Here is a 57,671-nt window from a genome sequence, read left to right on the forward strand (position 1 = left end):
TTCCCGTCAGAAACGCGTTTAGGCCGTCTGAGCGGTGCGCGTAATGAGGCGTTATGGTAAATCGGCTGAGCTAATGTCCGCAAAGAGCGAGGAGCAGACATTCGATGGGAATAAAATGTAGCTAGTAAAACCATCAACAAGTAATCTGGCAACTCGTGAAACGTGCGCCATCAGTATTGCTGCTGTATCGCGTCTATAAATGCACAGGAGGGTTCAATGTCTTCAGCTTTTCAACATCGTTTCATTCTTACAGGTGGTCCTGGGTCAGGCAAAAGCACGATAATTGATACGATTAAAAAACGAGGGTTTTGGTGCTCTAAAGAAGCGGGAAGAGGCGTTATACAAGACCAGGTGAACATAGATGGCAATGCATTACCGTGGGCCAACCAGACTGCATTTGCAGAGCTCATGCTATCCTGGGAAATGCGTTCGTGGCACGAAGCTGAAGGGCAAACACAACCATGCTTATTCGACCGTGGCATTCCTGATGTTGTAGGTTATTTAAGCCTTTCTGAACTTACCATACCGAGGCATTTGGAAAATGCCATCGAGAAATTTCGCTATAACCGAACCGTATTTATAGCACCACCCTGGCGTGACATATATGTACAGGATACAGAGCGTAAACAATCTTTCGATGTCGCTGTAGCGACATATCAGGCAATGGTGAAAACATACCGTACGTATGATTATCAGTTGATAGAATTGCCATGTGTTTCTGTAGAGGAACGTGTGGATTTTATCCTTTCCAGGATAGTACGTTGATAAAATATCAACTACGCGTAATGGCGAATCACCATACCTGAATCTGTCGCATCCAAGTGAATATACAACTTCCGCTCTTGGCACAAAGCGGACTGTGATCACCGTTCTTACGACTACTTTTCTGACTTCCTTTGTGACTTGCTCTAAGCATGTTGTAGTGCGATACTTGTAATGACATTTGTACTTACAAGAGGTGTAAGACATGGGTAGCATTAACCTGCGTATTGACGATGAACTTAAAGCGCGTTCTTACGCCGCGCTTGAAAAAATGGGTGTAACTCCCTCTGAAGCGCTTCGTCTCATGCTTGAGTATATCGCTGACAATGAACGCTTGCCGTTCAAACAGACACTCCTGAGTGATGAAGATGCTGAGCTTGTGGAGATAGTGAAAGAACGGCTTCGTAATCCTAAGCCAGTACGAGTGACGCTGGATGAGCTCTGATGGCGTATTTTCTGGATTTTGACGAGCGGGCACTAAAGGAATGGCGAAAGCTGGGCTCGACGGTACGTGAACAGTTGAAAAAGAAGTTGGCTGAAGTACTTGAGTCACCCCGGATTGAAGCGAACAAGCTCCGTGGTATGCCCGACTGTTACAAGATTAAGCTCCGGTCTTCAGGCTATCGCCTTGTATACCAGGTCATAGACGAGAAAGTTGTTGTCTTCGTGGTTTCCGTTGGGAAAAGGGAACGCTCGGAAGTTTATAGCGAGGCGGTCAAACGCATTATCTGAAATAAAGCAGGACATCTCTGTTTCGCAGTAAAGGTGACGCTTCTGCTTTGCGTTGACAGAGATGTTAGCCATGAAGCAGCAAAGCTGGAGATTTATCACATTGATAATTATCTGTATTACCGTTGTTATGGTGGTGCTGATAACGAGAAAAGATCTCTGCGAGGTGCGCCTGAAATCCGGGCAAACTGAGGTGGCTGTTTTCACGGCTTACGAATCCGAGTAAGAGCACCGGCGGGGAGCAATCCCCGCCACTCTTTATGTGTTGGCTATCTTCATGGCACCCACAGACGTAAAAAAGGCCACCCGGCAAAACCGGGTGGCCTTTTCACATCGTAGCGCAGATTACGCCAGTACCAGATCGCCCTGCGGATGACAGGAGCAGGCCAGTACGTAGCCGTCGGCGATTTCCGCCTCGGTCAACGTCATGGTGCTGGTAACCGTATACTCGCCGGAAACCACTTTGGTTTTACAGCAACCGCAAACGCCTGCGCGGCATGCGGCAACGATTGGCATTTTGTTACTTTCCAGCGCGTCCAGCAGCGTGGTGCCGACCGGTGCGTAGAACTCTTTTGCCGGCTGCAGCTTGGTGAACTTCAGGCCGCTGGTTGCTGCATCAGCCACCGGGGTAAAGAACTTCTCTTTAAAGAAACGCGTCACGCCAAGCGCCTTCACCTCGTTCTCGACCATGTCCATGTACGGCGCTGGGCCGCAGGTCATCACGGTGCGAGAAGCCAGGTCCGGCACGCTTTTCAGCAGTTCAGTACTCAGTCGGCCAGAAACAAAGCCATGGGTTGCATTATTTTCCGCGACCAGCGTGACCGGATACTGGCGCCACTCTTCGGCAAAAATGACATCCTGTGGCGAGCGCACGTTAAAAATAACCTGGACATCGGCCTCTGGACGGTACTTCGCCAACCAGCGACGCATCGACATAATCGGCGTAACGCCGCAGCCGGCGGCCAGCATCAGGAACTTGTCATCTGCTTTATCTTCACAGGTAAATTCACCCATCGCATCGGACAGCCAGATGTAGTCGCCGCGCTTCACATCGCGGGTCAGCCACTGCGAACCGGCACCGTCATCAATACGGCGGACGGTCAGCGTAATGTATTCGCTCACGCCCGGCGTAGAGGAGATAGTGTAAGCACGCAGCGTATCCGCTGAGTTGCGCACGCTGACCAGTGCATACTGCCCGGCGTGGTACGGATAATAGTCGTGGCAGAGCAACGAAATTGTCCATACGTCCGGCGTTTCCTGATGGATGTGGTGAACCTGCATCCGCCATGGGCACTGATGTGTTGGCATTGTCATTCTTTACTCCTTACGCGCTCAGCAGCTGCTTCATATCTTCTTCAACGGTGGTCACGGAACGCAGACCGAATTTCTCGTTGAGTACTGCCAGCAGGTCCGGCGTGAAGAAGCCTGGTGCAGTTGGGCCAGTCACGATGTTTTTCACGCCCAGAGAGAGCAGGGTCAGCAGGATCACAATTGCCTTCTGTTCGAACCAGGAGAGCACCAGAGACAGCGGCAGATCGTTCACGCCGCAGCCCAGTTTTTCTGCCAGCGTTACCGCCAGGATGATGGCAGAGTAAGCATCGTTACACTGACCGGCATCGACCAGACGCGGCAGGCCTTCGATATCGCCGAACTCCAGCTTGTTGAAGCGGTATTTACCGCAGGCCAGGGTCAGGATCAGGCAGTCATCCGGTACGCTGGTGGCGAAATCGGTGAAGTAGTTACGTTCACCGCGTGCGCCGTCGCAGCCGCCGACCAGGAAGATGTGACGCAGTTTTTCGCGGCTCACCAGATCGATCAGAGTATCCGCTGCGCCCAGAAGGGTCTGACGGCCAAAACCAACGGTGATCAGATGTGGGATTTCGCTGTACGGGAAGCCAGCCATCTGCTGTGCCTGAGCGATAACCGGGCCGAAGTTGTCGCCTTCAAGGTGGCTTACGCCCGGCCAGCCGACGATGCTACGGGTCCAGATACGGTCGTCGTAAGCACCTACGGTTGGGTCGATGATGCAGTTAGAGGTCATCACGATTGGGCCAGGGAAGCGGGCAAATTCAACCTGCTGGTTCTGCCAGCCGCTGCCGTAGTTACCGATCAGGTGTTTGAATTTACGCAGCTCTGGGTAGCCGTGTGCTGGCAGCATTTCGCCGTGGGTATAGACGTTAACGCCGGTGCCTTCGGTTTGCTCCAGCAGGTTGTAAAGGTCTTTCAGGTCGTGGCCGGAGATCAGAATACATTTACCTTCGGTCGCTTTCACGTTGACCTGAGTTGGCGTTGGGTGACCGTATTTAGTGGTTTCGCCAGCGTCCAGAATGCTCATCACTTTGAAGTTCATCTGGCCGATTTCCATTGAACACTCCAGCAGAGCGTTCATATCGGAAGGCCAGGTACCCAGCCATGCCATGATTTTGTGGTATTGCGCGTAGATGTCGTTGTCGTACTGGCCGAGAACGTGGGCATGTTCCATATAGGCCGCCGCACCTTTCAGGCCGTACAGGCACAGCAGACGCAGGCCGAGAATGTTTTCGCCGATGGTTGCTTTGTCTTTGTTCGGGGTGAATTCCGCAGCCTGCTGCTGCAGGGCACCCAGATCGTCGCTGGCCAGCTGCAGGTCGGCCATTGGGTTATCAACGGTGGCGTTGGCATCAACAGCCAGGCACTGTGCTTTCAGCGCATCGCGCATCGCGATGGCTTCACGGGCATAGCCAACGATACGTGGGGAATCGAAGTTAACGTTAGTCAGGGTAGAGAAGAACGCGCGCGGGGCGAAGTTATCGACGTCGTGGCTGATAATGCCGTATTCGCGAGCTTTAACCGCCCATGCGGACAGACCTTGCAGGGACGCAATCAGCAGATCCTGCAGATCGGACGTTTCTGCGGTCTTACCGCACATACCCTGTGCATAAGAGCAGCCGTTCCCTGCCGGAGTACGGATGGTTTGTTCACATTGCACACAAAACATGGTCACACCTTTTAAAGTTATATTTAATATACATGTTTAAGGGTAAGCCTGGTGCTTAGCCTTGAAAAGGGATTTCTGGTGCAACTTAAAGGGAGGTTGATTTAGCGCAATTTTGGCGGCAGCCGGGGCTACCGCCATAGAGGTATCAGGCGGTGAAGAAGGCCATCATCAGAGGAACCAACAGGCTCAGCAGGAAGCCGTGGACGATGGCAGGTGGCACCATTTCTACGCCACCGGAACGTTGTAGCACCGGCAGGGTAAAGTCCATTGACGTTGCACCACACAGCCCCAGCGCCGTTGAGCGACTGCGGCGAACCAGACCGGGGATCAGCATGATGGCGAGCAGTTCGCGCGCGAGGTCATTAAAGAAGGTGGCGCTGCCGATCACCGGGCCATAAGCATCAGTCAGAAGAATACCTGAGAGCGAATACCAGCCGAATCCAGAAGCCATCGCCATTCCGGTTTTAATCGGCAGTCCGAGCAGAAAAGCGTTAACCACCCCGGCTACCATAGAGCTTGCGACCACCACCAGCGCAATTAGCATGCCACGGCGGTTGAGAATTATCTGTCGCAGCGTCATACCACTATTTCTCAGCTGAATACCTACAAGGAACAGGAGGAAGATAAGCGTATATTCGCTGGCGTCGGTGGCATGCTGTAAAAAAGCAAAACCGCTTAGTCCAACCACAAAACCGGCTATAACCACAAAGCACAGTTTTAATGATTCCAGCGCCATGGCGACGCGGGACGGTAATTTTTCCTGATGGTGTGGATGCCCCCACGGACGCACTTTTTCAAGCCACATTAGCGCCAGCATATTGCACGCTAAAATAACCACAATACTAATGGCGGAATAGTGGAAAATAGCTAACAGGTTATCCGCCAGATTATCCAGGAATGCCAGACTGATCCCCATAAAGAAGAGAATAAGATAAACAATCCAGCTCAGCAGACGGTTGATTAGCTGCAGCGCGCTGCGGTGGGTGAGGGGGATAAGGTAGCCGATAATGAGTGGCACCAGAATGATTAGCAATCCCGATAACATGGCGAGCTCAGTTCCTTGCAGTGTTGAAATAGCGCACAGACACTACCGAAAACCCCATTCTGAGTAAAGCCACGAAAAAAGAAAGACCCGACAAAGCCGGGTCTTTCTTATGTAGCCCGGCCAAGCGAAGCGCCGCCGGGGATGCTCCGTCGTCGGCGCCTGAGCGCCTCGTCTGGGCTACAGCCGTATTATTTCTTTTCCAGCAGGGTGCGATAAATCAGACCACCGAGGATACCGCCGATAATTGGCATGACCCAGAAGAGCCACAGCTGGTTCAGTGCCCAACCGCCCTGGAAGATAGCCACTGCGGTACTACGCGCCGGGTTAACAGAGGTGTTAGTCACTGGGATGCTGATCAGGTGGATCAGGGTCAGCGCCAGACCGATAGCAATAGGGGCGAAGCCCGCTGGCGCATTTTTATCAGTTGCACCGTGGATAACCAGCAGGAAGCCACAGGTCAGTACGATTTCAATCACGATAGCGGACAGCATGGAGTAGCCACCCGGTGAGTGTTCGCCGTAGCCGTTAGAAGCGAAACCACTGGCTGCTGCGTCAAAGCCTGCTTTACCGCTGGCGATGAGATACAGAATAGCCGCAGCGATAATCCCGCCCACAACCTGAGCAATGATATAACCGATAACGTCTTTAGCCGGGAAACGACCGCCCGCCCACAGGCCCAGCGTCACTGCCGGGTTAAAATGGCCGCCAGAAATGTGCCCTACAGCAAAAGCCATGGTGAGAACGGTTAAACCGAACGCCAGCGCCACACCCGCAAAGCCAATCCCTAACTCTGGGAATGCTGCAGCCAGAACCGCGCTGCCGCAACCACCAAATACCAGCCAGAAGGTGCCAAAGCACTCTGCAGCCAATTTTCTAAACATAACCACCTCGAATTAAAAATATCATCGTCATAAAGGATGACGACTGAATTTATACCGGCCTGAATTGAGCGGCAGGCATAGTCAGCGCTATTTTAGAAACTAACGTCATCCCTTAACCAGTTAAATAAATACGCGAACTTTGATACAAAACAATGTGGTGTTAATCCTTGAGCAATTCATTCTTTAATTTAGAGTGTAGTGCATTATTTTCGGAATAATCGTGAAGAGTGATTGAGAGCGCATTTTATTACTTTGCACGGTTAATGACGCCTTCTTCTACCTGAAAGTAAGGGAATGAGCGGATGTCAACGCCCCTCCATGCCGCTATACTGCGAGAATGAAAGGAGAGCAGGCGTATCGTGTTACGGAGGAGTTATGCTTCTTGAGCGCACCGAGATTGCAGGGTTTCGCGGCATCAACCGTTTGTCGTTAATGCTGGAACAAAATAATGTCTTAATCGGCGAAAACGCCTGGGGTAAGTCGAGTCTGCTGGATGCATTGACGCTGCTGCTTTCCCCGCATGAAGGGCTGTATCACTTTGTCCGCAACGATTTCTGGTTCCCGCCCGGCGATGTTCAGGGGCGCGAACATCATCTGCATATTATTCTGACCTTTCGCGAGAACGAGCCGGGACGCTACCGCGGGCGTCGCTACCGTGGCCTCACCGGCTGCTGGTCGCTGTGCCCTGACGGCTATCAGCGCATTTTCTATCGCCTGGAAGGTGAACTGGCCGCCGACGGTAGCGTACTGACTTTACGCAGCTTTATCGACAGCGACGGCCAGGCGCTGGAACTGGATGATATCGATGCCTGCGCGCGCGAACTGATTCGCCTGATGCCGGTGCTGCGCCTGCGCGATGCCCGTTTTATGCGTCGTATTCGTAACGGCACCGTGCCGAACGTACCGGATGTCGAGATTACCGCCCGTCAGTTGGATTATCTGTCGCGTGAGCTGGTCACCAGCCCACAGAACCTGAGCGACGGGCAAATTCGCCAGGGGCTCTCGGCGATGGGGCAACTGCTCGAACACTACTTTTCTGAACAGGGATCCGGCCCGGCGATCCAGCGCCTGATGCGTCGGCGCTCTCACGATGAACAGCGTAGCTGGCGCTATCTCGATCTTATTAACCGCATGATCGATAAACCCGGTGCCCGCAATCACCGGGTGATCCTGCTGGGCATGTTTGCCACCTTATTGCAGGCGAAAGGGACAGTCAGGCTGGATAAAGACGCTCGCCCGCTGCTGCTGGTGGAAGACCCGGAAACCCGACTGCACCCCATTATGCTCTCCGTGGCCTGGAGCCTGCTGAACCTGCTGCCATTGCAGCGTATTGCCACCACGAACTCTGGTGAACTGCTGTCGCTGACGCCGATGCAGTACGTTTGCCGTCTGGTGCGTGAATCGTCCCGCGTTTCCGCCTGGCGCTTAGGGCCGGAAGGGATGAACGCTGAAGATAGCCGCCGCATCTCCTTCCATATCCGCTTTAACCGCGCTTCATCGCTGTTTGCCCGCTGCTGGCTGCTGGTGGAAGGCGAGACGGAAACCTGGGTGATTAACGAACTGGCGCGTCAGTGCGGTCATCACTTTGATGCTGAAGGAGTGAAGGTGATTGAATTTGCCCAGTCGGGGTTAAAGCCGCTTATCAAGTTTGCGCGCCGGATGGGTATTGAATGGCACGTGCTGGTCGATGGTGATGAGGCCGGGAAGAAGTATGCCGCCACCGTGCGTGGTTTACTCAACAACGACCGGGATCAGGAACATCATCACCTGACCACGCTGCCGGCGCTGGACATGGAACACTTTATGTATAAGCAGGGATTTTCCAGCGTCTATCATCGCGTTGCTCAGTTACCGGAGAATATCCCGATGAATATGCGTCGGGTGATTACCAAGGCTATCCATCGCTCGTCAAAACCCGATCTGGCCATTGAAGTGGCGATGGAGGCGGGTCGGCGGGGGACTGAAGCCGTACCGCCTTTACTGAAGAAAATGTTTTCCCGCGTCGTCTGGCTGGCGCGCGGGAAGGCAGATTAGCGCGTGCTGGTCTGCAAAATCTGCTGCTGGAGCATATCCAGCAGCTCGTAGCGGCGGCGGTACTCCGCCCGTTTTTTGCTGGCAATCTCTTCCATGGTTTTACGCGGCAGCATCAGCGGCAGCACGTAATCTCCTTTGCTATCTACCGTTGCGCTGAGCGATTCCCAGAAGCTGTTGTAATCGGCATGCAGTTTGTCGCGTTTTTTACGACGATAGCGCAGGCTCTGGTAGATATGCGTCTCGTTGCTGACGGCGCGAACGTGTTCTACCGACAGCGGTGTCGCCAGCGTTAACAGCGCATCCACCACCAGGCGTTTCGGGAACAGGCCATGACAGGCTTTTGTTGCTGTCTGGATTAGCTGATGTGGAACGTGCGCCTTCGCCCCCTGCAAACCCCCAATATAAAAGGTATCCACCCCGTTGAACTGGCATAACGTAAACGTTAGCTCCGCCAGCACGGTGTTGTTTTCATCACGAAACGTTAGCGTTGCTTCACCTTCTTTATCCTGCATGGCATCTGCGTTGAGGCGAATAGCGTACTGCTGACCGTCTTTGCCGTTAATGGTCGCCAACAGCGCGCCGTGCGGTGAGAGATAGCCTTTCGTTACATGTTCCGGCAGATGGCTCAGCAACTGCTGGTAGTGCCAGCTTAACGCCTCGATGGTCTGCTGATGATCGGTGTGGACAGACAACCACGGACGGTGTAGACGGCACGGAAGTCCGGGCTGCACGTCCAGGATCTGCATTAAATGTGGTTGTTTTGCCAGGTTCGCCAGCAGCTTGCCGGTCATTCGCGGCGTGCTCAGTGAACGCAGCATGAACTTAAAACGATAGCCTGGATTCTCCCACGCTCGGCCAGGCGTTAACGCGCCGGTTGATAGCAGCCGAAAGAAATGCCAGCTGGATTCTGGCTGCAGGGCAGTGGAGAGGGAAAGTTCGGCGAGGCTGGACATAGGAATAATCTCATAAGAAAGATTTGCCTATTTAAGCAACGAGATGCTCAACACAATTTCAACAAATGTAAGAATTGTGGAGATTAATCTTTGTTGATGAATCGTTTAGGTTTGTTGATATCTGTTTTTCCTGTATTTCTACGCACCACATCAGCAGTGCGTAGAAAAAAGAGATTAGCGCTGGCTAAAGAGCGTCGACATTTGCGTGCCAATAGCATCGAGCAACTCAAAGCGGCGGCGGTACTCTGCGCGTTTTTTGCTCGCAATTTCGGCAATATCTTTGCGGGCAATAGTGACAGGGATATGGAAATAGCGGTTTTGATCGCATTCACCGCCTACGGCTTCCCAAAAGCTGTCGTAATCCGAAAGGACGGCTTTGTTTTTATCGTGGTAGCGCTCGCCACGGAAAATATGGACTGTGTTGCTGACGGCGAGAATTTGTTCCACCTGCAGACGGCCTGCAAAGTGGCAAACGGCTTCCATCACCAGCCGTTTCGGGAACAGGCCGTGGCAGGCTTTGGTCGCTTCCTGAATGACTTCATGAGGAAGTTCGCGTATACCGCCCTGCAGGCCACCGATAAACAGCGTCCGCTGGTTCTGATAGTTCAGGATGGTAAAGGTCATTTCCGCCAGCGTATCGCCATTCGCGTTACGCATCAGGATCGTGCTATCACCCTCTTTGTCGAGATTGACATCCATGGTCAGTTCAATGCTGAAGACCTCGCCGTTTTTCCCCTCTAGCTTTGCAAGCGGGAAATACTGCGAATTCAGATAGGTCTCAAACTCTTCAGAGGACATTGCCTCGGATAACAGCTTATAGTGATAACGCAGCGCATCCACAATCAAAGGGCGAGGGAAATTGACCGCCAGATAAGGGCGATGCAGTCGCACCGGCAGGCGAGGTTGGCGGGCCATGACCGCGTTAAGATTTGACCATTGAGACAGTTCTTGCATCCAATCGCGGTTTAAGCGTGGCATCAATAAAGAACGCACCATAAACTTCCGCCGGAAGCTGTTTTTATGCCAGTGTTCGCTAGGACGCCACTGCCCGCTGAACAGGCTGAAAAACAGCCCAAGGCTGGTGAAAGAATGCGCTGGGGGAAGAGAGTTATCACTGAGCTGAGACATTGATGGCGACCTGATATAAAAAACTTTTCCAAAGTTTACAATTGGAAAACTAAACCAATTCTCAATCATCGGACGATTCTTAGATATCTTTAGTGATTGTTTATATTTTGTTTACGCTTGCCTTTTCATTCTGATGGATACACTGGGGAATTCTGGATTTTTATGAACATCAAGGGAAAGTTTAAAAAACGCTATGTCATCGCGGCGATCGTCGTGATTATCGCCGTGATAGCAGTCTGGAAAACGCTGAATGCGCCGTTGCCCAACTACCAGACGTTGATTGTCCGTAAGGGCTCCCTGGAGCAGAGCGTGCTGGCTACCGGTAAGCTTGACGCGCTGCGCAAAGTAGACGTTGGTGCGCAGGTGAGCGGGCAGTTGAAAACGCTGTCGGTAAGCATTGGCGATAAAGTCGCGAAAGATCAGCTGTTGGGGGTGATTGACCCCGAACAGGCGCAAAACCAGATCAAAGAGGTAGAAGCCACGTTGATGGAACTGCGAGCGCAGCGCCAGCAGGCTGAAGCCGAATGGAAGCTGGCGAGTGTAACCCTTTCACGCCAGCAGCAACTGGCAAAAACCCAGGCGATTTCGCGCCAGGATCTGGACACCGCTGCTACCGAAATGGTGGTGAAAAAGGCGCAGATTGGCACAATTGACGCACAAATTAAGCGAAATCAGGCCTCTCTTGATACCGCCAAAACCAACCTCGATTTCACCCGTATCGTCGCGCCTATGGCGGGTGAAGTTACGCAAATTACTACCCTGCAGGGGCAGACGGTGATTGCCGCCCAGCAGGCGCCGAATATTCTGACCCTTGCCGATCTCCGTACGATGCTGGTGAAAGCGCAGGTGTCGGAGGCTGATGTTATCCACCTTAAACCAGGGCAGAAAGCCTGGTTTACGGTGCTGGGTGACCCGCTGACGCGTTATGAAGGCACGCTCAAAGACATTCTGCCAACGCCGGAGAAGGTCAACGACGCCATCTTCTACTATGCCCGTTTTGAAGTGCCTAACCCGCAGGGCGTTTTGCGCCTCGACATGACGGCTCAGGTACATATACAGCTCAGCGGCGTAAACGATGTGCTGACCATCCCACTTTCCGCGCTGGGCGAGAACGTGGGCGATAACCGCTACAACGTGCGCCTGCTGCGAAACGGTGAGGTGAAAACCCGTGAAGTCGTGATTGGCGCGCGCAACGACACTGATGTGGAAATTGCCAAAGGGCTGGACGCGGGCGATGAGGTGATTACCGGAGAAGGTAAAGCCGGGGCCGCACAATGACCGCACTGCTTGAACTGAGCAACATCCGCCGCAGCTACCCGTCCGGTGACGGCAGCGTGGATGTGCTTAAAGGCATCTCTCTGCAAATTAACGCCGGTGAGATGGTGGCGATTGTCGGGGCTTCCGGCTCGGGTAAATCTACCTTGATGAATATCCTGGGCTGTCTTGATAAGCCTACAAGCGGGACTTATCGGGTTGCCGGGGTAGATGTCGCGACGCTGGATAGCGATGCGCTGGCCGCGCTGCGGCGCGAGCATTTTGGCTTTATCTTTCAGCGCTACCATCTGCTGTCTCACCTGACGGCCGCGCAGAACGTTGAAGTGCCAGCTGTCTATGCTGGCATGGAGCGCAAAGCCCGTCTTGAACGGGCCGGGGAACTGCTGCAGCGTCTTGGGCTTGCCGATCGCGTGGATTATGCCCCTTCGCAGCTTTCCGGCGGCCAGCAGCAGCGCGTCAGTATTGCCCGTGCGTTGATGAACGGCGGCCAGGTGATACTTGCTGATGAACCCACGGGGGCGCTCGATACCCATTCGGGTGAAGAGGTGATGGCTATCCTGCATCAGCTAAAAGAGCAGGGCCATACCATTATTATCGTCACCCACGACCCGCAGGTTGCCGCACAAGCCGAGCGAGTGATTGAGATTCGTGACGGCGAAATTATCCATAATCCGCCCCCGCGTCAGACGACGGTGGCGGCGCGCAAACCCGCGACTCAGAATGCGTCCGGCTGGCAGCAGTTCAGCAACAGCTTCCGCGAAGCGCTGTCGATGGCCTGGCGCGCGATGGTTGCCAATAAAATGCGCACGCTGCTGACCATGCTGGGCATTATCATCGGCATCGCCTCTGTGGTTTCTATCGTGGTGGTGGGCGACGCGGCTAAGCAGATGGTGCTGGCGGATATTCGCGCCATCGGCACCAACACCATTGACGTCTATCCGGGGAAAGATTTCGGCGATGACGACCCGCAGTATCAGCAGTCGTTGAAATACGATGACCTGCTGGCGATTGAAAAGCAGTCGTGGGTCAGTTCCGTCACCCCATCGGTGTCAAAAAACCTGCGCGTCAGGGCGGGCAATATTGATGTCGCCGCCAGCGTTCAGGGCATCGGTCAGCACTATTTTAACGTCTACGGCATGACCTTTAGCGAAGGGAATACCTTTAACGAAGTACAGGCTGCGGAGCGTTCGCAGGTGGTGGTGCTTGATAGCAACACGCGACGTCAACTGTTCCCGAATAAAGCCAATGTGGTGGGTGAAGTCATCCTGGTCGGCAATATGCCCGCGACGGTTATCGGCGTGGCAGATGAAAAACAGTCGATGTTTGGCAGCAGCAAAATTCTGCGTGTCTGGTTACCTTACTCGACGATGTCCGGGAGGGTGATGGGACAGACGTGGCTCAACTCGATTACCGTCAGGGTGAAAGAGGGTTACGACAGCAGCCTTGCCGAAGAGCAACTCACCCGGCTGTTAAACCTGCGGCACGGTAAAAAAGATTTCTTCGTCTGGAACATGGACAGCGTCTTGAAAACGGCGGAACGCACCACACATACATTACAGCTGTTCTTAACGCTGGTGGCGGTGATTTCGCTGGTGGTGGGCGGTATTGGCGTGATGAACATTATGCTGGTGTCGGTGACCGAGCGTACCCGGGAAATCGGCATTCGTATGGCGGTTGGGGCGCGAGCCAGCAACGTGCTGCAGCAGTTCCTGATAGAGGCGATCCTGGTCTGCCTAGTCGGCGGCGCGATCGGTGTGGCGCTTTCCATGATGATTGCGCTGCTCTTGCAGTTGGTGCTGCCGGGATGGGAAATTGGCTTCTCGCCGCTGGCGCTGCTGACGGCATTTATCTGCTCGACGCTGACCGGCGTACTATTCGGCTGGCTTCCTGCGCGCAACGCCGCCCGGCTCGATCCGGTCGATGCGCTGGCGCGGGAATAAGCGCAAAAGAAATGAAAAAATGCCAGTCAGAAGGACTGGCATTTTGACAGCGGGATGTACACAATGGGGCAGTAACTAGGCGGCTGTTTCTGCTTCCAGAGGGATAATCACGCTGGCATGATTACCTTTCGGCCCCTCGTGGACATCAAACTGGACGGATTGCCCGGCTTTTAACGTTCTGTACCCATCCATCTGGATGGTGGAGTAATGGGCGAAGATGTCCTCGCCACCGCCTTCTGGGCAAATAAAACCGAACCCTTTAGCATTGTTGAACCACTTAACAGTACCCATTTCCATACTTCGACATCCTTCGTAACACTATTATACGTTTATAAGTAGATGGAATGAACCGGTGGTGGAGTCAGGAGTTGTTCAAAACCTCACCAACTCTCGCCAGTACAATTTAGATATTTCGCACAATGCGTCAAGCGTTTGAGGGAGGCTGAAGGGGGAAAATGCATCAAAATTTGAAGCAGTTAACGCTATTGACGGGAATGTGACAGAGTTCGCGAATGACAGCTATAGGTGATAGCTATCTATGATCTACAGTAAATTTAGAACGTGTATGCACAGGAGCAAGTGGCTGCGTAGCAGACGGTAAATGTGTCATTAATACCGTCAATAATACGAGGCGCTAAAGTGCAAACAGGAACGTCAGCAGCACGAGATGACACCCACAATGATGACTGACAATGAGTAAGACCAGAGACTGGCTGGATTTCGACCAGCTTTCGGCAGATAAACTTCAGGATGGGCTTAAGCCCCCATCGATGTATAAAGTGATATTGGTCAATGATGATTACACTCCGATGGAGTTTGTTATTGACGTGTTACAAAAATTCTTTTCTTATGATGTAGAACGCGCAACACAACTGATGCTAACGGTTCACTATCAGGGTAAAGCAATTTGTGGTGTCTTTACGGCAGAAGTCGCCGAGACCAAAGTTGCCATGGTGAATCAGTACGCGAGGGAGAACGAGCATCCACTGTTGTGTACGCTGGAACAAGCCTGATACAGGCATGAAAATTGGGGGAGGTGCCTATGCTCAATCAAGAACTGGAACTCAGTTTAAACATGGCTTTCGCCAGAGCGCGCGAGCACCGTCACGAGTTTATGACCGTCGAGCATCTGTTGCTGGCTCTGCTTAGCAACCCATCAGCCCGTGAAGCGCTGGAAGCGTGCTCGGTCGATCTGGTGGCGCTGCGTCAGGAACTCGAAGCCTTCATCGAACAAACCACGCCGGTGCTACCGGTCAGTGAAGAAGAGCGTGAAACACAACCGACGCTCAGCTTCCAGCGTGTTCTGCAGCGCGCGGTCTTCCACGTCCAGTCTTCTGGGCGTAGCGAAGTCACCGGCGCTAACGTCCTCGTGGCGATTTTCAGCGAGCAGGAGTCGCAGGCTGCGTATCTTCTGCGTAAACATGAAGTCAGCCGCCTTGACGTGGTGAACTTCATCTCTCACGGCACGCGTAAAGACGAGCCAAGCCAGCCTTCCGATTCCGGGAATCAGCAGACTAACGAAGAGCAAGCAGGCGGGGAGGAACGTATGGAAAACTTCACCACCAACCTTAATCAGCTTGCTCGCGTCGGGGGAATTGACCCGCTGATTGGCCGCGACAAAGAGCTGGAGCGCGCCATTCAGGTGCTGTGCCGTCGCCGTAAGAATAACCCGCTACTGGTGGGGGAATCCGGTGTCGGTAAAACGGCGATTGCGGAAGGCCTCGCGTGGCGCATTGTGCGTGGCGATGTGCCGGAAATCATGGCCGACTGCACTATCTACTCGCTCGATATCGGTTCGCTGCTGGCGGGCACCAAGTATCGCGGCGATTTCGAAAAACGCTTTAAAGCGCTGCTCAAGCAGTTAGAGCAGGACACCAACAGCATTCTGTTCATCGACGAAATCCACACCATCATCGGTGCGGGTGCCGCGTCGGGTGGGCAGGTAGATGCCGCGAACCTGATTAAACCGCTGCTCTCCAGCGGCAAAATTCGGGTAATGGGCTCCACCACGTACCAGGAGTTCAGCAATATCTTTGAGAAGGACAGGGCGCTGGCGCGTCGTTTCCAGAAAATCGATATTACCGAACCGTCGGTAGAAGAGACCGTACAGATCCTGAACGGCCTGAAGCCGAAATACGAAGCGCACCACGATGTCCGTTACACCGCGAAAGCGGTACGTGCGGCGGTGGAGCTGGCGGTGAAATACATCAACGATCGTCATCTGCCGGATAAGGCCATCGACGTGATTGATGAGGCAGGCGCTCGCGCCCGTCTGATGCCGGTGAGCAAGCGTAAGAAAACGATCAACGTGGCGGACATCGAATCCGTGGTCGCGCGTATTGCGCGTATCCCGGAGAAAAGCGTCTCCCAAAGCGATCGCGATACGCTGAAAAACCTCGGCAACCGTCTGAAGATGCTGGTATTCGGCCAGGATAACGCTATTGATGCGTTGACCGAAGCCATTAAGATGAGCCGCGCAGGCCTCGGCCACGATCATCGTCCGGTGGGCTCCTTCCTGTTTGCTGGCCCGACTGGGGTGGGTAAAACGGAAGTAACCGTCCAGTTGGCGAAGGCGATGGGCATCGAACTGCTGCGTTTCGATATGTCCGAGTATATGGAACGCCATACGGTGAGCCGCCTGATCGGTGCGCCTCCGGGATACGTTGGTTTTGACCAGGGCGGCCTGCTGACCGATGCGGTTATCAAGCATCCGCACGCGGTACTGCTGCTGGACGAAATCGAAAAAGCACACCCGGACGTCTTTAACCTGCTGCTGCAGGTGATGGACAACGGCACGCTGACCGATAACAACGGTCGTAAAGCCGATTTTCGTAACGTGGTGCTGGTGATGACCACCAACGCCGGCGTACGTGAAACCGAGCGTAAATCGATTGGCCTTATCCAGCAGGACAACAGCACCGACGCGATGGAAGAGATCAAAAAGATCTTTACGCCAGAGTTCCGTAACCGTCTCGACAACATTATCTGGTTCGATCATCTGTCGACTGACGTGATCCACCAGGTCGTCGATAAGTTCATCGTCGAGCTGCAGGTTCAACTGGATCAGAAAGGCGTGTCGCTGGAAGTCAGCCAGGAGGCCCGTAACTGGCTGGCCGAGAAAGGCTACGACCGTGCGATGGGCGCGCGTCCTATGGCGCGTGTGATTCAGGACAACCTGAAAAAACCGCTGGCCAACGAACTGCTGTTTGGCTCACTAGTTGACGGCGGCCAGGTCACCGTGGCGCTCGACAACGAGAAGAACGAGCTGACCTACGGCTTCCAGAGTGCGCAGAAGCATAAGCCAGAAGCGGCGCATTAACGTTAATCACATGCGGTAAAAACAAAAACCGAGCTGACAACAGCTCGGTTTTTTTATGCGCCATCTTCGGTGTTTCACGCTGACATTCCATTTTCGCAAATTTGAACAGCTGGATAATAACCAGACGTAAGGGTTGGCATGATGGAGGCAGAAGATAACCAGGCGGTGGCATAATGTTTTCGAAATTGTTATCGGTGATTTTACTCACCTGCGCGTTATTCTCTGGCCAACTTATGGCCGGCCATAAAGGACACCAGTTTTTGTGGGTTAAAAATGCCGATCATCAGCTACGTCATGAAGCGGATAGCGATGAGCTACGCGTGGTGGCGGAAGAGTCAGCGGAAGGGTTGCGTGAGCACCATCACTGGCAAAAATCGCGTAAACCGGAAGCGCACAATTTATGAGGTGATGTGGAAAAGGAAAAAAAATGCCCCGCAATAAGCGAGGCATTAATATTCAGCAAATAGCGCTCGGCGAAAGTAGCGCCAGACGCTCATTATCTGCGGAGATTAGCGACTACGGAAGACAATGCGGCCTTTGCTCAGGTCGTACGGGGTCAGCTCAACAGTCACTTTGTCGCCCGTCAGGATACGGATGTAGTTTTTGCGCATTTTACCGGAGATATGTGCAGTAACCACGTGCCCGTTTTCCAGTTCTACGCGGAACATGGTATTAGGTAACGTATCAAGAACGGTACCCTGCATTTCAATATTGTCTTCTTTGGCCATCTAATCCTCTGGGGTATCACTACCGTAATTTGAACCGGCAAGATAATGCCGAAGTTCATCAAGTAAGTAAAGAATTGTCCGTCTTAATCGGCGAAAGTCGTTTTTGCGCATTACCCTTTCACCACACAAATGCATCGTGTGATGGGCACGAACCAGGCCGGAAACAGCAGGATAAACGTGGGCGTTATCTGACTCGAAGATTCCCAAACGTCGGCGGGGTAAAAGGCAGAAGCGACTCTCGTCGGCAATTATATCATCCTGATGGCAATTGTGCTGAAATCATTTACGCTTCAGGTAAAAAGAGCGTACGGGGTACCCAAAACTTATCGGCAAGCGGCTGCATGCGGAGCGTATTGAGATGCTCGAGGTAGTCGCGACGAGGAATTTCCTCTGCGCCCAGAGAGGCGGTATGGCTATTGAGCACCTGACAGTCGATGAGTTTGCCACCCGCCTGACGGAATGCCTCGCAAAAGACGTACAGCGCCGTCTTAGAGGCGTTCTCCGCGCGGCTGAACATCGACTCGCCGCAGAACAGTTCGCCCATGGCAACGCCGTACATGCCGCCTACCAGCGTGTTCTCCTGCCATACCTCGATAGAGTGCGCATGACCAAGTTCATGCAGGCGATGATAGGCCTGGCTGATGCTGGTGGTAATCCAGGTACCTTCGTGACGATCCTGCGCGCAGCCGGCGATCACATCGCTAAAGGCGTAGTTGATCGTCACGCGATAAGGGGAGGTTTTGTGAAACCGCTTCATGCTGCGACTGAGATGAAACTGCTCAGGCCACAGCACGGCGCGGGGATCCGGCGACCACCAGAGAATGGGATCGCCGGGCGAAAACCACGGAAAAATGCCGCGCTGATAGGCCATCAGCAGGCGCGCGGGGCCGAGATCGCCCCCTAAAGCGAGCAGTCCGTTTGGTTCACGTAATGCGCCCTCAGGCGAGGGAAACGCGATCGAGTGTCGAGAAAGCTGGACAAGGCGCATGTCGCGATGACCTCACGAAACAGGGTTAACTAATCATAGTCTACAGACGCTGTTTAAACTGGTAGTAACGACCTTGTTTTGCCAGCAGTTCTACGTGATTACCTTGCTCAATAATTTGCCCGTTGTCCATGACAATTATCTGATTAAATCGCGCCAGCCCGCGCAGACGATGGGTCACCATCAGCAGCGTTTTATGACGCATTACGTCGGCCAGTAGTTCAAGCACCTGGCTCTCGGTGGTGGCGTCTAACCCTTCGGTCGGTTCGTCCAGCATCATCAGCGGTGCATCGTGCAGTAACGCTCGCGCAATCCCCAGCCGACGCAGCTCGCCGCCGGAAAGCTGACGTCCACCTTCACCCAGCCAGCTGTTCAGTCCGGCGTCTTCGAGCAGCTTCTCAAGACCGGTACGGCACAGAACCTCGCTGAGCGCTTCATCGCTCGCGTCAGGCTTAGCCAGCAACAGGTTGTCGCGCAGGGTCGCGCTGAACAGATGCACGCGCTGCGGCACCAGGCTGATGGTCTGACGCAGCGTCTGCTCATCAAACTGGGTCAGCGGCATGCCGTTCAGCAGAATTTCGCCCTGCTGCGGGTCCCAGGCACGGGTGAGTAACTGGAGCAGCGTCGATTTACCGCAGCCGGTACGGCCGAGGAGGGCGATATGCTGGCCTGCCGCAATATTCAGTGACAGATTATTCAGCGCAGGCTGCGCTTGCTGAGGGTAGGTGAATGACACCCGATCCAGCGTCAGCGATACCTGTTGAGGACGCGCCACAGCCTGCTCTGGGAAGGTCACTTCCGGTTGCTGTTCAATAATCTGGCTGATACGCAGCGCTGAGGCGATAACCTGCCCAAGATGCTGGAAGGCTCCGGTCACTGGCGCCAGCGCTTCAAAGGCCGCCAGCGCACAGAATACAAACAGCGCAATCAGCGCGCCGGGTTGGCTGTTGCTACCAACGCCGCCAGCGGCTAACCACAGCATGGAGACCACGGCGACGCCGCCAATTAGCAGCATTAACGCCTGTGACAGGGCAGTCAGTTCAGACTGACGGCGCTGGGCGTCGTGCCAGTTGAGTTCGGTCTGCTCCATTTGTTTACGATAACGCTGGCTGGCGTTAAAGATAGTCAGCTCTGCCTGCCCCTGCAGCCAGCCGGTTAACTGCTGGCGATACTGCCCGCGCAGGCTCGTCAACTGCTCACCTGTGGGTTTACCTGCGCGATAGAACAGCGGCGGTAGAACCAGCAACGTGGCCAGCATAATACCGCCGAGAGTCAGTGCCAGACCAACGTCCAGCAGACTAAGCCCGGCAGTCACCACCAGAATGACGACTAATGCACCGACTAATGGCGAAATGACGCGCAGATAGAGGTGATCGAGCGTATCGACGTCCGCCACCATGCGGTTGAGCAGTTCGCCCTGACGAAAACGCGCCAGCCCGGCAGGCGACAGCGGCAGCAGTTTGCTGAAGGTAAAGACGCGCAGGTGTTGTAAAACGCGGAAGGTCGCATCATGACTGACCAGGCGCTCAAAGTAGCGCCCGGCGGTACGGATAATCGCCGCGCCGCGCACGCCAGCGGCTGGCAGCATGTAGTTAAAAGTGTAAGCGCCCGCGAACCCGACAACCGCTGAAGCAGAAAGGAACCAGCCGGAAAGGGTCAGTAAGCCAATGCTCGCAAGCAGGGTGATAATCGCCAGAACAACGCCCAGGCTTAACAGCCACTTGTGACGTTTATAGAGCGCCAGATAAGGCAACAGTGCGCGCATTTAAATCTCCTCCTGACGGCTAGCCAGCAGGCTGGCAAACACGCCGTTAGCATCAACCAGCTGCTGATACGTTCCCTGCTCAATAATCTGACCGTTTTCCATCACCCAGATAGCATCCCAATCGGTAATACCTTCCAGCTGGTGGGTGACCATCAGCGTGGTTTGTTGGGTGGAGGCTTCGGTCAGCGCCTGCATCACACGCTGCTCGCTGTGGGCATCCAGACTGGCGGCAGGTTCATCCAGCAGCAGCAGACGGCAGGGGGCGAGTAGGGCGCGGGCGACAGCGACGCGCTGAGCCTGCCCCACGGACAGACGCGCGGCCTGTTCGCCGACAACGGTGTCGATACCGTCAGGAAGCTGTGGCAGGAATTCGCTGACCCAGGCTTTATCCAACGCCTGTTGCAACTGTTGCTCGCTGGCCTCCAGATTGCCGAGCAGGACGTTCTCACGCAGCGTAGCCGCCGGAAGCTGCGGGTTTTGCCCGACCCAGCTCATCATGCGGTGCCAGCCCTCTGGATGCAGATTACGTAATTCAACACCGTTCACTTTCAGCGAACCGCTGTAGGGCAGGAAGCCGGCCAGCGCATTCAGCAGCGAGCTTTTACCGGAACCGCTCAGGCCAACCAGCACAGCGCGTTGCCCGGCGTTAAGCGTAAAGTTCAGCGGCCCAACCAGCATTTTACCTTCCGGCGAGGTGATAAACAGATCCACGGCGCTAAGGGTAACCGGCTCACTGGTGTCCAGTGTCTGGTCACCTTGCTCAGGATGTGCCAGCGGCGCTTCGAGGAATGTTTTCAGGCTGTCGGCGGCACCCACGGCCTGTGCCTTAGCGTGATAGAAGGTGCCTAAATCACGCAGCGGCTGGAAGAACTCAGGGGCCAGGATCAGCGCCAGGAAACCGGAGGAGAGCGTCACTGCGGTACCGTAGCTGCCGAAGTTTAGTTCGCCAAGGTAGGAGAAGCCGAAATAGACGGCGACCAGCGCAATGGAGAGCGAAGTAAAGAACTCCAGCACGCCGGAGGAGAGGAAGGCCAGTCGCAGGACTTCCATCGTACGTTGACGGAAATCCTGCGAGGCCTCGCGAATGCTTTCCGTTTCTGCTTCGCCACGACCAAAGATACGCAGCGTATCCATGCCCCGCAGACGGTCGAGGAAGTGACCGCTCAGGCGCGCCAGCGCCAGGAAGTTGCGACGGTTGGCATCGGCAGCGCCCATTCCCACCAGGGCCATAAACAGCGGAATTAACGGTGCCGTCATCAGCAGTATTAATGCGGCGACCCAGTTGGAAGGGAAGATCGCGACCACAATCAGCAGCGGCACGCAGGCTGCCAGCGCCATCTGCGGCAGGTAGCGGGCATAGTAATCGTGCATGTCATCGATTTGCTCGAGGATAAGCGTCGCCCAGCTACCGGCTGGCTTGCCCTGAATCCAGGCCGGACCAGCCTGCTGCAGGCGGTCGAGCACCTGGCGGCGAATTTCAAATCGAATCTGTTGCCCGGCGTGAAAACCAACGCGCTCCCGCAGCCAGACAACCCAGGCGCGCAGGATAAAGATCAGCACCAGCTGGATAAACGGCAGCAGCAACGCTTCTCGCGGGATATTCTCCATAATCATGTGATGGAGAATGCGGGCAAGGAACCAGGCCTGGGCGATGATCAGTACACCGCTAACGAAGCCGAGCAGACGGGAGGTCATCAACCAGCGGCGTGACAGGACGCTTTGCTGTTTGAGCCAGCGGGTGAGTTCTTGTTGGCGACTTTTATTCATTGGGCGCTTAGCAGGTGCTTATGGCTAATGGTTTCAGTTATGGGCGCGGCAATGTTACATCGCAGAAAAAATAAAGGCGACTTATCGTCGCCTTTTTTACTTTTGTTACTGACTTGTAAAGATTATTTGCACGCGTCAGCCAGACCGTCGAGGTAGCGCTCAGCGTCCAGCGCGGCCATACAGCCGGTACCCGCAGAGGTGATCGCCTGACGGTAAATGTGGTCCATCACGTCACCCGCCGCGAACACACCAGGAATGCTGGTTTGCGTTGCGTTGCCGTGAATGCCGGACTGCACTTTGATGTAGCCGTTTTCCAGCGCCAGTTGACCTTCGAAGATCGCGGTATTTGGGCTGTGGCCGATAGCGACGAACAGACCCGCGACGTCCAGCGACTCAATGTCGTCGTTTTCAGTAGAACGCAGACGCAGACCGCTCACGCCCATCTGGTCGCCGGTCACTTCTTCCAGCGTACGCTTGGTGTGCAGCACGATGTTGCCGCTTTCCACTTTATCCATCAGACGTTTGATCAGGATTTTTTCCGCACGGAATGAATCACGGCGGTGAATCAGATGCACTTCTGATGCGATGTTGGACAGATACAGCGCTTCTTCCACGGCGGTGTTGCCGCCGCCGATGACCGCGACTTTCTGGTTGCGGTAGAAGAAACCGTCGCAGGTAGCACAGGCGGAAACGCCGCGGCCTTTAAACGCTTCTTCCGACGGCAGGCCCAGGTAGCGAGCAGAGGCGCCGGTGGCGATGATTAACGCATCGCAGGTGTATTCACCGCTGTCGCCGGTGAGACGGAACGGACGGTTTTGCAGATCCACGCTGTGGATGTGATCGAAAATAATTTCGGTCTCAAACTTAGTGGCGTGTTCGTGCATACGTTCCATCAGCAGCGGACCGGTCAGGTCGCTTGGATCGCCAGGCCAGTTTTCCACTTCTGTGGTGGTGGTCAGCTGACCGCCTTTTTCCAGCCCGGTAATCAGTACCGGCTGCAGGTTTGCGCGTGCAGCATAGACCGCAGCGGTGTATCCCGCAGGTCCAGAACCAAGGATTAACAACTTACTGTGTTTGGCCGTGCCCATGAGATCCCCATAATTGTTGGCAGACATTGCTCTGGATTGTAGGGAATTTGTAGACGTAAAAAAAGAGCACAGCGATTTTGTTAACGATATGTGTAATAGAATGAGCCGATTGATTGGCTATTTTAACATCAAAAAATATAACTATTTCTACTGCCAGGCTGATGATTATAAGACGATTACATGTGAAACCGGACCCAGGATTCATGAATATCTGGCATGTTGTACTAAAAAAAGATGTTTTGCTTTGACAATCCCCTAAGCTTTTGCGACAACATTCAAGGAAGAAGAAAAGCAGTGTTTCGCGTGTGGTGAATTTTCATGCACGCAAATGCCATTTTTACCCGGATCACTGAAATCTACGTATGGTGTGGACAGACATCATACGTGATGTCGGAGGGTGGCCGTGAGGCGCCGGGGCTTCTCATACGCATACCCTGGGATATTCGTCGTTGCAGCAACAACGGCGCATTGAAATCGGGAGAAGGCTCTGAACAGTGAAGTGCACAGAGTCAAGACAGGAGTAGGGAAGGAATACAGAGAGACAATAATAATGGTAGATAGTAAAAAACGCCCTGGCAAAGATCTCGACCGCATCGACCGCAACATTCTCAATGAACTGCAAAAAGATGGGCGTATTTCGAACGTCGAGCTTTCCAAAAGAGTAGGACTTTCTCCGACCCCGTGCCTTGAGCGCGTACGTCGTCTGGAACGACAGGGTTTTATTCAGGGCTATACCGCGCTGTTAAACCCGCATTACCTGGATGCATCGCTGCTGGTTTTTGTTGAGATTACTCTGAATCGCGGTGCGCCAGACGTGTTTGAACAATTTAACGCCGCTGTGCAAAAACTTGAAGAAATTCAAGAGTGTCACTTGGTTTCCGGCGATTTCGACTATCTGTTGAAAACCCGCGTACCGGACATGTCGGCTTACCGTAAACTTCTTGGCGAGACCCTGCTGCGCCTGCCAGGCGTGAACGACACCCGTACTTACGTCGTTATGGAAGAGGTTAAGCAGAGTAATCGTCTGGTAATTAAGACCCGCTAAAACGGAACAGGTGCAAAATCAGCGTAGTTTGATTACACTCCTGTTAATCCATACAGCAACAGTGTCGGCGCAATCTGGCACTGTTGTCCGTTTTAGCATTCGGCACCTGGAGAGCCTTTCTTGAGCCAGGAATATACAGAAGACAAAGAAGTCAAACTCACAAAACTCAGCAGCGGACGCCGACTCCTTGAGGCGTTACTCCTTTTATGCGCCATTTTTGCCGTTTGGTTAATGGCTGCACTACTGAGCTTCAATCCTTCCGATCCTAGCTGGTCGCAAACGGCCTGGCACGAACCGATCCACAATTTATGTGGCGCACCAGGCGCATGGCTGGCCGATACGCTGTTCTTCATCTTTGGCGTAATGGCTTACACCATACCGGTCATCATTGTTGGTGGCTGCTGGTTTGCCTGGCGGCATCGTTCGAACGATGAGTACATCGACTACTTCGCCGTCTCGCTGCGCCTGATTGGTGTACTGGCGATCATCCTTACTTCATGCGGCCTCGCGGCGATAAACGCCGATGATATCTGGTACTTTGCCTCCGGTGGCGTGATTGGCAGCCTGCTCAGCACCGCGCTGCAACCGATGCTGCACAGCAGCGGCGGGACCATCGCGCTACTCTGTATCTGGGCCGCGGGCCTGACGCTGTTTACCGGCTGGTCATGGGTCAGCATTGCCGAGAAAATGGGCAGTTGGATCCTCAACATTCTGACGTTCGCCAGCAACCGAACCCGTCGTGACGACACCTGGGTTGATGAAGACGAGTACGAAGAAGAAGACGAATATGAAGACGACGGCGAGGAGACGCAGAAAGCGTCGCGTGAATCTCGTCGTGCGCGCATCCTGCGAGGTGCACTGGCGCGCCGTAAGCGGATCGCCGAAAAATTCTCTAACCCGATGGTGCGTAAAACGGACGAGGCGCTGTTCTCTGGCCGTCGTATGGACGAACCGGAAGAGGCGGGCCGCTATGCGGCTCAGGTCGATCCTGATGATGTGCTGTTCTCTGGTGCCAGCGCGACGCGTGCCGCCGAATATGATGAGTACGACCCTCTACTGAGCGGTCATACCGTCGCTGAGGCCGTTGCCGTTACAGGCACAGCGGCGTGGGCCGCCGACCCAACATTAGCTGCGCCGTCCATGAACGAGCAGCCTGTTGCTGCGCCTGCCGTTGAATGGCAGGCCGTTCCTGCTCCAACGGCGGGTGAACCGGTTATTGCACCTACGCCAGAAGGATGGCCGCCGGTGCAGCAACCTGCCTACGAGCAGCCGCAGTACGCACAACCTCAGCCGCCTGCTTATGAGCAGCCGCAGTACGCACAACCTCAGCAGCCTGCTTATGAGCAGCAGCAGTACGCACAACCTCAGCAGCCTGCCTATGAGCAGCCGCAGTACGCACAGCCGCAGCAACCTGCTTATGAGCAGCCGCAGTACGCACAGCCGCAGCAGCCTGCTTATGAGCAGCCGCAGTATGCACAGCCGCAGCAACCTGTTTATGAGCAACCGCAGTATGCACAACCGCAGCAGCCTGCTTACGAACAGCTACAGCAAGAACAGCCATATACTGCTGAATCGGAATATCTGAACGTGCCTCAGGCTGAACCAGCACCTGTCGTTGAGCCAGAACCGGTGGTGGAAGAGGAGGTTAAACCTGCTCATCGTCCGCCGCTGTACTATTTCGAAGAAGTGGAAGAGAAACGCGCACGTGAGCGTGAACAGCTGGCGGCGTGGTATCAACCCATTCCGGAACCGTTAGCGCCAATGGAACAGCGGGCATCGACCGCGCCGTCCATTCCGGTTTCTGTGCCAGAACCTTCCGCTGCCGTTGCACCGGTTGCTGCCAGCGTTCGCCATGCGGCAGCGGCAGCCGCCGGAACCGCCGCCGCAGCTGCGGCCTCAGCGCCGCTGTTTAGCCCAGCTGACGGCCCGCGCTCGCAGGTCAAAGAAGGCATTGGCCCACAGTTGCCGCGCCCTAATCGCGTTCGCGTGCCGACGCGCCGTGAGCTGGCCTCATACGGCATCAAGCTACCGTCGCAGCGGATGGCCGAGGAGCGCGCTGCTCGTGAAGCTGAGCGCTATCAGCCTGAGGATAATCAACCGCTGACCGACGATGAAGCCGATGCGCTGCAGCAGGATGCGCTGGCTCGCCAGTTTGCCGCCTCGCAGCAGCAACGCTATGGCGAAGAAGCGGACGAGCAGGATAGCTATGCGTTCGAAGAGAACGATGAAGATGCCGCCGCAGAAGCGGAACTGGCGCGCCAGTTCGCCGCGTCTCAGCAGAATCGCTATGCCAGTGAGCAGCCAGAGGGGGCGCATCCGTTCTCCCTCGACGATTTTGAATTCTCGCCGATGAAAACACTGGTGGATGAGACGCCAAAAGCGCCGTTGTTCACGCCGAGCGTGATGCCGGAGCCTGCGGTGACGCCGCCGCCTCAACAGCATTATCAACAGCAACAACCGCCGCAGCATGCTCAAAGCTATCACCAGCCTCAGCATGCGCCGCAGCAACAGTATGCTCAGCCGCAACAGCATGTGCAGCAGCCTGCACATCAGCCGGTAACGCCACCGCAGCAGGAGAGCCTGATTCACCCGCTGCTGATGCGTAACGGTGACGATCGTCCGCTGCAAAAGCCGACGACGCCGCTGCCATCGCTGGATCTTTTAACGCCGCCGCCAACGGAAGTGGAACCGGTGGACACCTTTGCGCTGGAACAGATGGCGCGTCTGGTGGAAACTCGACTGGCCGACTATCGCATTAAAGCGGACGTTGTGAACTACTCCCCTGGTCCGGTTATCACCCGCTTCGAGCTGAATCTGGCACCGGGCGTGAAGGCTGCGCGTATTTCGAACCTGTCCCGTGACCTGGCGCGTTCGCTGTCGACCGTTGCCGTGCGCGTGGTAGAAGTTATTCCTGGCAAACCGTACGTTGGCCTGGAACTGCCGAATAAAAAACGTCAGACCGTCTACCTGCGCGAAGTGCTGGATTGTGACAAATTCCGCGATAACCCATCGCCGCTGACGGTGGTGCTGGGTAAAGATATTGCCGGTGAGCCGGTGGTGGCCGATCTCGCGAAAATGCCACACCTGCTGGTTGCCGGTACCACCGGTTCCGGTAAGTCCGTCGGCGTGAACGCCATGATCCTCAGTATGCTCTATAAAGCGCAGCCTGAAGACGTCCGCTTCATCATGATCGACCCGAAAATGCTGGAACTGTCAGTGTATGAAGGGATCCCGCATCTGCTGACTGAAGTGGTCACCGACATGAAAGACGCCGCTAACGCCCTGCGCTGGAGCGTCAACGAAATGGAACGTCGCTACAAGCTGATGTCGGCGCTTGGCGTACGAAACCTTGCCGGTTATAACGAAAAAATTGCCGAAGCGGCGCGCATGGGCCGTCCGATTCCAGACCCTTACTGGAAACCGGGCGACAGTATGGATGCCACGCATCCAGTGCTGGAAAAACTGCCGTATATCGTCGTGCTGGTTGATGAATTTGCCGACCTGATGATGACCGTCGGCAAGAAAGTGGAAGAACTGATCGCCCGTCTGGCGCAGAAAGCGCGTGCAGCGGGTATCCACCTGGTGCTGGCAACCCAGCGTCCATCGGTGGATGTGATCACCGGCCTTATTAAGGCCAACATTCCAACCCGTATTGCGTTTACGGTTTCCAGTAAAATTGACTCCCGTACTATCCTTGACCAGGGCGGCGCTGAGTCACTGCTGGGCATGGGTGATATGCTCTATGCCGGTCCGAACTCGAACAACCCGGTGCGCGTGCACGGTGCATTTGTCCGTGACCAGGAAGTCCACGCAGTGGTACAGGACTGGAAAGCGCGTGGTCGTCCGCAGTATGTTGATGGCATCACCTCCGACAGCGAAAGCGAAGGCGGTGGCGGTGGTTTCGATGGCGGCGAAGAGTTAGATCCGTTGTTCGATCAGGCGGTCAATTTCGTGACCCAGAAACGCAAAGCGTCAATCTCCGGCGTACAGCGCCAGTTCCGTATTGGCTACAACCGCGCTGCCCGTATCATCGAACAGATGGAAGCGCAGGGGATCGTCAGCGAACAGGGGCACAACGGCAACCGTGAGGTGCTGGCACCGCCGCCGTTCGATTGATTGCAAAGATGGGTAAATAAGTCAGAATTCAGTATTTTCTTCTGTCACCGCTCTGGGCGAAGTCTTAGAGTGAGTGCCAGAGGCTCTCCTGCCGGGAGCATGAGGCTAATTAAGGATTATTAATGAAAAAGATCGCGATCACGTGTGCATTACTTTCCAGCTTTGTTGTCAGCAGCGTATGGGCTGATGCCGCAGGCGACCTGAAAAGCCGTCTCGATAAAGTCAGCAGCTTCCATGCCAGCTTCACTCAGAAAGTGACTGACGGCAGCGGCAACGCGGTGCAGGAAGGTCAGGGCGATCTGTGGGTAAAACGTCCAAACCTGTTTAACTGGCATATGACCCAACCAGATGAAAGCATCCTGGTGTCTGACGGTAAAACCCTGTGGTTCTACAACCCGTTTGTTGAGCAGGCTACCGCCACCTGGCTGAAAGACGCGACCGGCAACACACCATTTATGCTGATTGCGCGTAACCAGGCTAGCGACTGGCAGCAATACAATATCCAGCAGACCGGTGATGATTTCGTACTGACGCCGCGCGGCAACAATGGCAACCTGAAGAAATTCACCATCAACGTAGGGCGCGATGGCACAATCCATCAGTTCAGCGCGATTGAGCAGGACGATCAGCGCAGCAGCTACCAGCTGAAGTCGCAGCAGAACGGCGCAATCGACGCCTCCAAATTCACCTTTACACCGCCGCAGGGCGTGACGGTGGACGATCAGCGTAAGTAAGAGGCCGGCGTGAGCAATTTGTCGCTCGATTTTTCCGATAATGCATTTCAACCTCTGGCCGCCCGTATGCGGCCAGAAAACTTAGCGCAGTATATCGGCCAGCAGCATCTGCTGGCTGCAGGTAAGCCATTGCCTCGCGCTATTGAAGCCGGCCATCTGCACTCGATGATCCTTTGGGGGCCGCCGGGCACCGGCAAAACGACCCTGGCGGAAGTGATTGCTCGCTACGCCAGTGCCGATGTTGAACGGATCTCCGCCGTCACCTCCGGGGTGAAAGAGATTCGTGAGGCCATTGAGCGCGCTCGACAGAACCGCAACGCCGGTCGCCGCACCATTCTGTTCGTCGATGAAGTCCACCGTTTCAATAAAAGCCAGCAGGACGCCTTTCTGCCGCATATTGAAGACGGTACCATCACCTTTATCGGCGCAACCACTGAAAACCCCTCGTTTGAGCTCAATTCGGCGCTGCTCTCCCGTGCGCGCGTCTACCTGCTGAAATCCCTGACCACTGAGGATATTGAGCAAGTACTTACTCAGGCGATGGAAGACAAAGCGCGCGGCTACGGCGGGCAAGATATTGTTCTACCGGACGAGACGCGCCGTGCAATTGCTGAACTGGTGAACGGCGACGCCCGACGTGCGCTGAACACCCTGGAAATGATGGCTGACATGGCGGAGCTGGATGATTCCGGCAAGCGCGTGTTGCAGCCTCAACTTCTGACCGAAATTGCCGGTGAGCGCAGTGCCCGCTTTGATAACAAAGGTGATCGCTTCTATGACCTGATTTCGGCGCTGCATAAATCGGTTCGCGGCAGCGCGCCCGATGCCGCGCTCTACTGGTATGCCCGTATTATCAGCGCAGGCGGCGATCCGCTGTACGTTGCGCGCCGCTGCCTGGCCATTGCCTCTGAAGATGTCGGTAATGCTGACCCGCGCGCTATGCAGGTGGCGATTTCTGCCTGGGATTGCTTTACCCGCGTCGGCCCGGCCGAAGGGGAGCGTGCTATCGCCCAGGCGATTGTCTACCTGGCCTGTGCGCCGAAAAGCAACGCGGTCTACACCGCCTTTAAAGCCGCAATGGCTGATGCTCGCGAACGTCCTGATTACGATGTGCCAGTGCATCTGCGCAATGCGCCGACCAAACTGATGAAAGAGATGGGCTATGGGCAGGAGTATCGCTACGCCCACGATGAGCCCAACGCCTACGCTGCCGGCGAAGAGTATTTCCCCAGCGAAATGGCACAAACGCGCTACTATCACCCGACTAACCGAGGTCTTGAAGGCAAGATTGGCGAAAAGCTCGCCTGGCTCGCTGAACAGGATCAAAATAGCCGCACAAAACGCTACCGCTAGTGCAGTCGTTGCGGTAATGTTGTCGATGTACCTCTGCGACCACGGGCTGTGGTCGCATACTCCACTTTCAATTCGATAAGCATAGGATAAGCATGCTCGATCCCAATCTGCTGCGTACAGAGCCAGACGCAGTCGCAGAAAAACTGGCACGCCGGGGCTTTAAGCTGGATGTAGATAAACTTCGCGCTCTTGAAGAGCGTCGTAAAGTACTGCAGGTAGAAACTGAAAATCTGCAGGCAGAGCGTAACTCGCGATCGAAATCCATCGGCCAGGCGAAAGCACGCGGGGAAGACATTGAGCCTTTACGCCTGGAAGTGAACAAGCTTGGCGAACAACTTGATGCCGCTAAATCAGAGCTGGATGTTCTGCTGGCTGAGATTCGCGATATTGCACTGACCATCCCGAACATCCCGCATGACGATGCACCGATTGGCCGTGACGAAAACGACAACGTTGAAGTTAGCCGCTGGGGCACGCCGCGCGAATTCGATTTCGAGATCCGCGATCACGTGACGCTGGGCGAAATGCACAGCGGGCTTGATTTTGCCGCGGCAGTGAAGCTGACCGGTTCACGTTTCGTCGTGATGAAAGGCCAGATTGCCCGTATGCACCGCGCACTGTCGCAGTTCATGCTGGATCTGCACACTGAACAGCACGGCTATAGCGAAAACTATGTGCCTTACCTGGTGAACCAGGACACGCTGTATGGTACGGGCCAGCTGCCAAAATTCGCCGGTGACCTGTTCCATACTCGTCCGCTGGAAGAAGAAGCTGACAGCAGCAACTACGCGCTGATCCCAACGGCAGAAGTACCGCTGACCAACCTGGTGCGCGATGAAATCATCGACGAAGACGATCTGCCGATCAAAATGACCGCACACACGCCGTGCTTCCGCTCCGAAGCGGGTTCCTACGGTCGTGACACTCGTGGTCTGATCCGTATGCACCAGTTCGATAAAGTTGAGATGGTGCAGATCGTGCGTCCAGAAGATTCCATGGAAGCGCTGGAAGAGATGACGGGCCATGCGGAGAAAGTCCTGCAGTTGCTGGGTCTGCCGTATCGTAAAATTATCCTCTGCACCGGTGATATGGGCTTCGGCGCCTGCAAAACCTATGACCTCGAAGTCTGGGTTCCAGCGCAGAATACCTACCGCGAGATCTCCTCTTGCTCTAACGTCTGGGACTTCCAGGCGCGCCGCATGCAGGCTCGCTGCCGCAGCAAATCCGACAAGAAAACGCGTCTGGTTCACACCCTGAACGGGTCTGGCCTGGCCGTAGGTCGTACGCTGGTTGCCGTGCTGGAAAACTACCAGCAGGCAGATGGTCGCATTGAAGTGCCTGAGGTACTGCGTCCATACATGAACGGTCTGGAATACATCGGTTAATCCTTCCTGTTCTACAAAAAAGCGCCGCAAGGCGCTTTTTTTATATCCGCATTGATACTGAACAATACCTCTCTCGGTAGAACGTTTAATACTCCCTTCTAAGTAATACCAGCATATAAAACTACAATAATAACATTTCGTTATATAAATAACTATATAACGAATCATGTTTTCAATGTTAGCAACGAAGTGAGAGTCCATGAAAACTGAAACCCCCGATGCTTTACTGGCAGCTGAGGTCAGCCGTCGTGGTTTGATGAAAACCACGGCCATAGGCGGACTGGCGATGGCCAGCAGTGCGTTTACGCTTCCCTTCAGCCATATTGCGCACGCCGCAGAAGCGATTGCGCCGACTACGGCGGTAGAGCGCGTGACCTGGAGTGCGTGTACGGTAAACTGTGGAAGCCGCTGCCCGCTGCGCATGCATGTTGTCGATGGCGAGATTAAATACGTCGAAACGGATAACACCGGCGATGATAACTACGATGGTCTGCATCAGGTTCGCGCCTGTCTGCGCGGCCGCTCTATGCGTCGTCGCGTCTATAACCCGGACCGTCTGAAGTACCCGATGAAGCGGGTAGGCAAACGTGGCGAAGGCAAATTCGAGCGCATCAGCTGGGAAGAAGCCTTTGATACCATTGCCGATAATATGAAACGGCTGATCAAAGATTACGGCAACGAATCTATCTATCTTAACTACGGCACTGGTACCCTCGGCGGTACGCTGACTCGCTCCTGGCCACCGGGTAAAACGCTGGTGGCACGTCTGATGAACTGCTGTGGTGGCTATCTGAACCACTACGGTGACTACTCTTCCGCACAGATTGCCGCAGGCCTGAACTACACCTACGGCGGCTGGGCCGACGGCAACAGCCCGTCAGATATCGAAAACAGCAAGCTGGTCGTGCTGTTTGGGAATAACCCTGGCGAAACACGCATGAGCGGCGGCGGGGTGACCTACTACCTGGAGCAGGCGCGTCAGAAATCTAATGCGCGCATGATTATCGTTGACCCGCGTTATACCGATACCGGTGCCGGGCGCGAAGACGAGTGGATCCCAATCCGCCCGGGCACCGATGCGGCGTTGGTTTCGGCGCTGGCGTGGGTGATGATCACTGAAAACATGGTCGATCAACCGTTCCTCGATAAATACTGCGTCGGCTACGACGAAAAAACGCTTCCGGAAGGTGCACCAGCTAACGGTCACTACAAAGCCTATATCCTTGGGCAGGGCAGCGATGCCACGGCGAAAACGCCGGAGTGGGCATCCACCATTACCGGTATTCCTGCTGAGCGCATCGTGAAACTGGCGCGCGAAATTGCGCTGGCGAAACCAGCCTATATCTCCCAAGGGTGGGGGCCGCAGCGCCATGCTAACGGTGAAATTGCCACCCGCGCTATCTCCATGCTGTCGATTCTGACCGGTAACGTCGGGATTAACGGTGGTAACAGCGGCGCGCGTGAAGGCTCCTATGAAGTGCCGTTTGAGCGTATGCCAACGCTGGAAAACCCGGTACAGACCAGTATCTCCATGTTTATGTGGACTGATGCGATTGTCCGCGGGCCGGAAATGACGGCGCTGCGAGATGGCGTGCGTGGCAAAGACAAACTGGATGTACCAATCAAAATGATCTGGAACTACGCCGGTAACTGTCTGATTAACCAGCACTCCGAAATCAACCGTACCCATGAAATTCTGCAGGACGATAAGAAGTGCGAAATGATTGTGGTGATTGACTGCCACATGACCTCATCGGCGAAATATGCCGATATCCTGCTGCCGGACTGCACCGCGTCTGAGCAGATGGATTTCGCGCTGGATGCCTCCTGCGGCAACATGTCCTACGTTATCTTTACCGATCAGGTCATCAAACCGCGCTTTGAGTGCAAAACGATTTATGAGATGACCACGGAGCTGGCAAAACGCATGGGCGTTGAGCAGCAGTTCACCGAAGGGCGGACGCAGGAAGGATGGATGCGTCATCTGCACGAACTTTCTCGTCAGGCTGTGCCGGAACTACCGGACTTCGATACCTTCCGTAAGCAAGGTATCTTCAAACAACGTGACCCGGAAGGGCATCACGTGGCCTATAAAGCCTTCCGTGAAGATCCGCAGGCCAATCCGCTGACCACGCCGTCCGGGAAAATTGAGATCTACTCGCAAGAGCTGGCAAAAATTGCTGCGACCTGGGAACTGGCTGAAGGCGATGTGATCGATCCGTTACCGATCTACACCCCAGGCTTTGAGAATTACAACGATCCGCTGGCCGAGAAATTCCCGCTGCAGCTGACCGGTTTCCACTACAAAGCCCGCGTTCACTCGACTTACGGCAACGTTGATGTACTGAAAGCGGCCTGTCGTCAGGAGATGTGGATCAACCCACTGGATGCGCAGAAACGCGGGATCAAGAACGGCGATCGTGTGCGTATCTTTAACGACCGTGGGGAAGTGCATATTGAAGCTAAGGTAACGCCGCGCATGATGCCGGGCATCGTCGCGCTGGGTGAGGGGGCCTGGTACAACCCGGATGCTAAAGGTATCGACCAAGCGGGGAGCATTAACGTGCTGACCACTCAACGTCCGTCGCCGCTGGCGAAAGGCAACCCATCGCACACGAACCTTGTCCAGGTTGAGAAGGTGTAAGGAGTAACCGATGACTACCCAATATGGCTTTTTTATTGACTCCGCTCGTTGCACCGGTTGTAAAACCTGTGAGCTGGCCTGTAAAGATTACAAAGACTTAACTCCGGACGTTAGCTTCCGCCGTATTTACGAATACGCGGGCGGCGACTGGCAGGAAGACAATGGCGTCTGGAATCAGAACGTCTTTGCTTACTATCTCTCCATCGCCTGTAACCACTGCGAAGACCCGGCCTGTACCAAAGTGTGCCCTAGCGGCGCGATGCACAAACGCGAAGATGGCTTTGTTGTCGTCAACGAAGATGTCTGCATCGGCTGCCGTTACTGCCATATGGCCTGCCCGTATGGTGCGCCGCAGTACAACGAAGCTAAAGGTCACATGACCAAATGCGACGGCTGTCATGAGCGCGTGGCGGAAGGCAAGAAGCCGATTTGCGTGGAGTCCTGCCCGCTGCGTGCGCTGGACTTTGGGCCTATCGAAGAGCTGCGTCAGAAGCACGGTACGCTTGCGGCGGTCGCGCCGCTGCCGTCCGCGCACTTCACCAAGCCCAGCATTGTGATTAAACCCAACGCCAATGCACGTCCGTGCGGCGATACCACTGGCTATCTGGCCAATCCGAAGGAGGTGTGAGATGGGAAGTGGATGGCATGAATGGCCGTTGATGATCTTCACGGTGTTTGGGCAATGTGTGGCGGGCGGGTTTATCGTTCTGGCACTGGCATTGATGAAAGGGCAACTGCCTCGTGAAAAGCAGCAACGTATAGTGCTGAGCATGTTTGCGCTGTGGGTGCTGATGGGCATTGGCTTTATCGCTTCGACCATGCATCTCGGTTCGCCGATGCGTGCCTTTAACTCGTTGAACCGCGTCGGTGCCTCCTCGCTGAGTAACGAAATTGCCAGCGGTGCAATCTTCTTTGCCGTCGGCGGTATCGGCTGGCTGCTGGCGGTTACCAATAAGCTCTCCTGCGCACTGCGCAGCGTGTGGCTGGTGGTGACGGCGGTGCTGGGCGTGGTGTTCGTCTGGATGATGGTGCGTGTCTATAACACTATTGATACCGTTCCCACCTGGTACACCATCTGGACGCCGCTGAGCTTCTTCCTGACGCTGTTTATCGGCGGCCCGCTGCTCGGTTATCTGCTGTTGCGCTGGGCTAGCGTTGAAGGCTGGGGCATGCGTCTGCTGCCGGTTATCAGCCTGGCGGCGCTGGTGGTGAGCGTGATTGTCACCACGATGCAGGGCGTAGAGCTGGCGTCGATTCAAAGTTCAATTCAGCAGGCTTCGGCTCTGGTTCCCGACTATGGCTCGCTGATGGCGTGGCGTATTGTCGCCATCGCCCTGGCGCTGGTTTGCTGGGTGGGGCCGCAGCTCAAAGGCCACCAGCCAGCACTGCCGCTATTGAGCCTGGCGTTTGTGCTGGTGCTGGTCGGTGAGATGCTGGGTCGCGGCGTTTTCTATGGCCTGCACATGACCGTCGGTATGGCGGTCGCCAGCTAAGCAAAATAAGCTGCCAGGGCGTTCCAGCCCTGGCACTTTTTGTTCATGAATTTTTTCGACTGAACCTTCTTCTACTGTTTCACCTATTTTCCAATAAAAACAAAATAATAAGATAACTTAAGCGTAGCTTATCGTTGCGTTGAATAAGAAACGTCAATCGTTGAGCCAGAAAGCCTCCCGCCGTTGAAATCAGGTGGATTGACAATGTTTTTGGCAGTGGCATGATGCGCACGAAATCTGTCTATCCTCACGGTTTGAACCCATGTCCACCTATACTCGCCCAGTGCTATTGCTGCTCTGCGGCTTACTCTTATTGACGCTGGCGATCGCGGTATTAAACACGCTCGTCCCGCTCTGGCTCGCCCATGAAAACTTGCCAACCTGGCAGGTGGGAGTGGTCAGCTCGTCCTATTTTACCGGCAATCTGGTCGGTACCATGCTCACCGGCCGACTGATTAAGCGCCTTGGCTTTAATTTCAGCTACTATATTGCGTCGCTGATTTTCGCCGCGGGCTGCGTGGGGCTGGGCTTTATGGTGGGGTTCTGGAGCTGGATGTTCTGGCGCTTTATCGCGGGCGTTGGCTGCGCCATGATTTGGGTGGTGGTGGAGAGCGCGCTGATGTGCAGCGGCACCTCGCGCAACCGTGGTCGTCTGCTGGCGGCCTATATGATGATGTATTACATCGGTACCGTGCTGGGGCAGATTATCGTTAGCCGCCTGCCGACAGATATGGCGACCATTCTTCCGCTGATGACCGGCGTGGTGCTGGCGGGCATTCTGCCGCTGCTGTTTACCCGAATCCTGAACCAGCAGGACGACGCTCAGGACGCGAGCACGCGCGTCTGGCCGATGTTCAAACTGCGTCAGGCGCGTCTGGGCGTAAATGGCTGTATTATTTCCGGTATCGTGCTGGGCTCACTCTATGGCCTGATGCCGCTGTACCTGAACCACCGCGGCGTCAGTGACTCCGGGATCGGCTTCTGGATGGCGGTGATGGTCAGCGCGGGCATTCTGGGGCAGTGGCCGATTGGTCGTCTGGCCGACCGCTATGGCCGTCTGATGGTACTGCGCGTGCAGGTCTTTGTGGTGATTGTCGGCTGCCTGGGCATGCTGAGTCAGGCTGCGATGGCACCGGCGCTGTTTATCCTCGGCGCAGCGGGCTTTACGCTGTATCCGGTGGCGATGGCCTGGGCGTGTGAGAAAGTGGAGCATCATCAGCTGGTCTCCATGAACCAGGCGCTGTTGCTGAGCTATACCATTGGTAGCTTGGTTGGGCCGTCGCTGACGGCGATGCTGATGCAAAACTACTCTGATAACCTGCTGTTTATCATGATTGCCGGGGTATCGTTCGTCTATCTGATGATGCTGCTGCGCAAAGCCGGGCACCATCCTACGCCGGTGGCTCACGCCTGACCCGCGGGCGCGTTATATTTCCATAACGCGCCATTCTTCCCGACATCACTATACTGAATGATGCAACGCTACTGGCGCGTTGGCGGGAGCGAGACTATATCCTGCTGAATTTATAACCATACTCCGATTAAATGTGCGAGCCGTTAGAGTTTTGCACCATCCTATTACCCTTTTAGGGTTAGTACTCGCATAATCTCCGTCGAAAAAAATCGCACTCGCGAATAATAACATTCAAGGAACGGAATTTATGGCAAGCGAACAAGAAAAGCAGCTGCGGTGGTATAACATCGCGCTGATGTCGTTTATTACGGTTTGGGGTTTCGGCAACGTCGTCAACAACTACGCCAACCAGGGGCTGGTGGTTGTTTTCTCATGGCTATTTATCTTTGCACTTTATTTCACACCCTATGCGCTTATCGTCGGTCAGCTTGGCTCGACCTTTAAAGACGGTAAGGGCGGTGTCAGTACCTGGATTAAAAATACCATGGGGCCGGGGCTGGCTTATCTGGCAGCCTGGACCTACTGGGTCGTCCATATTCCTTACCTGGCACAGAAGCCTCAGGCTATCCTGATTGCGCTCGGCTGGGCGATAAAGGGAAATGGCTCGCTTATCACCGAATATGGCGTGGTGGCGCTCCAGGGCTTCACGCTGGTGCTTTTCGTCTTCTTCATGTGGGTGGCATCCCGAGGGATGAAATCGCTGAAGCTGGTAGGGTCGATTGCCGGGATCGCCATGTTCGTGATGTCGCTGCTGTACGTGGTGATGGCGGTGACGGCGCCGGCTATTACTGAGGTGAAAATTGCCACCACCAACATCACCTGGCAAACCTTTATCCCGCACTTTGACTTTACCTATATCACCACCATCTCGATGCTGGTATTTGCCGTGGGCGGCGCGGAAAAAATTTCGCCTTACGTCAATAACACCCGTAATCCGGGCAAAGAGTTCCCGCGTGGGATGATCTTCCTGGCGGTGATGGTTGCAGTGTGTGCCATCCTCGGGTCGTTGGCGATGGGGATGATGTTCGACTCAAATAATATTCCTAACGACCTGATGGCGAACGGACAGTACTACGCGTTCCAGAAGCTGGGCGATTATTACCATATGGGCAACACCCTGATGGTGATTTACGCTATCGCGAACACCCTGGGGCAGATTGCCGCGCTGGTGTTCTCGATTGATGCACCGTTGAAAGTCCTGCTCAGCGATGCCGACAGTCGCTATATCCCACAGAAGCTCTGCAAAACCAATGCATCGGGTACGCCGGTAAATGGCTATCTGTTAACGCTGGTGCTGGTGGCGCTGCTGGTTATGCTGCCGACGCTCGGCATCGGTGATATGAACGACCTCTACAAATGGCTGTTGAACCTGAACTCAGTGGTGATGCCGCTGCGCTATCTGTGGGTGTTCGTGGCATTTATCGCAGTGATTCGTCTGGGGCAGAAATACCAGTCGGAGTATGTCTTTATCCGTAACCGGAAGCTTGCGCTGACCGTTGGCGTGTGGTGCTTCCTGTTTACCGCGTTTGCCTGTCTGACCGGTATCTTCCCAAAAATGGCGGCCTTTACGCCAGAGTGGGCCTTCCAGCTGTCGCTTAACGTCGCCACGCCGTTTGTGCTGGTGGGATTAGGACTGATCTTCCCGCTGCTGGCGCGCAAGAAGTCGTAAAAGAAAACCCGGCATTAAGCCGGGTTTGTTGTTTGTAGCCCGGCCGAGCGTAAGCGACGCCGGGAGGGCTGGGGATGATTAATACATCACCTTGTGACCATACTGCTCGAGAATACCCTTCACGCGTTCCATGGTCTCTTTCTTCGGCGGGTGCACGCCATCCAGCTTGTACTCTTCACCCATCGCGACCCACTTGTGTTTACCCAGCTCGTGATAAGGCAGCAGTTCGATTTTCTCAACGTTGCCCATATCGCGGGTAAACTCGCCGAGGCGATGCGCAGAATCGTCATCATCTGACCAGCCTGGTACCACGACGTAGCGGATCCAGACGTTAATGTTTTTCTTCGACAGGTACTGGGCAAACTCGAGCGTACGATGGTTGGAGACGCCGACCAGGTTCTGGTGAATGTCGTCGTTCATCTGTTTAAGATCGAGCATCACCAGGTCAGTCACTTCCAGTAGTTCATCAATGACCGGATCGTAACGACGAACGAAACCGTTGGTGTCGAGACAGGTATGAATACCTTCTTTGTGGCACGCGCGGAACCAGTCGCGCACAAACTCGGCCTGCAGAATAGCTTCACCGCCGGACGCGGTCACGCCGCCGCCGGAAGCATTCATAAAGTGGCGATAGGTCACCACTTCTTTCATCAGCTCTTCAACGGTGATCTCTTTACCGCCGTGGGTGTCCCAGGTATCGCGGTTGTGGCAATACAGGCAGCGCATCAGGCAGCCCTGGAAGAAGGTAATAAAACGGATGCCTGGGCCATCAACGGTGCCACAGGACTCAAAGGAGTGAATACGACCAATTACAGACATTGCGGTGTTATCTCCAGTTCTTCCCGGCTTTACAGCCAGGTTTGCGAGCACGGTTATAAAGCCGCGTCGAGTTTATTTTGCTTGTTAACTTCAGTATAGAAGTCAGCAAGCAAAATCCACTCAGCGAGTGTTGATTATAAGAAAGGCCCCACCGAGGTGGAGCCTTCATTTTACGCGTTTTTAATCGCGATTTCAGTCAAATCTATTAGATAGATTGAGTGAAAGTACGGGTAATAACGTCCTGCTGCTGTTCTTTAGTCAGGGAGTTAAAACGTACTGCGTAGCCAGATACACGGATGGTCAGCTGAGGATATTTCTCAGGGTTTTCCATCGCGTCGAGCAGCATTTCGCGGTTCATAACGTTAACGTTCAGGTGCTGACCGCCTTCGATAGACGCTTCGTGGTGGAAGTAACCGTCCATCAGACCAGCCAGGTTGGTTTTACGAACGTCGTCGTCTTTACCCAGAGCGTTAGGAACGATAGAGAAGGTGTAAGAGATACCATCTTTAGCGTAAGCAAACGGCAGTTTAGCAACGGAAGTCAGAGAGGCAACAGCACCTTTCTGGTCACGACCGTGCATTGGGTTAGCACCTGGGCCGAATGGAGCGCCAGCGCGACGACCGTCTGGGGTGTTACCGGTTTTCTTACCATAAACCACGTTAGAGGTGATGGTCAGAACAGACTGAGTCGGGATAGCGTTACGGTAAGTAGTCAGTTTCTGAATTTTCTTCATGAAACGTTCTACCAGGTCAACCGCCATGTCATCGACGCGAGCGTCGTTGTTACCAAACTGCGGGTATTCGCCTTCGATTTCGAAGTCAACAGCCAGACCGTTTTCATCACGAATCGGTTTAACTTTCGCATATTTGATTGCAGACAGGGAGTCAGCAGCAACGGACAGACCAGCGATACCACACGCCATGGTGCGGATAACGTCACGGTCGTGCAGCGCCATCAGAGAGGCTTCGTAGCTGTACTTGTCGTGCATGTAGTGGATGACGTTCAGCGCGGTGACGTACTGTTTAGCCAGCCAATCCATGAAGTGGTCCATACGATCCATCACTTCGTCGTAGTTCAGAACGTCGCCTTTCATTGGCTCAGTTTTAGGACCAACCTGCATTTTCAGTTTTTCATCAACGCCGCCGTTGATGGCGTACAGCATGGTTTTCGCCAGGTTTGCACGTGCACCGAAGAACTGCATTTGTTTACCAACGATCATTGGGCTTACGCAGCAAGCGATAGCGTAGTCATCGTTGTTAAAGTCAGGACGCATCAGGTCATCGTTCTCGTACTGCAGAGAAGAGGTGTCGATGGACACTTTAGCGGCATATTTTTTGAACGCCAGTGGCAGTTTCTCAGACCACAGAACGGTGATGTTCGGCTCTGGAGAAGGACCCATGGTGTACAGGGTGTTCAGGAAGCGGAAGCTGTTTTTGGTAACCAGAGTACGGCCATCAACGCCCATACCACCGATAGATTCAGTTGCCCAAATCGGGTCACCGGAGAACAGTTCATCATATTCAGGGGTACGCAGGAAGCGAACCATACGCAGTTTCATGACCAGGTGGTCAATCATTTCCTGAGCGTCTTGTTCAGTGATTTTGCCTGCTTTCAGGTCACGTTCGATGTAGATATCCAGGAAGCTGGAAGTACGACCGAAGGACATTGCCGCGCCGTTCTGAGATTTAACCGCAGCCAGGTAGCCGAAGTAAGTCCACTGGATAGCTTCCTGAGCGCTGGTAGCTGGACCAGAGATGTCGTAGCCGTATTTAGCAGCCATCTCTTTGATCTGACCCAGTGCACGGTGCTGTTCAGAGATTTCTTCACGCAGACGGATAGTCGCTTCCAGGTTTACGCCGTTTTCCAGGTCAGACTGCAGAGACAGGAACTGTGCGTATTTGTCTTTCATCAGGAAGTCGATACCGTACACCGCGATGCGACGGTAGTCACCGATGATACGACCACGGCCGTAAGCATCTGGCAGACCAGTCAGAACGCCAGATTTACGGCAGTTCAGAATGTCTTTGGTGTAAACATCGAATACGCCCTGGTTGTGGGTTTTGCGGTATTCGGTGAAGATTTTTTTCAGCATCGGGTCCAGCTCGCGATTGTACGCTTTGCAAGAACCTTCAACCATTTTAATACCACCGAACGGGATAATCGCACGTTTCAGTGGAGCTTCAGTCTGCAGACCAACGATTTTTTCCAGCGCTTTGTTGATGTAACCAGCGTCATGGGAAGTGATGGTAGATGCAACAGAGGTGTCAAAGTCAACTGGCGCGTGAGTGCGGTTTTCCAGTTTAACGCCTTCCATTACGTTATCCCACAGCTTGGTGGTCGCGTCAGTTGCGCCAGCCAGGAAGGATTCGTCACCCTCATATGGGGTGTAGTTTTTCTGGATGAAGTCACGTAAGTTTACTTCATTCTGCCAATCACCTTTGGTAAAACCTTCCCAGGCTGCGGCTAACTTTTCATTAAGTTCGGACATGTAACACCTACCTTCTTAAGTGGACTTTTTATTTACTGCCTGGAGCAATCGTCAATTAATGACGGTCACCGCCACGCAGGTAAATGACCCAGTATGTCAACCCGACCAGCAAACCGCCGCCGATGATGTTCCCGATAGTGACGGGAATCAGGTTATCGGTGATGAAGTGCATCACGGTCAGGTGAGAGAAACTTTCCGGAGTTGAACCAATAGCGGTCCAGAATTCCGGGCTAGCAAAATCGCGTATTACGATACCCATAGGGATCATAAACATGTTTGCGATACTGTGCTCAAAACCGCTGGCAACGAACATAGCAACCGGTAAAACCATAATCATGGCTTTATCCATCAGGCTGCGGCCAGAGTAGCTCATCCACACTGCCAGGCAGACCATCAGGTTCGCCAGGATGCCGAGAGCGACGGCTTCGATAAATGTATGGTGCATTTTGTGGTCAGCGGTTTGCAGGACGTTAAGCCCCCATCCGCCGTTGGCCGTCATGTACTCGCCGGACAGCCACATCAGCAGCACGAAGAGCAGGCAGCCAATCAGGTTACCAACATAGACGTTGAGCCAGTTTTTCGCCAATTGACCCCAGGTAATGCGGCCGCTGGCTTTCGCCACCACGATCAGCACGGTAGAGGTAAAGAGGTCTGCGCCACAAATCACGCAAAGAATTAAGCCCAGGGAGAAGCAAATACCACCAATGAGTTTCGCGATGCCGAATGGCATACCTGCGGTACCCGTGGTTGCGGTAATGTAAAAAACAAAAGCAATCGAGATAAAGACGCCCGCAGTAATCGCCAGATAAAAGGTTTTCAGCGGATGCTTGGTTGCTTTATAGACACCTGCTTCTTCGGCAACTTTGGCCATCGCAGCAGGAAGGAGTAGATCAAAAGGGTTGTCAGCTTTCACACTAACTCTCTCTTTTTATTTAATCGGCGACGAGATACTAACAAAGCATTATAGATGAGAATTTGATATAGATCATATCTCGCCTGGCTTATAGGCCTGAAGATCGAATGGTTTTTCAACGATCGCAGGGTAATTGTTTGAATTATAACATAAAAATAATTTTTAAGATTTGCAAATTCAGTTGAATTTTTTCTTTACCCTTCATTTTATTGGTTAATTAAAATGGAGTAATGATCGGGTAAATTAACAATAATCGTAAGCTACTAAATATAGTATTTACTTATATTTAACTTTATTTTCACACGTTCGCGAGGCGAAGCGCGAAAATAAAAAAAGGGGCCAACAATTGGCCCCGTAATATAGCGTAGACGGTACGTTAAACCTACTTTTTCTGCGGGAAGAGCCTTATTTCGCCCAGAAAGCGGCTTTCGCGCGCTGCAGTTTCTCGTAAGCCTGTAGCAGCGACTGATGCGCCGGGAAGGCTTCCAGAGAACCGTCTGCCGGTTGCAGGCCGTAGAAGGCCTCTTCACCGCTCAGCGCCGCGCTGGCGGCTTCAACGGCGTCTGCACCGTACATACGTACGAACGCGTTCAGATACTGCAGCGGCTCGCGCTCTTCTTCCTGAGACAGCAGCAGCAGCGTCTGCAGGCAGCGGTAGTAGTTGGCGCGCTCAGGGCTGAATACCGACGCGTTGAACTCCATCGTCCACTCGGTCCAGATCAGCGCCTGCTCGAGATCGCCGCCCGCCAGTGCCAGCATCGCTTTCAGCTCGCCAACGCGCAGGGTAGACCAGCCGTTGTTCGGGCCAGTTGCCAGACCCAGCAGTTCACGTACGCGGGTGAAATCGTCCAGACCTTCGTCATCCATCTGCTCGATCAGATTCAGGTACTCCTCTTTTTCCCACTCGCTGCCCGGCAGGGAGAGAATGGTGTCGCGCAGGTGGCTGCCCATATTGTTGTTGGCGAGCCACAGATCTTCTGCCGGATAGATATCGGACATACCCGGAACGATGATGCGGCAGGCGTACACGCTCAGGTGCTCGTAGTCGGCGATGTACACTTCTTTATCTTCTTCTTTGAAGATAGCCATCAGGGTCGCGAACTCTTCTTCGGTGGTGCCTGAGAAGTTCCAGTCGGCAAACGGATAGTCGGCGTCCTGTTTAAACATATCCCAGGAGATAAGACCGCTGGAGTCGATGAAGTGGGTTTCGAGGTTGGTATGTTCAGCGACTTCTTCGTCGTCGAAGGTTGGCGGGGTGAACACGTCGAGATCTTTCAAGCCGCGGCCTTGCAGCAGCTCGGTGACCGTACGTTCCAGCGCTACGCCGAAATCAGGGTGCGCGCCGAAGGAGGCGAAGCAGGTGCCGTTGGCTGGGTTGAACAGTACCACGCAGATAACCGGGTATTTACCGCCCAGTGAACCGTCGTAAGCGAAGATTGGGAAACCTTCCGCTTCCAGCGTTTTGATGGACTCAACGACGCCAGGGTAGCGCGCCAGCACCTCGGCCGGGATTTCCGGCAGGCTGATGCTTTCCGCGATGATACGGTTTTTCACGTAGCGTTCGAAGACTTCCGACAGCCCCTGAACGCGCGCTTCGTTGCGGGTGTTGCCCGCAGACATGCCGTTAGAAACGTACAGGTTGGCCACGATGTTCATCGGGATATAGATGGTTTCACCGTCAGACTGACGGGTGAACGGCAGGCCGCATACGCCGCGATCGTCGTTGCCAGACTGCAGGTCAACCAGCATGCTGGCGGTCAGCTGATCGTCAGGATCGTAGAAAGCGCGCAGGCGAGCGTCGAGCAAACCTTCCGGTACTTCATCGTCGTCGGTCAGCGGGAACCATTTTTCGTTCGGGTAGTGAACGAACGGGTCGTTAGCGATTTTGTCGCCCAGCCAGAAGTCAGCGAAGAAGTAGTTGGTGGAGAGACGTTCAAAATACTCGCCCAGCGCGGAGGCCAGCGCGGCTTTTTTGGTTGCGCCTTTACCGTTGGTAAAGCACAGAGAGCATGCCTTATCACGAATATGCACCGACCAGACGTTAGGAACCGGGTTCAGCCAGGAAGCTTCTTCAATATCGAAGCCCAGGTCGAGCAGCTTTTGCTGGAAGCGAGCGATGGAATCTTCCAGAGCGGCATCTTTGCCGGGAATATAGGTTTGCGTCATAGCAATCTCTTTTGTCGTACGGAAAGCGCGCAATGATACGGGGTTTGCATGACAATCGCTATACGCTTCATCCTTCAAGTTGTCTCTGCGTTGGCTGCGCTCGTTCACCCCAGTCACGTACTTATGTACGCTCCTGGGGATTCACTCCCTTGCCGCGCTACTCGGCTTGCAGCCTCGCCCCTTCGGGGCCAGCGCGAGCGCTGTTCAAAACGCTCTAGCGTTTTGTGATGCAACTTGAATGATTTTGCGTAGAAACTTCATCCAGCAAATACAAATAGCGAAATAGACCATTTTATTTCGTCAAGCCGATAGATTCTGTTGTGTGATTGTCTACGCATTTTTGCCCTGTGCGGGATTATCCATTGCGGGCTGTGTCACTGAATGATAAAACCAATAGCCACAGGAATAACTTATGCCCACGCGTTTGATGACGCGCGAGGCATGCGGTCAGACAACATTGCAATGTGGTGAGGGTTATGGCTCAGGTTTTTAATTTCAGTTCAGGTCCGGCAATGCTTCCGGCAGATGTCCTTAAACTGGCGCAAAAAGAACTTTGCGACTGGAACGGATTAGGCACGTCGGTAATGGAAGTTAGCCACCGCGGTAAAGAGTTTATCCACGTGGCAGAGGAAGCAGAAAAAGATTTCCGCGACCTGCTTAACATCCCTTCCAACTACAAAGTGCTGTTCTGCCACGGCGGCGGTCGCGGTCAGTTCGCGGGCGTACCGCTGAACATTCTCGGCGACAAAACCACGGCGGACTACGTTGACGCAGGCTACTGGGCGGCAAGTGCGGTTAAAGAAGCGAAAAAATATTGCACCCCGAACGTCATCGACGCCAAAGTGACCGTTGACGGCAAGCGCGCGGTGAAACCGATGCGCGACTGGCAGCTCTCTGACAATGCGGCTTATCTGCACTACTGCCCGAACGAAACCATCGATGGTATTGCCATTGAAGAGACGCCAGACTTTGGCAAAGACGTGATTGTCGCCGCCGACTTCTCCTCAACCATTCTTTCGCGCCCAATCGACGTGAGCCGCTACGGCGTTATCTACGCTGGTGCGCAGAAAAACATCGGCCCGGCAGGCTTAACGCTGGTTATCGTGCGTGAAGACCTGCTGGGTAAAGCACACGTTGCCTGCCCATCTATTCTCGACTACACCGTGCTGAACGATAATGACTCCATGTTCAACACGCCGCCGACCTTCGCCTGGTATCTGGCTGGTCTGGTCTTCAAATGGCTGAAGGAGCAGGGCGGTGTTGCCGCAATGGACCGCATTAATCAGCAGAAGGCCGATCTTCTGTATAACACCATTGATGGCAGCGATTTCTATCGTAACGACGTGGCAAGCGCCAACCGTTCACGTATGAACGTGCCGTTCCAGCTGGCGGACAGCGCGCTGGACAAACTGTTCCTCGAAGAGTCCTTTGCGGCGGGTCTGCATGCGCTGAAAGGCCACCGCGTGGTAGGCGGGATGCGTGCTTCTATCTACAACGCCATGCCGCTGGCAGGCGTACAGACGCTGACGGAATTCATGCAGGATTTCGAGCGTCGTCACGGTTAATCTGGCTTTTTTTATTCATCCCCACGGGCTGACCGTGGGGTTTTTACTTCTGTTTTTGAGAGTTGAGTTTCATGGAATCCCTGACGTTACAACCTATCGCGCGCGTCGATGGCACGATTAACCTGCCTGGTTCTAAAAGCGTGTCTAACCGCGCTTTGCTGCTGGCGGCTTTAGCGCGCGGCACGACCGTTCTGACTAACCTGCTGGACAGCGATGATGTCCGCCACATGCTGAACGCGTTGAAGGCGCTGGGAATTCAATACACCCTGTCTGATGACCGCACCCGCTGTGAAGTGACCGGTAATGCAGGCCCGTTACAGGCCTCGAGCGAGCTGGAACTGTTCCTGGGCAACGCCGGTACCGCAATGCGTCCGCTGGCGGCAGCGCTGTGCCTTGGCACCAATAATATCGTCCTGACCGGCGAACCGCGCATGAAAGAGCGCCCGATTGGTCACCTGGTCGACGCTCTGCGTCAGGGCGGCGCGCAGATTGAATATCTGGAGCAGGAAAACTATCCACCGCTGCGCCTGAAGGGCGGTTTTAACGGCGGGAGCGTCGAGGTCGATGGCAGCGTCTCCAGCCAGTTCCTGACCGCGCTGCTGATGACGGCACCGCTGGCGCCACAGGATACGACCATCACCATTAAAGGTGACCTGGTATCCAAACCGTATATCGACATCACGCTGCACCTGATGAAAACGTTTGGTGTTGAAGTTGAAAACCAGAACTACCAGCGCTTTATCGTGCGTGGTGGCCAGCAGTACGTTTCTCCGGGCCAGTATCTGGTTGAGGGCGATGCTTCGTCCGCTTCCTACTTCCTCGCCGCGGGTGCCATTAAAGGTGGCACCGTCAAGGTGACGGGGATTGGCCGCTACAGCGTGCAGGGTGATATTCGCTTTGCTGACGTGCTGGAAAAAATGGGCGCAACCATCACCTGGGGCGACGACTTTATTGCCTGTACCCGCGGCGAGTTGAACGCTATCGATATGGACATGAACCATATTCCTGATGCGGCGATGACTATCGCGACGGCAGCGCTGTTTGCGAAAGGCACAACCACGCTACGCAATATCTACAACTGGCGCGTGAAAGAGACTGACCGCCTGTTCGCGATGGCGACCGAACTGCGTAAAGTGGGCGCGGAAGTGGAAGAGGGCGAAGACTACATTCGCGTTACGCCACCGGCAGCGCTGAATTTTGCCGAGATTGGCACCTACAACGATCACCGTATGGCGATGTGCTTCTCGCTGGTGGCGCTGTCGGATACGCCGGTCACCATTCTTGACCCGAAATGCACGGCGAAAACTTTCCCGGACTATTTCGAACAGCTGGCGCGTATCAGTACGTTAGCGTGATAGTCAGTTTTGTCTGTATAAACGCCGGTGAAATGCCGGCGTTTTCGTTCATCTCTGAGGACGAAAAGTAAATCCGTGTCAGTTTTAAACCTCCCTCGACGCCAGCCCTCTATACTTATCTATTCTCCTGTACTTCATGGGGCTAATTCTGGAATTCGCAGACAAAGGTAACCGTCTGGCCCAGAGATGCGTATAATGCGCGGCGTTTACGTTGTATATGCCTTTTATTAAGGAGAAAGAGATGACGGCAATTGCCCCGGTAATTACCATTGACGGCCCAAGCGGCGCGGGTAAAGGCACGCTGTGCAAAGCAATGGCAGAAGCATTGCAATGGCATTTGCTGGACTCAGGTGCAATCTATCGCGTGCTGGCTTTAGCTGCGCTGCACCACCATGTGGATGTGGCATCAGAAGACGCGTTAGTGCCGCTGGCCGTGCATCTGGACGTACGCTTCGTCTCTACGGACGGCACGCTGGAAGTTATTCTGGAAGGCGAAGACGTCAGCGGTGAAATTCGCACTCAGGATGTGGCTAATGCGGCATCCCAGGTGGCGGCATTCCCACGCGTGCGCGAAGCACTTTTGCGCCGTCAGCGCGGCTTCCGCGAAGCTCCTGGGCTGATTGCCGATGGTCGTGATATGGGCACCGTGGTGTTCCCGGATGCGCCGGTGAAAATTTTCCTTGATGCCTCATCGGAAGAACGTGCGCACCGCCGCATGCTACAGTTGCAGGAAAAGGGCTTTAGTGTTAACTTTGAGCGCCTTTTGGCAGAGATAAAGGAGCGTGACGACCGCGATCGTAATCGTGCTGTTGCGCCACTGGTTCCTGCCGCCGATGCTTTAGTGTTGGATTCCACCACCTTAAGCATTGAGCAAGTAATTGAAAAAGCGTTAGACTATGCGCGCCAGAAACTGGCACTCGCGTAAAACGCGACCGAATTTGCAGTACCCCCGTTGCAATGGATTGACAGCGGGTATGTGAAACAACCCCATCCGACATGGTGTCAGGTGGACGTTAATATTAACCTGAAGATTAAACATGACTGAATCTTTTGCTCAACTGTTTGAAGAATCCTTAAAAGAAATCGAAACCCGCCCGGGTTCCATCGTTCGTGGTGTTGTTGTTGCTATCGACAAAGATATCGTACTGGTTGACGCCGGTCTGAAATCTGAGTCTGCCATTCCGGCAGAGCAGTTCAAAAACGCCCAGGGCGAGCTGGAAATCCAGGTTGGTGACGAAGTTGACGTTGCTCTGGATGCAGTAGAAGACGGCTTCGGTGAAACCCTGCTGTCCCGTGAGAAAGCTAAACGTCACGAAGCTTGGATCACGCTGGAAAAAGCTTACGAAGAAGCTGAAACTGTAGTTGGTGTTATCAACGGCAAAGTTAAAGGTGGCTTCACTGTTGAGCTGAACGGTATTCGTGCGTTCCTGCCAGGTTCCCTGGTAGACGTTCGTCCAGTGCGTGATACTCTGCACCTGGAAGGCAAAGAGCTTGAGTTCAAAGTAATCAAGCTGGACCAGAAGCGTAACAACGTTGTTGTTTCTCGTCGTGCCGTTATCGAATCCGAAAACAGCGCAGAGCGCGATCAGCTGCTGGAAAACCTGCAGGAAGGCATGGAAGTTAAAGGTATCGTTAAGAACCTCACTGACTACGGTGCATTCGTTGATCTGGGCGGCGTTGACGGCCTGCTGCACATCACCGATATGGCTTGGAAACGCGTTAAGCACCCAAGCGAAATCGTAAACGTTGGCGACGAAATCACTGTTAAAGTGCTGAAGTTCGACCGCGAGCGTACTCGTGTTTCTCTGGGCCTGAAACAGCTGGGCGAAGATCCATGGGTAGCTATCGCTAAGCGTTATCCAGAAGGTACCAAACTGACTGGTCGCGTGACCAACCTGACCGACTACGGCTGCTTCGTTGAAATCGAAGAAGGCGTTGAAGGCCTGGTTCACGTTTCCGAAATGGATTGGACCAACAAAAACATCCACCCATCCAAAGTTGTTAACGTTGGTGATGTAGTGGAAGTTATGGTTCTGGATATCGACGAAGAACGTCGTCGTATCTCCCTGGGGCTGAAGCAGTGCAAAAACAACCCATGGCAGCAGTTCGCGGAAACCCACAACAAGGGCGACCGTGTTGAAGGTAAAATCAAGTCTATCACTGACTTCGGTATCTTCATCGGCCTGGACGGCGGCATCGACGGCCTGGTTCACCTGTCTGACATCTCCTGGAACGTTGCAGGCGAAGAAGCAGTTCGTGAATACAAAAAAGGCGACGAAATCGCTGCAGTTGTTCTGCAGGTTGACGCAGAACGTGAACGTATCTCCCTGGGCGTTAAACAGCTCGCAGAAGATCCGTTCAACAACTGGGTTGCTCTGAACAAGAAAGGCGCTATCGTTAACGGTAAAGTCACTGCAGTTGACGCTAAAGGCGCAACCGTAGAACTGGCCGACGGCGTTGAAGGTTACCTGCGTGCTTCTGAAGCATCCCGTGACCGCGTTGAAGATGCAACTCTGGTTCTGAGCGTTGGCGACGACGTTGAAGCTAAATTCACCGGTGTTGATCGTAAAAACCGCGCAATTAGCCTGTCCGTACGTGCTAAAGACGAAGCTGACGAGAAAGATGCAATCGCTACTGTTAACAACAAACAGGAAGAAGGCAATTTCTCCAACGCAATGGCTGAAGCATTCAAAGCAGCTAAAGGCGAGTAATCTTACGCATTCGGGTTTAACAACCTGAAATGTGATGAGTTTACTTGACAGATTGCAGGTTTCGGCCTGTAATCTAGCACAAAGGGCGGCTACGGCCGCCCTTGTTTAATAAGCTGTTAGCTAATTTTCCTTGAAAGGAAACCGGAGGAATCATGACCAAGTCAGAATTGATTGAAAGACTTGCCAGCCAGCAATCCCATATCCCTGCTAAGGCAGTGGAAGATGCGGTGAAAGAGATGCTGGAGCATATGGCTTCTACCCTGGCACAGGGTGAGCGCATTGAAATCCGCGGTTTCGGCAGCTTCTCTCTGCACTACAGAGCACCACGTACCGGGCGTAACCCGAAGACTGGCGACAAAGTGGAACTGGAAGGCAAGTACGTGCCGCACTTTAAGCCGGGTAAAGAACTGCGCGATCGCGCCAATATTTACGATTGAGTTTCTTCCGCCGTCTGGCGATAAACTTGGTTGAGAGAAAAGCACCTACGGGTGCTTTTTTCATGTCTGCGGTTCGGCCCTGGGCTGCTATCTGGAACCCCTCCCGCATTTTCATTGTTATTTCTGCACGTCCCGAATCTTCTTCGGAATCCGCTTCGCAATGGGAATAATTGCGGCAAGACAGGACGATCTGCACGCGCGACACTCCAGGAAACAAGGAGGTGTTGATGCGTTTACCTGGGCTTGCTTGCTGCACGTTAGCTGGCATTTTACCGCTGACCGTACTGCCAGATTTACCCTCACTTAGTGTCGTCTATTTCGCTATCGCGGCGTTGATAGCATTAGGCCTGTGTGTACCGTCAGGAAAATCTGCAAGCATCACCGGCCTGATATTTTGTTGGGGTGTGCTGTCGGCATGGCAGGTGCAATGGCCCGCTGAGGTTATCCCAGGAAAAAACCGTCAGGTTGAGATTGTCCTGACGCAGAGCGATGGGCAAACAACGCATCAGGGAAAGATAACGCACCTGGACGGGAAACGCCTGTTTCCCAGCCCTCTGATTACACTGTATGGCAACTATTTGCCGCAACAGCCCTGCGTGGGGCAGCGCTGGCGCATGACGATTCGCGCCCGGGCGGTGCATGGGCAGCTTAACGACGGTGGATTTGACGCCCAGCGCTACGCCTTATCGCAACACCGCCCGTTAACCGGCCGTATGGTGACGGCGCAGATACTGGATAACCGCTGTAGCCTGCGCGCTCGGTACCTTGCGTCGCTGCAAACGACGCTGGATGGTTTTCGTTGGCGGGAGGTGATGCTAGCGCTGGGTATGGGCGAGCGGCTGTCGGTATCGCCGGAGATCAAAACGCTCATGCAGGAGACCGGAACATCACACCTTATGGCGATTTCCGGGCTGCATATCGCGCTGGGCGCATCGCTTGGCTGGCTGCTCATCCGCGGTATCCAGTTTTTCCTGCCCGGCTGGCTTATCAACTGGCGATTGCCGTTAATCATCTCGCTGGCGAGCGGGTTTGCCTATGCGTGGCTGACCGGAATGCAGCCTCCGGCACAGCGAACCGTTGTGGCGGCGCTGATCTGGTGCGCCTTACGCCTGAGTGGTCGACGCTGGACGGGGTGGGAGGTGTGGCTTTGCTGTCTGGCGGCAATTGTGTTTATCGACCCGCTTGCGGTGCTTTCCGATAGCCTATGGCTGTCGGCATTTGCCGTCGCCACGCTCATCTTCTGGTTCCAGTGGGCTCCGCTGCCAACGGAAGGCTATCCGCGCATGCTGCGTCCACTGGTGAGTCTTATCCATCTGCAACTGGGGCTTATGTTGCTGCTAGCTCCGCTGCAGATCCTGCTATTTCATGGCGTCAGCACGACGTCACTTTTTGCAAACCTGATTGCGGTTCCGGTGGTGACGTTTGTGGCGGTCCCGCTGATTCTGTTTGCCATGCTGATGCACCTGTGCGGGCCAATAATGGTGGAAATGGCAGCCTGGCACGCTGGCAATGGAGTTATGTCGGCGGTGTTTGGCTACCTGCGCTTGCTGCCTGCGGGGTGGTGGAATATCGGAAGCGCATGGTTAGGTGTTTCTCTGCTGCCGTGGATGGCATTAGCATTGTGGCGGCTACACGGCTGGCTTCGGTATCCCGCTTTAGTACTCTCACTGTGCGTGCTGCTCTCTTTTCCCATCTGGCGAAAAACGCCGCCAGATCGCTGGCAGGTCATCATGCTGGACGTAGGACAAGGGCTGGCGATGGTTATTTCTCGGGGGGATAAAGCGTTACTCTATGATACTGGCCTGGCATGGCCGGAGGGCGATAGCGGTGAGCAGTTGATTATTCCCTGGCTACGCTGGCATCAACTCACGCCGCAAGGAATCATTCTCAGCCACGATCATCTGGATCACCGAGGCGGATTGTTGTCGCTGCAAAAAGCCTGGCCGCAGGCGTGGATCAAAAGTCCGTTGGGGTGGGCGGGTCATCAACTCTGCGCTCGCGGTGAGCGCTGGCAGTGGCAGGGACTCACCTTTCAGGCGCTCTGGCCGCTGCCGGGGCAGCCCTCAAAAGGTAACAACGGGTCGTGTGTGGTCAGGGTAGATGATGGGAAGAACAGCATTCTGCTGACGGGAGATATTGAATTATCGGCAGAAATGGCCATGATTAGCCGTTTCTGGCAGTCTTTTGCGTCTACAATTATTCAGGTTCCACATCATGGCAGCTCGACCTCCTCGGGTATGGCACTGATTCAACGGGTGGGCGGCGCTGCCGCTCTGGCTTCCGCATCCCGCTATAACGCGTGGCGACTGCCTTCTGCAAAGGTGAGGGCTCGCTATCTCCAGCGTCAATATGCCTGGTTTGATACCCCGCATCAGGGGCAGATAACCGTGACATTCAGTGCGAATGGCTGGCGTATTGAAGGCTTACGAGATCAACTTTTACCTCGTTGGTATCATCAGTGGTTTGGCGAGACTCGCGATAACGGGTAGAATATGCGGCTATTTCAACACAAGCTGGTTTTTTGAATGCAGAACGACAAAGATCTCTCCACGTGGCAGACCTTCCGCCGACTCTGGCCGACTATTGCGCCGTACAAAGCAGGGCTATTCGTGGCGGGCGTTGCGTTAATCCTTAACGCAGCCAGCGATACCTTCATGCTATCGCTTCTTAAACCGTTACTGGATGATGGTTTTGGTAAAACGGATCGCTCGGTGCTGCTGTGGATGCCGCTGGTCGTTGTTGGTTTGATGATCCTGCGCGGTATCACAAGCTACATCTCGAGTTACTGTATCTCCTGGGTTTCCGGCAAGGTCGTGATGACCATGCGTCGCCGGTTATTCGGTCATATGATGGGAATGCCGGTCTCTTTCTTCGATAAACAGTCGACCGGTACCCTGCTGTCGCGTATTACCTATGATTCTGAGCAGGTGGCTTCCTCTTCATCGAACGCGCTGATTACCGTAGTGCGTGAAGGGGCGTCGATTATTGGCCTGTTCATTATGATGTTTTATTACAGCTGGCAGCTGTCGATTATTCTTATCGTTCTGGCACCTATTGTTTCGATCGCTATTCGCGTTGTCTCTAAGCGTTTCCGTAGCATCAGCAAAAACATGCAGAACACGATGGGGCAGGTGACCACCAGCGCTGAACAGATGCTGAAAGGGCATAAAGAAGTGCTGATGTTCGGCGGTCAGCAAGTGGAAACCAACCGCTTTGATAAGGTCAGCAACAAAATGCGTTTGCAGGGCATGAAGCTGGTCTCTGCATCCTCTATCTCTGACCCGATTATTCAGTTGATTGCTTCGCTGGCGCTGGCGTTCGTACTGTACGCGGCGAGCTTCCCGAGCGTAATGGAAACCCTGACGGCCGGTACCATCACCGTGGTCTTCTCTTCCATGATTGCGCTGATGCGTCCGCTGAAGTCGTTAACCAACGTCAATGCGCAGTTCCAGCGTGGTATGGCGGCCTGTCAGACGCTGTTCTCTATCCTTGATAGCGAGCAGGAAAAAGACGAAGGCAAGCTGGACGTTGAACGTGCGAAAGGCAACGTTGAATTCCGCAATGTGACTTTCACTTATCCTGGTCGTGAAACTCCGGCGCTGAAAAATATCAATCTGGCTATTTCGGAAGGAAAAACGGTCGCTCTGGTAGGGCGTTCAGGTTCGGGTAAATCGACCATTGCCAGCCTGTTGACCCGTTTCTACGACATTGATGAAGGTGAAATCCTGCTCGATGGTCACGACCTGCGTGAATACAAGCTGACTTCGTTGCGTAATCAGGTTGCGCTGGTATCGCAGAACGTGCACCTGTTCAATGATACGGTGGCGAACAATATTGCCTACGCTCGAACCGACGAGTTCAGCCGTGAGCAGATTGAAGAAGCCGCTCGTATGGCCTATGCGATGGACTTTATCAATAAGATGGATAACGGTCTGGATACGATTATTGGCGAAAACGGCGTGCTGCTTTCCGGCGGCCAGCGCCAGCGTATCGCCATTGCGCGCGCGCTGTTGCGCAATAGCCCTATCCTGATCCTCGATGAAGCAACCTCGGCGCTGGATACCGAATCCGAACGTGCAATCCAGGCGGCCCTCGACGAACTGCAGAAAAACCGCACGTCGCTGGTTATCGCCCACCGCCTGTCGACCATTGAGCAAGCTGACGAGATTATCGTGGTTGAAGATGGTCAGATCGTGGAACGCGGTAGCCATGCTGACCTGTTGGCACATCGTGGCGTCTACGCGCAACTGCACAAAATGCAGTTTGGCGAATGATAGCGAAAATCTGGTCGGGCGAATCGCCGCTTTGGCGTTTACTGCTGCCGCTCTCCTGGCTATATGGCTTGGTGAGCGGCATCATTCGCCTGTGCTACCAGCTAGGCATTAAGAAATCCTGGCGTGCGCCGTGCCCGGTGGTTGTGGTGGGAAACCTCACGGCGGGCGGCAACGGTAAAACGCCGGTGGTTATCTGGCTGGTGGAGCAACTTCAGCGTCAGGGCATCCGCGTTGGCGTGGTGTCGCGTGGCTACGGCGGTAAAGCGGAGCATTATCCGCTGCTATTAACCGCTGAAACCACCACGGCGCAGGCGGGCGATGAACCCGTGCTGATTTTCCAGCGCACCGGCGCGCCCGTGGCGGTCTCTCCGGCGAGAGTCGATGCGGTGAAAGCGTTGCTGGCGGCTCATGACCTCCAGCTTATCGTCACTGATGATGGTCTACAACACTACCGCCTCGCGCGGGATAAAGAGATTGTGGTTATCGACGGCGTGCGCCGCTTTGGTAACGGCTGGTGGCTTCCTGCGGGGCCGATGCGTGAGCGGGCGTCAAGGCTGGAAACGGTGGATGCCCGTATCGTAAACGGCGGCAACGCGCAGTCGGGTGAAATTCCGATGACGCTGCAGCCCGGTGATGCCATTAATCTGCTGACCGGCGAACGCCAGCCCCTGTCGAACCTGCAAAACACGGTGGCGATGGCTGGTATTGGCCACCCTCCACGCTTTTTTGCCACGCTGAATGCCTGTGGCGTGAACCCGGTTCGTACGGTTGCATTAGCGGATCATCAGGCGCTGACCGAAGCGGATGTTCAGGCACTGGTTGAGCCGGGGCAAACGCTTATCATGACGGAAAAAGACGCGGTCAAATGCCGTCACTTTGCGCAGGAAAACTGGTGGTATCTGCCGGTCGATGCCGTACTTTCCGGCGACCGCGCGCAGACGCTGCTTCAGGAACTGATCACCCTCGCTCGACGCTAAACGGCGGCGGGCTATCATCTGGGGAGCCCGCATGTCTGAATTGCCTCTTACCCTTCGTGCCGCACGCCATCTTCACCTTGCGGCACAGGGGTTGCTTACCCGCCCACGCCGTCAGCCCAAAGCGGGCGATATCCTTCCTGCCATCCGGCAAATGTCCCTGTTACAGATAGACACCATCAACGTGGTGGCGCGCAGCCCCTACCTGGTGCTGTTCAGCCGCCTTGGCGCCTACCCATTAACCTGGCTTGATGATGCGCTCTCTCGTGGCGAACTGATGGAGTACTGGGCGCACGAAGCTTGTTTTCTGCCGCGCAGTGACTTCACGCTGGTTCGTCACCGCATGCTGTCACCACATAATATGGGCTGGAAGTACCATCAAAGCTGGATGGACGAACATGCCGAGGATATCGTGGCCCTGAAATCCCATATTGCCGAAAACGGCCCGGTTCGCTCGGCCGATTTTACCCATCCGCGTAAAGGGGAGAGCGGGTGGTGGGAATGGAAGCCGCACAAGCGCCATCTCGAAGGGTTGTTTACCGCTGGAGAGGTGATGGTTATTGCGCGGCGGAACTTCCAGCGTGTTTACGACCTGACTGAACGGGTTATGCCGCATTGGGATGATAAGAAACAGGCGCTGCCGCAACCGCAGGCTGAAGCCGTGATGCTGGAAAACAGCGCCCGCAGCCTGGGCATTTTTCGCCCCGAGTGGCTGGCTGACTACTATCGCCTGCGTCGAC

45 protein-coding genes and 2 pseudogenes (1 of these 47 running past the window's edge) are annotated in these 57,671 nt (G+C 54.4%); 29 read left to right on the forward strand and 18 right to left on the reverse strand.

Translation table 11 applies throughout. From position 1 onward, the window contains the following. The first annotated feature begins 216 nt into the window (after window positions 1-216). Window positions 217-765, forward strand: a complete 549-nt coding sequence (locus tag AB2B48_RS01395) for an AAA family ATPase (RefSeq protein WP_079938939.1) — start codon at window positions 217-219, stop codon at window positions 763-765. Window positions 766-837: 72 nt separating this feature from the next. Here AB2B48_RS01395 and ydfV read toward each other — a convergent pair. Beyond that, a pseudogene (ydfV, locus tag AB2B48_RS01400) lies at window positions 838-943 on the reverse strand (protein YdfV); the annotation flags it as partial. 24 nt (window positions 944-967) lie between these two features. On the opposite strand from ydfV, the gene relB reads away from it, so the two are divergent. From relB to AB2B48_RS01415, 3 genes are all read left to right on the forward strand, one after another. Then, window positions 968-1,207: a type II toxin-antitoxin system antitoxin RelB gene (gene relB, locus AB2B48_RS01405; protein ID WP_000534858.1), complete on the forward strand. Its 240-nt coding sequence runs from the start codon at window positions 968-970 to the stop codon at window positions 1,205-1,207. Continuing rightward, complete coding sequence (relE, locus tag AB2B48_RS01410) at window positions 1,207-1,494, forward strand: type II toxin-antitoxin system mRNA interferase RelE (RefSeq protein ID WP_368300598.1); 288 nt, start codon at window positions 1,207-1,209, stop codon at window positions 1,492-1,494. Before relB ends, relE begins: the two co-directional genes overlap by 1 nt. Window positions 1,495-1,564: 70 nt before the next feature. Beyond that, a complete protein-coding gene (locus AB2B48_RS01415; RefSeq protein WP_368300599.1) occupies window positions 1,565-1,717 on the forward strand; it encodes a Hok/Gef family protein in 153 nt (50 codons plus the stop codon). A 119-nt stretch (window positions 1,718-1,836) separates the two neighbouring features. Here AB2B48_RS01415 and hcr read toward each other — a convergent pair whose 3' ends face one another. From hcr to aqpZ, 4 genes are all read right to left on the reverse strand, one after another. Next, entirely contained in the window at window positions 1,837-2,805 is a 969-nt protein-coding gene (gene hcr / locus AB2B48_RS01420; RefSeq protein WP_368300600.1) for an NADH oxidoreductase, read from the reverse strand. Between the two features lie 10 nt (window positions 2,806-2,815). Further along, window positions 2,816-4,468: a hydroxylamine reductase gene (gene hcp / locus AB2B48_RS01425; protein WP_368300601.1), complete on the reverse strand. Its 1,653-nt coding sequence runs from the start codon at window positions 4,466-4,468 to the stop codon at window positions 2,816-2,818. Window positions 4,469-4,613: 145 nt separating this feature from the next. After that, window positions 4,614-5,513 (reverse strand): lysine exporter LysO family protein, encoded by a 900-nt coding sequence (locus AB2B48_RS01430; RefSeq protein ID WP_368300602.1) that lies wholly within the window; start codon window positions 5,511-5,513, stop codon window positions 4,614-4,616. Between the two features lie 188 nt (window positions 5,514-5,701). After that, window positions 5,702-6,394, reverse strand: coding sequence for an aquaporin Z (gene aqpZ, locus AB2B48_RS01435; RefSeq protein WP_185666594.1), 693 nt, complete (start codon window positions 6,392-6,394; stop codon window positions 5,702-5,704). A 375-nt stretch (window positions 6,395-6,769) separates the two neighbouring features. Here aqpZ and AB2B48_RS01440 point away from each other — a divergent pair, with 375 nt between their 5' ends. Beyond that, window positions 6,770-8,428 carry an ATP-dependent endonuclease gene (locus tag AB2B48_RS01440; protein WP_185666593.1) on the forward strand — a complete coding sequence of 553 codons (1,659 nt, stop codon included), beginning with the start codon at window positions 6,770-6,772 and terminating at the stop codon, window positions 8,426-8,428. Here the strand turns inward: AB2B48_RS01440 and AB2B48_RS01445 are convergent. Continuing rightward, a complete protein-coding gene (locus AB2B48_RS01445; RefSeq protein WP_368300603.1) occupies window positions 8,425-9,381 on the reverse strand; it encodes a VirK/YbjX family protein in 957 nt (318 codons plus the stop codon). The two genes, AB2B48_RS01440 and AB2B48_RS01445, sit on opposite strands and share 4 nt — an antisense overlap. A gap of 174 nt (window positions 9,382-9,555) precedes the next feature. Then, window positions 9,556-10,509 (reverse strand): VirK/YbjX family protein, encoded by a 954-nt coding sequence (locus tag AB2B48_RS01450; protein ID WP_368300604.1) that lies wholly within the window; start codon window positions 10,507-10,509, stop codon window positions 9,556-9,558. 162 nt (window positions 10,510-10,671) lie between these two features. Here AB2B48_RS01450 and macA point away from each other — a divergent pair, with 162 nt between their 5' ends. Together macA and macB are read left to right on the forward strand one after the other, a co-directional pair. Next, the gene (gene macA, locus AB2B48_RS01455) at window positions 10,672-11,787 is read left to right on the forward strand and encodes a macrolide transporter subunit MacA (RefSeq protein ID WP_185666588.1); all 1,116 of its coding nucleotides are present in this window, start codon (window positions 10,672-10,674) and stop codon (window positions 11,785-11,787) included. Then, entirely contained in the window at window positions 11,784-13,724 is a 1,941-nt protein-coding gene (gene macB / locus AB2B48_RS01460; RefSeq protein WP_368300605.1) for a macrolide ABC transporter ATP-binding protein/permease MacB, read from the forward strand. The genes macA and macB overlap by 4 nt, the downstream gene beginning before the upstream one ends. Window positions 13,725-13,799: 75 nt before the next feature. On the opposite strand, the gene cspD is transcribed toward macB, so the two are convergent. Next, window positions 13,800-14,021 carry a cold shock-like protein CspD gene (gene cspD / locus AB2B48_RS01465; protein WP_035896359.1) on the reverse strand — a complete coding sequence of 74 codons (222 nt, stop codon included), beginning with the start codon at window positions 14,019-14,021 and terminating at the stop codon, window positions 13,800-13,802. A gap of 395 nt (window positions 14,022-14,416) precedes the next feature. Between cspD and clpS the strand changes: the two genes are divergently transcribed. The 3 genes from clpS to AB2B48_RS01480 all read left to right on the forward strand — a co-directional run bounded on the left by clpS (window position 14,417) and on the right by AB2B48_RS01480 (window position 17,447). Continuing rightward, window positions 14,417-14,737, forward strand: a complete 321-nt coding sequence (gene clpS / locus AB2B48_RS01470) for an ATP-dependent Clp protease adapter ClpS (protein ID WP_035896358.1) — start codon at window positions 14,417-14,419, stop codon at window positions 14,735-14,737. 29 nt (window positions 14,738-14,766) lie between these two features. Continuing rightward, entirely contained in the window at window positions 14,767-17,043 is a 2,277-nt protein-coding gene (gene clpA / locus AB2B48_RS01475) for an ATP-dependent Clp protease ATP-binding subunit ClpA (RefSeq protein WP_035896357.1), read from the forward strand. A 173-nt stretch (window positions 17,044-17,216) separates the two neighbouring features. Beyond that, on the forward strand, window positions 17,217-17,447 hold the full coding sequence (locus tag AB2B48_RS01480; protein ID WP_185666586.1) for a DUF2554 family protein: 231 nt from the start codon (window positions 17,217-17,219) through the stop codon (window positions 17,445-17,447). A 105-nt stretch (window positions 17,448-17,552) separates the two neighbouring features. Here the strand turns inward: AB2B48_RS01480 and infA are convergent, their stop codons facing one another. From infA to trxB, 6 genes and pseudogenes are all read right to left on the reverse strand, one after another. Then, entirely contained in the window at window positions 17,553-17,771 is a 219-nt protein-coding gene (gene infA / locus AB2B48_RS01485; RefSeq protein ID WP_002211347.1) for a translation initiation factor IF-1, read from the reverse strand. Then, window positions 17,699-17,854: pseudogene (locus AB2B48_RS01490) on the reverse strand (hypothetical protein); the annotation flags it as partial. The gene infA and the pseudogene AB2B48_RS01490, both read right to left, overlap by 73 nt. Before the next feature lie 200 nt (window positions 17,855-18,054). Further along, a complete protein-coding gene (gene aat, locus AB2B48_RS01495; RefSeq protein WP_368300606.1) occupies window positions 18,055-18,759 on the reverse strand; it encodes a leucyl/phenylalanyl-tRNA--protein transferase in 705 nt (234 codons plus the stop codon). Between the two features lie 40 nt (window positions 18,760-18,799). Continuing rightward, window positions 18,800-20,521, reverse strand: a complete 1,722-nt coding sequence (gene cydC / locus AB2B48_RS01500) for a heme ABC transporter ATP-binding protein/permease CydC (protein ID WP_368300607.1) — start codon at window positions 20,519-20,521, stop codon at window positions 18,800-18,802. After that, window positions 20,522-22,288, reverse strand: a complete 1,767-nt coding sequence (gene cydD / locus AB2B48_RS01505; protein ID WP_333011972.1) for a heme ABC transporter permease/ATP-binding protein CydD — start codon at window positions 22,286-22,288, stop codon at window positions 20,522-20,524. It lies immediately after the preceding gene. A gap of 122 nt (window positions 22,289-22,410) precedes the next feature. Beyond that, a complete protein-coding gene (gene trxB / locus AB2B48_RS01510) occupies window positions 22,411-23,376 on the reverse strand; it encodes a thioredoxin-disulfide reductase (protein WP_185666580.1) in 966 nt (321 codons plus the stop codon). A gap of 550 nt (window positions 23,377-23,926) precedes the next feature. On the opposite strand from trxB, the gene lrp reads away from it, so the two are divergent. The 10 genes from lrp to AB2B48_RS01560 all read left to right on the forward strand — a co-directional run bounded on the left by lrp (window position 23,927) and on the right by AB2B48_RS01560 (window position 39,229). Further along, complete coding sequence (lrp, locus tag AB2B48_RS01515) at window positions 23,927-24,421, forward strand: leucine-responsive transcriptional regulator Lrp (protein WP_000228469.1); 495 nt, start codon at window positions 23,927-23,929, stop codon at window positions 24,419-24,421. A 120-nt stretch (window positions 24,422-24,541) separates the two neighbouring features. After that, entirely contained in the window at window positions 24,542-28,537 is a 3,996-nt protein-coding gene (locus AB2B48_RS01520; protein WP_368300608.1) for a DNA translocase FtsK 4TM domain-containing protein, read from the forward strand. Window positions 28,538-28,659: 122 nt separating this feature from the next. Beyond that, the gene (gene lolA / locus AB2B48_RS01525; RefSeq protein WP_185666578.1) at window positions 28,660-29,271 is read left to right on the forward strand and encodes an outer membrane lipoprotein chaperone LolA; all 612 of its coding nucleotides are present in this window, start codon (window positions 28,660-28,662) and stop codon (window positions 29,269-29,271) included. A gap of 9 nt (window positions 29,272-29,280) precedes the next feature. Continuing rightward, window positions 29,281-30,624, forward strand: coding sequence for a replication-associated recombination protein RarA (gene rarA / locus AB2B48_RS01530; protein WP_220441015.1), 1,344 nt, complete (start codon window positions 29,281-29,283; stop codon window positions 30,622-30,624). Window positions 30,625-30,716: 92 nt separating this feature from the next. Beyond that, window positions 30,717-32,009, forward strand: coding sequence for a serine--tRNA ligase (serS, locus tag AB2B48_RS01535; protein ID WP_185666576.1), 1,293 nt, complete (start codon window positions 30,717-30,719; stop codon window positions 32,007-32,009). 199 nt (window positions 32,010-32,208) lie between these two features. Next, window positions 32,209-34,653: a dimethylsulfoxide reductase subunit A gene (gene dmsA / locus AB2B48_RS01540; protein ID WP_368300609.1), complete on the forward strand. Its 2,445-nt coding sequence runs from the start codon at window positions 32,209-32,211 to the stop codon at window positions 34,651-34,653. Window positions 34,654-34,663: 10 nt separating this feature from the next. Beyond that, window positions 34,664-35,281 (forward strand): DMSO/selenate family reductase complex B subunit, encoded by a 618-nt coding sequence (locus AB2B48_RS01545; protein ID WP_035892446.1) that lies wholly within the window; start codon window positions 34,664-34,666, stop codon window positions 35,279-35,281. Between the two features lies 1 nt (window position 35,282). Continuing rightward, window positions 35,283-36,146 carry a dimethyl sulfoxide reductase anchor subunit family protein gene (locus tag AB2B48_RS01550; protein WP_368300610.1) on the forward strand — a complete coding sequence of 288 codons (864 nt, stop codon included), beginning with the start codon at window positions 35,283-35,285 and terminating at the stop codon, window positions 36,144-36,146. 262 nt (window positions 36,147-36,408) lie between these two features. Further along, window positions 36,409-37,560, forward strand: a complete 1,152-nt coding sequence (locus AB2B48_RS01555; protein WP_368300611.1) for an MFS transporter — start codon at window positions 36,409-36,411, stop codon at window positions 37,558-37,560. A 247-nt stretch (window positions 37,561-37,807) separates the two neighbouring features. Further along, a complete protein-coding gene (locus tag AB2B48_RS01560; RefSeq protein WP_368300612.1) occupies window positions 37,808-39,229 on the forward strand; it encodes an APC family permease in 1,422 nt (473 codons plus the stop codon). A gap of 78 nt (window positions 39,230-39,307) precedes the next feature. Here the strand turns inward: AB2B48_RS01560 and pflA are convergent, their stop codons facing one another. The 4 genes from pflA to ycaO all read right to left on the reverse strand — a co-directional run bounded on the left by pflA (window position 39,308) and on the right by ycaO (window position 45,615). After that, window positions 39,308-40,048 (reverse strand): pyruvate formate lyase 1-activating protein, encoded by a 741-nt coding sequence (pflA, locus tag AB2B48_RS01565; protein ID WP_035892443.1) that lies wholly within the window; start codon window positions 40,046-40,048, stop codon window positions 39,308-39,310. Between the two features lie 205 nt (window positions 40,049-40,253). Further along, window positions 40,254-42,536, reverse strand: coding sequence for a formate C-acetyltransferase (pflB, locus tag AB2B48_RS01570; RefSeq protein WP_185666571.1), 2,283 nt, complete (start codon window positions 42,534-42,536; stop codon window positions 40,254-40,256). A 55-nt stretch (window positions 42,537-42,591) separates the two neighbouring features. Beyond that, on the reverse strand, window positions 42,592-43,449 hold the full coding sequence (gene focA / locus AB2B48_RS01575; protein WP_368300613.1) for a formate transporter FocA: 858 nt from the start codon (window positions 43,447-43,449) through the stop codon (window positions 42,592-42,594). Between the two features lie 405 nt (window positions 43,450-43,854). Continuing rightward, complete coding sequence (gene ycaO, locus AB2B48_RS01580) at window positions 43,855-45,615, reverse strand: 30S ribosomal protein S12 methylthiotransferase accessory factor YcaO (RefSeq protein WP_333499383.1); 1,761 nt, start codon at window positions 45,613-45,615, stop codon at window positions 43,855-43,857. Window positions 45,616-46,091: 476 nt separating this feature from the next. Between ycaO and serC the strand changes: the two genes are divergently transcribed. From serC to AB2B48_RS01625, 9 genes are all read left to right on the forward strand, one after another. Then, window positions 46,092-47,180, forward strand: a complete 1,089-nt coding sequence (gene serC, locus AB2B48_RS01585; RefSeq protein WP_368300614.1) for a 3-phosphoserine/phosphohydroxythreonine transaminase — start codon at window positions 46,092-46,094, stop codon at window positions 47,178-47,180. Between the two features lie 71 nt (window positions 47,181-47,251). Further along, on the forward strand, window positions 47,252-48,535 hold the full coding sequence (gene aroA / locus AB2B48_RS01590; RefSeq protein WP_185666568.1) for a 3-phosphoshikimate 1-carboxyvinyltransferase: 1,284 nt from the start codon (window positions 47,252-47,254) through the stop codon (window positions 48,533-48,535). A 241-nt stretch (window positions 48,536-48,776) separates the two neighbouring features. Further along, complete coding sequence (gene cmk / locus AB2B48_RS01595; protein WP_368300615.1) at window positions 48,777-49,460, forward strand: (d)CMP kinase; 684 nt, start codon at window positions 48,777-48,779, stop codon at window positions 49,458-49,460. A 112-nt stretch (window positions 49,461-49,572) separates the two neighbouring features. After that, a complete protein-coding gene (gene rpsA / locus AB2B48_RS01600; protein WP_185666566.1) occupies window positions 49,573-51,246 on the forward strand; it encodes a 30S ribosomal protein S1 in 1,674 nt (557 codons plus the stop codon). 152 nt (window positions 51,247-51,398) lie between these two features. Further along, window positions 51,399-51,683, forward strand: coding sequence for an integration host factor subunit beta (gene ihfB / locus AB2B48_RS01605; RefSeq protein ID WP_015965094.1), 285 nt, complete (start codon window positions 51,399-51,401; stop codon window positions 51,681-51,683). A gap of 227 nt (window positions 51,684-51,910) precedes the next feature. Then, on the forward strand, window positions 51,911-54,172 hold the full coding sequence (locus AB2B48_RS01610) for a ComEC family protein (protein ID WP_368300616.1): 2,262 nt from the start codon (window positions 51,911-51,913) through the stop codon (window positions 54,170-54,172). A 36-nt stretch (window positions 54,173-54,208) separates the two neighbouring features. Further along, complete coding sequence (msbA, locus tag AB2B48_RS01615; RefSeq protein WP_368300617.1) at window positions 54,209-55,957, forward strand: lipid A ABC transporter ATP-binding protein/permease MsbA; 1,749 nt, start codon at window positions 54,209-54,211, stop codon at window positions 55,955-55,957. After that, window positions 55,954-56,934, forward strand: coding sequence for a tetraacyldisaccharide 4'-kinase (lpxK, locus tag AB2B48_RS01620; protein ID WP_368300618.1), 981 nt, complete (start codon window positions 55,954-55,956; stop codon window positions 56,932-56,934). Before msbA ends, lpxK begins: the two co-directional genes overlap by 4 nt. A 31-nt stretch (window positions 56,935-56,965) precedes the next feature. Next, a protein-coding gene (locus AB2B48_RS01625) for a winged helix-turn-helix domain-containing protein (RefSeq protein ID WP_368300619.1) crosses the window boundary here: on the forward strand, window positions 56,966-57,671 show its 5' portion. The gene runs 527 nt beyond the window's last position; the window shows 706 of its 1,233 coding nt (coding positions 1-706); it begins with the start codon at window positions 56,966-56,968; its stop codon lies off the right edge, out of view.

Origin of the sequence: Kluyvera sichuanensis, assembly GCF_040930405.1 — a bacterium.
GTDB classification, from domain to species: domain Bacteria; phylum Pseudomonadota; class Gammaproteobacteria; order Enterobacterales; family Enterobacteriaceae; genus Kluyvera; species Kluyvera sichuanensis.

Coding starts and splice junctions, on each gene's coding strand:
- AB2B48_RS01395 (WP_079938939.1), top strand. CDS start 217: ATGTCTTCAGCTTTTCAACATCGTTTCATTCTTACAGGTGGTCCTGGG.
- relB (WP_000534858.1), top strand. CDS start 968: ATGGGTAGCATTAACCTGCGTATTGACGATGAACTTAAAGCGCGTTCT.
- relE (WP_368300598.1), top strand. CDS start 1,207: ATGGCGTATTTTCTGGATTTTGACGAGCGGGCACTAAAGGAATGGCGA.
- AB2B48_RS01415 (WP_368300599.1), top strand. CDS start 1,565: ATGAAGCAGCAAAGCTGGAGATTTATCACATTGATAATTATCTGTATT.
- hcr (WP_368300600.1), bottom strand. CDS start 2,805: ATGACAATGCCAACACATCAGTGCCCATGGCGGATGCAGGTTCACCAC.
- hcp (WP_368300601.1), bottom strand. CDS start 4,468: ATGTTTTGTGTGCAATGTGAACAAACCATCCGTACTCCGGCAGGGAAC.
- AB2B48_RS01430 (WP_368300602.1), bottom strand. CDS start 5,513: ATGTTATCGGGATTGCTAATCATTCTGGTGCCACTCATTATCGGCTAC.
- aqpZ (WP_185666594.1), bottom strand. CDS start 6,394: ATGTTTAGAAAATTGGCTGCAGAGTGCTTTGGCACCTTCTGGCTGGTA.
- AB2B48_RS01440 (WP_185666593.1), top strand. CDS start 6,770: ATGCTTCTTGAGCGCACCGAGATTGCAGGGTTTCGCGGCATCAACCGT.
- AB2B48_RS01445 (WP_368300603.1), bottom strand. CDS start 9,381: ATGTCCAGCCTCGCCGAACTTTCCCTCTCCACTGCCCTGCAGCCAGAA.
- AB2B48_RS01450 (WP_368300604.1), bottom strand. CDS start 10,509: ATGTCTCAGCTCAGTGATAACTCTCTTCCCCCAGCGCATTCTTTCACC.
- macA (WP_185666588.1), top strand. CDS start 10,672: ATGAACATCAAGGGAAAGTTTAAAAAACGCTATGTCATCGCGGCGATC.
- macB (WP_368300605.1), top strand. CDS start 11,784: ATGACCGCACTGCTTGAACTGAGCAACATCCGCCGCAGCTACCCGTCC.
- cspD (WP_035896359.1), bottom strand. CDS start 14,021: ATGGAAATGGGTACTGTTAAGTGGTTCAACAATGCTAAAGGGTTCGGT.
- clpS (WP_035896358.1), top strand. CDS start 14,417: ATGAGTAAGACCAGAGACTGGCTGGATTTCGACCAGCTTTCGGCAGAT.
- clpA (WP_035896357.1), top strand. CDS start 14,767: ATGCTCAATCAAGAACTGGAACTCAGTTTAAACATGGCTTTCGCCAGA.
- AB2B48_RS01480 (WP_185666586.1), top strand. CDS start 17,217: ATGTTTTCGAAATTGTTATCGGTGATTTTACTCACCTGCGCGTTATTC.
- infA (WP_002211347.1), bottom strand. CDS start 17,771: ATGGCCAAAGAAGACAATATTGAAATGCAGGGTACCGTTCTTGATACG.
- aat (WP_368300606.1), bottom strand. CDS start 18,759: ATGCGCCTTGTCCAGCTTTCTCGACACTCGATCGCGTTTCCCTCGCCT.
- cydC (WP_368300607.1), bottom strand. CDS start 20,521: ATGCGCGCACTGTTGCCTTATCTGGCGCTCTATAAACGTCACAAGTGG.
- cydD (WP_333011972.1), bottom strand. CDS start 22,288: ATGAATAAAAGTCGCCAACAAGAACTCACCCGCTGGCTCAAACAGCAA.
- trxB (WP_185666580.1), bottom strand. CDS start 23,376: ATGGGCACGGCCAAACACAGTAAGTTGTTAATCCTTGGTTCTGGACCT.
- lrp (WP_000228469.1), top strand. CDS start 23,927: ATGGTAGATAGTAAAAAACGCCCTGGCAAAGATCTCGACCGCATCGAC.
- lolA (WP_185666578.1), top strand. CDS start 28,660: ATGAAAAAGATCGCGATCACGTGTGCATTACTTTCCAGCTTTGTTGTC.
- serS (WP_185666576.1), top strand. CDS start 30,717: ATGCTCGATCCCAATCTGCTGCGTACAGAGCCAGACGCAGTCGCAGAA.
- dmsA (WP_368300609.1), top strand. CDS start 32,209: ATGAAAACTGAAACCCCCGATGCTTTACTGGCAGCTGAGGTCAGCCGT.
- AB2B48_RS01545 (WP_035892446.1), top strand. CDS start 34,664: ATGACTACCCAATATGGCTTTTTTATTGACTCCGCTCGTTGCACCGGT.
- AB2B48_RS01550 (WP_368300610.1), top strand. CDS start 35,283: ATGGGAAGTGGATGGCATGAATGGCCGTTGATGATCTTCACGGTGTTT.
- AB2B48_RS01555 (WP_368300611.1), top strand. CDS start 36,409: ATGTCCACCTATACTCGCCCAGTGCTATTGCTGCTCTGCGGCTTACTC.
- AB2B48_RS01560 (WP_368300612.1), top strand. CDS start 37,808: ATGGCAAGCGAACAAGAAAAGCAGCTGCGGTGGTATAACATCGCGCTG.
- pflA (WP_035892443.1), bottom strand. CDS start 40,048: ATGTCTGTAATTGGTCGTATTCACTCCTTTGAGTCCTGTGGCACCGTT.
- pflB (WP_185666571.1), bottom strand. CDS start 42,536: ATGTCCGAACTTAATGAAAAGTTAGCCGCAGCCTGGGAAGGTTTTACC.
- ycaO (WP_333499383.1), bottom strand. CDS start 45,615: ATGACGCAAACCTATATTCCCGGCAAAGATGCCGCTCTGGAAGATTCC.
- serC (WP_368300614.1), top strand. CDS start 46,092: ATGGCTCAGGTTTTTAATTTCAGTTCAGGTCCGGCAATGCTTCCGGCA.
- aroA (WP_185666568.1), top strand. CDS start 47,252: ATGGAATCCCTGACGTTACAACCTATCGCGCGCGTCGATGGCACGATT.
- cmk (WP_368300615.1), top strand. CDS start 48,777: ATGACGGCAATTGCCCCGGTAATTACCATTGACGGCCCAAGCGGCGCG.
- rpsA (WP_185666566.1), top strand. CDS start 49,573: ATGACTGAATCTTTTGCTCAACTGTTTGAAGAATCCTTAAAAGAAATC.
- ihfB (WP_015965094.1), top strand. CDS start 51,399: ATGACCAAGTCAGAATTGATTGAAAGACTTGCCAGCCAGCAATCCCAT.
- AB2B48_RS01610 (WP_368300616.1), top strand. CDS start 51,911: ATGCGTTTACCTGGGCTTGCTTGCTGCACGTTAGCTGGCATTTTACCG.
- msbA (WP_368300617.1), top strand. CDS start 54,209: ATGCAGAACGACAAAGATCTCTCCACGTGGCAGACCTTCCGCCGACTC.
- lpxK (WP_368300618.1), top strand. CDS start 55,954: ATGATAGCGAAAATCTGGTCGGGCGAATCGCCGCTTTGGCGTTTACTG.